Raw genomic sequence first — 44235 nt, forward strand, 5'->3', positions numbered from 1 at the left:
CGTTTCGATCCCTGCCGGATCGAGCACCTGCGGGCGCGCGTTCGCGCTTGCGGTCCGTCCGTTGGCGGACCGGATCAGCGCCTACGGGAGTGGGGAGCGCTGGTATCGGTCGCATAGCGACCGCAAGGCCGAACGGCCGCCCGCAGCGATGCGGCCTTCAGGCCGCGTGAGCGAGGATTTCGCGCGCCGGACGGCGTGCGGAAAACAAAAGACTGCCCGCAGAGGCGGGTTCGCCACTAATACGTCACCTTGTCTCCCGGCACGATCCCGAGCGCCTTCGCCCGGCCAGCGCGCAGTTCGAGCACCGCGCTGGCGATGCCGTCGGACTTCACCGAATCGAGCGAATAGGGCGTGGTGTTTGCCGCGATGTTCTGCACCCGGCCGTCCATTCCGATGAAGATGATGTCGAGCGACAGGGGCGTGTTCTTCATCCAGAAGGCGCGCGCCTCGGGGACTTCGGAGGGGAAGATCATGCCTTCGAAATCGCCAAGCTCGGTGCGGAACATCAGGCCCTTCACTTGCGCCTCGGGGGTATCGGCCAGCTCGACCTTGAAGTTCAGCGTCTTGCCGCCGCGGTCGACCACGAGGTCGATCACCTCGAGGCCCGAGACCGGGTGCCGCGCCGCCTCGCCCCCCGCCGGAGCCTGCGCGCTTGCGGTCGCGCTCATGCCGGGGGAGCACGCGGCCAGTGCGAGGGCCAGCGCGGCGCTTGCCAGAATATGCCTTACCATTTGTCGTCCGTCCCTTCGGCCTCTTGCGCCTCGGCGATCCATTCCTCGACCGCGGTGATGCCACGCGCTGCGAGGACCGTCTTCACATGCTCGTACTGGTGGCCTGCGCGCAGCATTGCTGCAACGGCTTTTTCGTGCGCCTTGCGTGCCAGCAGCGGATCGTGGCCCTCGCTTCCCGCCGCAAACGGGCCGAGCCGTTTCTTCCTCGCCATCAGCGCCGCCGCGCGGCGGCTTTCGGCCTCGCCCGGGGCATGCGCGCGGCGCAGACCCTCGCCCACGCCCGCATGGCGCAGGCTCTCCTCCACCCGCCTTGCGCCATAGCCGCGCTGCCCCAGCTCCCGCGCGCGCATCCGCGCATAGGCATCGTCATCGACATAGCCCAGTTCCACCAACCGGGCGACGAGTGCCGGAATATCGACCTCCACCGTCCGCCCGTCCGCATCCTCGGCGAGGCCGCGTTCCTTGATCTTGCGCGCCAGATAGCTCTCGAGCCGCGCGCCGGTGGAAGCGAAGCGGGCCGCGTAATGGAGCGCCAGATCGCGCAAGCTCGCCTCGGTCAGCGGGGGTTTCGCCCGCTTCTCGCGCCGCCCCCTTGGGCTGCGATCCTCCCCGGTCACGCTACCGGTGGATGACGAATTCGCTTTACCTGAAACCATTTCGCCTTATTCGTGCCACTTTCCTTATCAAATGCGCAACCGTGGAAGCCGCCACCTTTGCTGGCGACATGCAGGTTATGCCAGAGCGCGAACGGGAGCATACCATGTATCGCGCCGCAAATGACGGGTATCGCTGAAAATTATGACCGACGCCGCCCTGACGCCGACGCCGAATGACTGCGATCTGCCGCGAATCCGTGCGCAATTTGCAACCTTCAACGAAGCGATCGACTACGCCGCGCAGAGCCTGAAGGGGCTCAACTTCCATGACATGCGCGGAGAACTGGCGCGGGTCTATCCCTATTCCGAGATGCGCGAGGATGCGCTGGTGATGGCGCGCCGGCTGATCGCGGCGGGGATCGGCCGGGAAGACCGCGTCGCGCTGATCGCCGAGACCGGCCCCGATTTTGCCGCGCTGTTCTGCGCCTGCGTCTATGCCGGCGCATGGCCGGTGCCGCTGCCGCTGCCCACCACTTTCGGCGGCAAGGACAATTATATCGACCAGCTGGCGATCCAGCTGATGAGCAGCGACCCCAAGATCCTCATCTACCCCGGCGAGATCGCCGAGATGGCCGAGGCGGCTGCCGCCAAGCAAGGGTGCCCTGCGATCAGCTGGCAGGATTTCGGCACCCGCCCCGCCCCTGATTGCGAGCTGCCGCAGGCAAGCCCCGACGATATCTGCTACCTGCAATATTCCTCCGGCTCGACCCGCTTCCCGACCGGCGTTGCGGTGACCCACCGCGCGCTGCTGCACAACCTGTATGGCCATTCGACCACGATGGAGCTTGGCCCCAATGACCGCTGCATCAGCTGGCTGCCGTGGTATCACGACATGGGGCTGGTCGGCTGCCTGCTTTCGCTGATCGCCAACCAGGTCTCGGGCGATTACCTGAAGCCCGATGCCTTCGCGCGCCGGCCGCTGGCGTGGCTCGACATGATCAGCCGCAACAAGGGCAACTCGATGTCCTATTCGCCGACTTTCGGCTATGACATCTGCGCGCGCCGCATCTCGAGCCAGAGCCACGTGGCCGAACGGTTCGACCTCTCCCGCTGGCGCATCGCGGGCAATGGCGCGGACATGATCCGCCCCGACGTGATGCAGAACTTCGTCAACGCCTTTGCCGAGGCCGGCTTCAAGGCATCCTCCTTCACCCCTTCCTACGGCCTTGCCGAGGCGGTGCTGGCGGTGACCGTGATGCCGCCGGGCGAGGGCATCCGCGTCGAACTGGTCGAGGAAGAGCGCCTCTCGGGCGCGCCGCGCGACCTCTCCCGCCCCGCCCGCTACCGCGCGATCGTCAATTGCGGCAAGGCGCTGCCTGACATGGAGGTCGCGATCCGCGGCGAGGACGGCGCGGCCAAGGACGATCACCAGATCGGCAAGGTGTGGTGCCGGGGCCCGAGCGTCATGCACTCCTATTTCCGCAACGAGGAAGCCACCAGCGACTGCCTCGTCCCCGATAATGACGGGAACTTCTGGCTCGACACCGGGGACATGGGCTACACCGCCAAGGGCTACCTGTTCATCGTCGGCCGGGCGAAGGACATGATCATCATCAACGGCAAGAACCACTGGCCGCAGGATATCGAGTGGGCGGTGGAGCAGCTTCCCGGCTTCAACCACGGCGACATCGCGGCCTTCTCCATCGAGATGGAGAACGGCGAGGAAGCGCCCGCGGTGCTGGTGCACTGCAAGGTCTCCGACCCCGAGGAGCGCGTGCGCCTGCGCGACCAGATCGCGGACAAGGTGCGCTCGGTGACAGGCATGAGCTGCATCGTCGAACTCGTGCCGCCGCGCACCCTGCCGCGCACGTCCTCGGGCAAGCTGTCTCGCGCCAAGGCGAAGAAGCTCTATCTGGCGGGCGAGATCGTTCCGATCCAGCTGGCGGCGTAGGCCCGCAGCCTCTCAATCCGGCGGCGGCGGGGTCTCTTCCGGCCCGCGACCGGGCTCGTCGATGTCGGGTTGCACCGGCTCGGTTTCGGGCGGTGCGGGTTCGGGCGGGAGATCGGGCTGCGGCGGCACCTGTTCGGGCGGCGCATCGGGCACGGTCGTGTCGGGCTGGGTCGGGGGAATGGTCGCCATCGGTTTGCCTCCTCGGAACGTGACAAAGCAGGTGCAGGGCGAGGCGGGCCCGTCGCCCGCTATGCCGCACCCTCGCCGGATGCACGGCCCTAGCGGCACGGCGCGCGGATGGTTCCAGCCCTCGCGCTGCGCGTGCGACGAGTGGTGGCCGGTCTGCCCCCGATCGCGCGGCATCGCGCCTGGCGCAGACGGATTCTTCCCGGCCAGCCCTGTCGCGGGCGCGGTGGACGCCGCCCCCCTTTCCGGCGTAGACTGCAAGCCAGGCTGCGGGCACGCTTGAAAGGCGTGTCTTAGATTACTAATACAGTGGGAAACAGCCCGCCCGGGGCAGGGCTACAGGGAGCACGAGAGCAGGCATGAGCACCGAAACGACCACCGCAACCGCGACCCCGTTCACCCTCACGCCGCCCGATCCGGTGCCGCAGGTCGCGCCCGAACAGGCCGTCGGCCTCGTGCCGGTCACCACCGAGCAGAAGTCCAAGCTCGACACCAAGGTCGATGCCTTCGTCGACGAGCTGGTCAGCGTCGATGCCAATTCGCCGCAGTTCGGCGAGAAGGTCGACCAGATCACCCGCATGGGGCAGGAACAGATCCGCGCTGCCGCCGCCATGTCGAACCGTTTCCTCGATCGCCCGGTGCGCGCGATGGACGGCGACGGGACGGTGGGCAAGGACCTCGCCGAACTGCGCCGCACGGTCGAGGACTTGGATCCGGGCCGGAAGGGCAAGCTTTCGGGGCCGCGCAAGATCCTGGGCTTCATCCCCTTCGGCAACAGGATCAAGAACTACTTCGACAGCTACACATCCGCGCAGGGGCACATCGCCTCGATCCTCCAGCGGCTGGAAAGCGGCAAGAAGGAACTGCACCTCGATAACGCCGCGATCGATACCGAGCGTCAGAAGCTGTGGGCAGCGATGGGCGAGCTGGAGCAGATGATCCACATCGCCAAGGCATTGGACGCGCGGCTGGAGGCCAAGGCGCTGGAACTCGACAGCTCCGACCCGTCCAAGGCCAAGGCGCTGCGGGAAAGCGCGCTGTTCTATGTCCGCCAGCGCACGCAGGACCTGCTCACCCAGATGGCGGTGAGCGTGCAGGGCTACCTTGCGCTCGATCTGGTCAAGAAGAACAATGTCGAGCTGGTGAAGGGCGTCGACCGCGCCAGCACCACGACAGTCGGCGCATTGCGCACCGCGGTGACCGTGGCGCAGGCGATGACCAACCAGCGCCTCGTGCTCGGCCAGATCACCGCGCTCAACAAGACCACCAGCGACATCATTGATTCGACCAGCGCGCTGCTGCGCGAACAGACCGCGCAGATCCACGAGCAGGCCGCCTCCTCCACGATCCCGCTCGAAACACTCCAGCGCGCCTTCCAGAACATCTACGACACGATGGACGAGGTCGACAATTTCAAGGTCCGCGCGCTCGATAGCATGAAGCAGACCGTCACCGTGCTGACCGCCGAGGTCGAAAAGTCCAAGGGCTATATCGCCCGCGCCGAGGGGCAGGCACAGGCGCAGGCCAAGGTCGCCTCGCAGACGCCCTCGCTGCTGGCGCTGGACAAGTAGATCGGGAGCCTGATGGTCTACGAAACGCCCGAACAGCAGATGCAGAGCGCCAGACGATCCCTGGCGACCCAGCGCGAGGGCGGGACGCACCGCCCTGCGCCGCGCGGGGCCAGCATCGGCAAGGGTTCGGCCGAGCTGAAGACCAAGGCGCTGCTCAAAAAGGTCCGCAACGTCGTGCTGGCCTTGCTGGCGCTGTATGTGGGCGCGGGCATCACCGGGGCGATCATCGGCGGCATCGGTTTCTGGGGGGTGATGACAGTGGTCGCGCTCACCGCCTTCATCTTCGCCATGTTCGCGGTGGTTCCCAAGGTGAAGGTGCCGCAGAGGGCCGAACTGAAGCAGGGCAACCCGCACCAGATGGTCGCGCGCACCGAGCTGTGGCTCGAAGCCCAGCGCCCTGCCCTGCCCCCGCCCGCGCAGGCGCTGGTCGACCAGCTCGGCGTGCAGCTCGATGCCTTGGGGCTGCAACTGAAGGGCCTCGGCGACAACGAGCCTGCCATGGCCGAAGTGCGCGAGCTGGTGGGCGAATATATCCCCGAGACGATCGACAACTACCGCAAGATCCCCCAACATCTGCGCGCCGAGGAATATGCCGGCAAGACCGCCGACCAGCGGCTGACCGAAAGCCTCGCCAAGCTTTCGGGCGAGGTCGACCGGGTGACGCGGCGGCTGGCCGAAGGCGCGCTCGATGACCTTGCGATCAAGAGCCGCTATCTCGAATACCGCTATGGCGGGGCCGAGGCGCTGGAGGACATGACAGGGATGCCCGATACCGGGGTGCCGCTGCCCGATTTCTCGGCGATACCTGCCGGCAAGGAGCGTTGAGCGATGCGCGTCACTCTCCCCCATGATCTCACCAAGGCCGAAGTGCGCGCGCGCATGCACAAGCACGCAGGCGAGATCGGCAGCTTCTTTCCCCCCGGCCTTGCCAAGGTGACCACCGACTGGCCGTCCGAAGACCGCATGAACATCACTGCGGTGGTGATGGGCCAGACCATCCCCGGCGAGGTCGAGGTGCGCGAGCACGACGTGGTGATCGCAATGGATCTGCCGCTGCTGTTCGCGGTGATGAGGGGCCCCCTTGAGGCGGCGGTGAAGAAAGAAGGCGGGCGGCTGCTCGCCCCCTGAACCCGGGCGCGATTACGTACCCTTCGCAATTGCCAGCACCCCCGCGCTGTGTCATAAATAATTGACACGGCTTTTAGCCTATTTTGCCTTACACTCGGGCCGGGATCCCTGAAGATGCGGCATTTGGCCCGAGGGCCGATTCGGACGGGAAGGACGGGCATATGGCAGCAGCCAGCGATACGGCAGAGCCGGGCGCAAGCCTGCGCACCCATCTGCGCGCCGCCACGATGGCCGCGCACGACCTGCTCGACCACGCGATGCAGGCGGCCAGCGGCTGGCAGACCCGCGATGATTATGCGCGCTTCCTTGCGCTCCAGCACGCAGCGCGCGCGCCGCTCGAGACATGGCTTGCCGCCAACGCGCCCGAAGGCCTCGCCCCGCCGGTGCAGACCGCGCTGCTGGCGCAGGATATGGAGCGGCTGGGCCATGCCCTGCCCCGGCCTGCCGCGCTGTTCACGCTGGGGCGCGCGGGGCCGGGCACGGCGCTCGGCGCTGCCTGGGTGCTGGCCGGATCGGCGCTCGGCAACAAGGCGATCGCCCGGCAGGTCGCGCGGATCGGCGGCGGGACATGGCCCGATGCCTTCCTCGGCGACGAGGCGATGATGACCTTCTGGCACGGGCTGCGCGCGCAGATCGAACGCCCCGCCGAACCTGCCGAAGCCGCCGGCGCAACCCGCGCGGCCGAAGCTGTCTTCGCCCATTTCCTCGCTGCCGCCGAAGCCGGCAGGGCAGCGCTGGCGCCGGACGAGAAGGTGCCCGCATGAACCTCCACCAGCGCCCCGACGCGCTCACCGAGTGTGACCGCGAGCCGATCCACCACATCGCCGCGATCCAGAGCTTCGGGGGGATGATCGTTGCCGATGCCGAGGGGCGGACCGCGCATGTCTCGGCCAATGTCGGCCAGCTTCTCGGCCTCGGCGCACTGCCCGCCACCGGCACGCCGCTGACCGCGTTCCTCGCGCCGGCCGCGCTCGATGCAATCCACCGCGCGCTGGCCGGCCTGCCCGGCGATGACACGCTCGAACGCCGCTTCGGCCTTGATCTGACCGGCAGCGGTACGCTGTTCGACTGCGCCGTCCATGTCGCCTGCGGGCTCAGCGTGATCGAGTTCGAGCCCCATGCGCGCAACGACTTTGCCGACCATGTCAGCATGATCGTCCCCGTCATCGCCCAGCTCGAAGGCGCCCCCAGCCTCGGGCCGCTGTGCGATACCGCCGTGCGGCTGGTGCGGCAGATGACCGGTTATGACCGCGTCATGATCTACCGCTTCCACCCCGACGAAAGCGGCGAGGTGATCGCCGAGGACCGTGATGCCGGTCTCGAACCCTTCAAGGGCCTGCGCTACCCGGCCGCCGACATCCCGCAGCAGGCGCGCGAACTGTTCCGCCGCAACCGGTTCCGCATCATCGCCGACATGGACGCCGAAGCCGTGCCGGTGATCCCCGCGCTCGGTCCGGAGGAGACCCCGCTCGACCTGTCGATGTCGATGCTGCGCGCCCATTCGAAGATGCACCTTGCCTACATGCGCAACATGCAGGTGGGCGCGAGCCTCGCCATCGCGATCGTGCGGCATGACCGGCTGTGGGGCATGATCTCGTGCCACCACCGCACTGCCCGCCTCCCGCCCTATTCGCTGCGCACCGTCGCCGAATTGCTCAGCCAGACCTTCTCGCTGATGCTCGACCGCATCCTCGTCGCCCAGGCCGAAGCCCTGCGCGAACGGGCGCGCCAGCTCAACGACCGGCTGCTGCTGCGCCTCGCGGGCGGGGTGAGCCTCGCGGACAGCCTGCCGATGATCGAGGAACTGCTGCGCGGCACGATCCAGCATGACGGCATCTCGCTCTTCGCCGACGGAGAATACCGCGCCAGCGGCGCGGCGCCGGAAGAGGCCGAGTTCCGCCTCGTGGCTCCGCTGCTCGCCAGCACGCTGGGCGGAGCGACCCATTCGACCACGCGGCTCGCCGACCAGATCCCCGAAGCCGCCGCATTTTCCGCCCGCGCCGCGGGTGCGCTGGTGCTGCCGCTGTCACGCGGCACGCGGGATTCGCTGGTGCTGTGGCGCCGCCCGCTCGAACGGGTCGTCACCTGGGCGGGGGACCCCGCCAAGGCCGCAGCAGGCCCCGGCGAACTGCTCCAGCCGCGCGCCAGCTTTGCGGCATGGCAGGAAACCGTGCGTGGCCGCAGCGCCGACTGGTCGCCGGAGGAATGCGAGGTCGCCGCGCGCCTGCGCCGCACCCTCATCGAGGTGATCCTGCGCATGAGCGAGGACCTGACGCGCGAGCGCGCCCGCGCGGCACAGCAGCAGGACCTGCTGATCGCCGAATTGAACCACCGCGTGCGCAACATCCTCGGGCTGATCCGCGCGCTGGTCTCGCAATCGCAGGCCGAGGCGCTGTCCGTGCCGGGTTTCGCCGCGATCATCGGCGGGCGGATCGCGGCGCTCGCCGCCGCGCACGACAATATCACCGCCAAGAACTGGGGCCCGGCGAGCCTGGCGCGGCTGATCGAAGCCGAGCTTGCCCCCTATTGCGGCACCGAGCGCGCGCGGTTCCGCCTGACAGGCGATGACGTGCTGGTCGCGCCCGAGGCCTACACCATTCTCGCGCTGGTGGTGCACGAACTGGCCACCAATTCGGCCAAGTACGGCAGCCTTTCGTCGCGCGCGGGGCGGGTCGAGGTCACGCTGGCGCGCACCGCCTTCGGCGATCTGGCGCTGCGCTGGCGCGAAAGCGGCGGCCCACCGGTGACCGCGCCCACCCGCCATGGCTTCGGATCGACGATCATCACCCGCTCGATCCCGCACGATCTCCATGGCGAGGCCGATGTGCGCTACAAGCTTGCCGGGGTGGAAGCCGAATTCCTCGTGCCCGCGCGCTATCTCGCGCTGCCCGAGGCCGGCAGCAGCCGCCTGCCCGCGCCCGATCCGATGCGCGCCGACCGCCTCCCGCCCGATGCCCCCGCACGGGTGCTGGTCGTGGAGGACAGCATCATCATCGCGCTCGATACCGAAGAGAACCTGAAGCGCCTCGGCGTTTCCGAAGTGCGGCTCGAAAGTTCGGTCACCGGCGCGCTCGCGGCCATCGCCGGCGATCCGCCCGACTTTGCAATCATCGACTTCAACCTGGGCGGCGAAAGTTCCGAACCGATCGCCGAGGCGCTGCGCGCGGCCGGGGTGCGCTTCGTGCTGGCAACCGGCTATGCCGAGGGCGCGGGCCAGTTCGAACGGCTGGGCGCCGAAGCGGTGTTGCGCAAGCCCTACGGCATGACCGAGATCGAGCGATTGCTGGTGGGCGCGTGATGCGGCGCTTCGTTCTATAAATGTTCCACGTGAAACATCAGGCCGCGCGGGTCAGCAGGGTTACGCCGGCGGCGCTGAAATCGAGGCTCTCCAGCCCGTCTGCCACCAGGCATTCGCCCGCTCCGGCGCGCGCGCTGCCGTCCCTGGCCATGACCTCGCCCTCGAGCGGCAGCACCAGCAGCGCGCCCGCATAGGCAGCGAGCGTCGCCGCATCGGGCGCGCCTTCCACCCGGTCGAGACGGAAGTGCGGGCCATCGACCAGCACCTGCCCGTCGGCAATCGACCGCTTGTTCCCGGCCCCGTAGGGCGAGCCGCAAGCGACGGCGAGGGCCCGCTCCAGATGCAGCTCGCGCGGGCGGCCGTAATCATAGAGGCGGAAGGTGGTCTCGCTGGTCTGCTGCACCTCGACCAGCGCAAGCCCCGGGCCGATCGCGTGGACTGTGCCTGCCGGCAGGTAGAACAGATCGCCGGCGCGCGCCGGATGCCATGCGAGCAGGCTCTCGATGGTGCCGTCCCGAGCCGCTGCCGCAATCTCGCCGGGTGACACATCGCAGGTGAAACCGATCGCAAGGCTGGCGTCAGGCGCGGCGTCGAGCACCAGCCAGCACTCCTCCTTGCCGGCCTCCCCGGCTATCGCCGTGGCGTCCGAGGGGTGCACCTGGACCGAGAGTTTCTCGCTGGTAAACAGATACTTGACCAGAACCTGCGGCACTTCGGCCGGCGGTTCGAACCAGATCTCGCCGATCCGCGTGGCCGCGGGCGCGGCGAAAGGCGCGGGCAGCACTTGGCGGCCCCATACCTTCTCGACCATCCTTGTGGGCAACTGGCGCGCGCTCGTCACTGGTTTGTCGCTCCCGGCAGCTTGCCCACCGCCTGCGCGCCCTCGCGGGTGGTGACCAGCACTTCATCGCCCGAGACGATGATGCACACGCCTTCGAGGCCCACCGCCGAGATGCGCGGGCCATCGGTGGTGGCAAGGACATCGCGGCACTGGGCAAGGTCCACGCTGCCGCGCACGACATTGCCCTGCGCGTCGGCCCCGCCCGCCAGCGCGTCGGCAAGCGCGGCCCAGTTACCGATATCGGACCAGCCCATTTCGGCGGGAACCATCGCGGCGCGCGCGGTGTTTTCCATCACCGCGTAGTCGATCGAATCCCCGTCGATCCGCGCGAAGGGCTCAGGCGCGGGGTGGAAGCGCGCGCCCTCGCCGCGGCCGCCCGCGACCGCCGCGGCGACCAGCCCGGCCATCTGCGGGCGATGCGCGGCGAGTTCGGCGAGGAGATGTCCGGCGCGGAAGGCGAAAATCCCGCCGTTCCACGAATATTCGCCGCTCGCGAGATATTCCTGCGCGCGGGCGAGATCAGGCTTTTCGACGAACTGGCGGATCACATAGCCCCCGGCCAGCGGCGCGCCGCGCCTCAGATAGCCGTAGCCCGTTTCGGGGCGGTCGGCGGCGATGCCGAAGCTGACGAGGTAATCCTCGCGCGCCAGCGCCGCAGCGGCGAGCGCGGCGGCGCGGAAGGCAGTGCTGTCGGCAATGTGGTGGTCGCTCGGGCAGACCAGCATCACGGCATCTTCGGGGAGCAATGCTGCGGCCAGCGCGATGGCGGGCGCGGTGTTCTTCGCCATCGGCTCGATCACCAGCCGCGCGCCGGGCGTGCCGGACAGCTGCGCGGTGACAAGATCGGCGTGATCGGCGCCTGCCACCACCATCGGCGGGGCGAAACGGTCATCCCCTGCCACGCGCCGCACCGCTTGCTCGAACAGCGTCTCCTCGCTCAGCAGCGGGAGGAAAGGCTTGGGGCAGACCTTGCGGCTGACCGGCCACAGCCGCGTCCCGCTGCCGCCGCACAGGATTACCGGATGGATCGCAAGCACAGGAACACCCCTTGTCTCGCGCAGGCTATAGCAAGTCGCTGCCGGGAAACGAGTCCGATGTCGGATTTATTCCACCCATCGCCGCATCAGAACCACTGCTGGCGCCAGTAGAACGGCGCAGCCACCGGATTGCCGTTCGCATCCATCGCCGGGCGGAAGCCGAGGCGGCTTTCGATGAGGCGGCAGGTGATGCGGTCCGCTTCGGGATCGGGGCTGGGGCGGACGATGGCGCAATCGCGCGCACGGCCTTCGGGGGTAACGGTGACGCGCACGATCACCTGCGTGCCCCGCCGCGCCTCGCGCCCGCCGGGAGGAACGGGAAAATCGCGCGCATTGTCGATCCTGCCCGAAATGTGCACCGGCCTGGAGACGGCTACCCCGCCGCGCCCGCTCCCCGCGTTGCCGCTGCCTGTGCCACTCCCGCGGCCCGCCGCGCCCGTGCCCTCGCCCGCCGCCGCCCCGCCCGATCTGGTCGCGGTGCCGGTAGACGACGCGCGCGGCAGGGCGACATCCTCCTTGAGGCGGCGCTGCGGCACCTCGGCAGCGACCGGCTTTGCCACCGCCTCGCGCCCGGGGGCCCCTTGCACGCCTTGGTCGGGCTCGGCGCGGTTGTCGGGCGGCGGAGCGGCGGGTGGCGGCGCGGTGATGTCGAAGGCCGAGAGCACCTGCTGCTCGGCCGAGGCGGTCACATCGGGTGCAAAGGCGCGCGCGAGGCCATAGAGCGCGGCAGCATGGAGCACCGCCAGACCTGCCACCACCGGCCAGCGCAGCCGCTGCGGCCGGGCGCTGTAGGGTTGCTCGCTTGCCATGGCGGCCGACTTTGTCTTCCCTTTGGTCCATTCCGGATGCGGTTGTCCGCGCGACCGCCCCGCAGGCCTTATAACAGCCGCGCAGCAATTGGCGATGGAGCGCACACGATCGAGCGCGGTCTGGATCATGAGCGGCACCGCGGCAGCGATCCGCCGGATGCCGATGACGACCTCGTCCCGCCGGGCGCAGGGCCCGCGCGCGCGCGCGCCGGAAGTGTGCCAGCGGCCGGCGCGCGCACCTCTGCCGCACGCGCTGCGGGGTACGCAGCTGAGCCCGATGCGCCGCTTCTGCACGGCCCGGACGGGACGGCGCGGGCTGCTGCCTTTGCTGCCGCCGGGGCGTCCGCCGATGCGCCCCTGAGGCGCGGGACCGGCGGAGTGCTGCGGGCGGCGCTGCTGCGCTGGCTGCGCCTGTCCCGCATCGCTGCCGGTCCGCTCGATCGCCGCAGTCTCGCCGCAGCGCTGGTCGGCGGGGCGGGCTATCTCGTGATCGCCTGCCTCAGCCTCGCGCTTGCCCACGCGGGAGATACGGTCAGCCCGATCTGGCTGCCCAATGCCTGCGCCGTCGCGGTCCTGCTGCGCGCGCGGCTGCGCTGCGAGCTCCCGCTGCTCGCCGCCTGCTTTGCCGCCAGTCTCGGTGCCAATGCGGTGATCCAGCTGCCCGATACCGTCGCGCTCGCCTTTTCGCTTGCCAACATGGTCGAGATCATCGCCGTCCTCGCCCTCACCCGCAGCGTCGGGCGCCCCGTGCCGGACATGACCCGGCTCGCCGATCTGGCGCGCTTCGTGTGGGCGGGCGGGCTGGTCGGCCCGCTGGTCTCGGCGATGCTGGTCATTCCCGTGCTCGGCAGCACATGGGATACCTGGCACGCCGGGGCGCTCGCATGGTTCCTGACCGACAGCATGGCGATGGTGCTGATCGTCCCGCCGGTGCTGCTGCTGGTGGACCGGCTGCGCGGCCGCCTCGCGGCGGCACCTGCGACCGCGCTCGAAAGCGCAGCGCTGCTCGGCGGCGGGATGGTGAGCGCCTTTCTGGTGTTCCACCAGACCCATTACCCGCTGGTGTTCCTGATCCAGCCGATCACCCTGCTGCACGCCTTCCGGCTCGGCAGCCTCGGCAGCGCGCTCAATGTCGCGGGGGTAGCGGTGGTGGCCGGGGTGATGACCTTTATCGGCGAAGGGCCGATCGCGGCCGCAGCGGGCGGTGCGATCGCCCAGCTGCACCTGCTTCAGGCCTTCATCGCGGCGAACTTCCTTACCGGGCTGCCGGTCGCCGCGATCCTTGCCGGGCGGGACCGGATGATGGCGCGGCTCGAGGCGGGCAAGCGCGAGACCGATCTGCTTGCCGAGAACATCTCCGATGCGATCCTGCGTTATGATCTGGCGGGGGTGTGCACCTATGCCTCGCCCTCGGTCGCCGATGTGATGGGGGTGATGCCCGCCACCCTCATCGGCCGCCACGCCTCGGCCCGGCTCCACCCCGATGCACAGGGCCGCGCGCTCGACGCGATGGAACGGCTGATCGCCGGCACGAGCGAGCGCGAGCGGGTGACCTATCGCCGCTTCACTGATGCACCCGATGGCTCGCCCGTTTTCCTCGAGGCCGATTGCGTGCTGGTGCGCGATCCCCTCGGCGGCGCGCCCGAGGCGGTGGTGGTCGCCGCGCGCGATGTGACCGAGCGGGTCGAACTCGAGCTGCTGCTCACCCGCGCGCGCCGCCATGCCGAGAACGCGGCGCGCGCCAAGTCGGAATTCCTTGCCAACATGAGCCACGAGATCAGGACGCCGATGAACGGCGTGCTGGGCTTTGCCGAGCTGATGCTCCAGGGCGAGCTCGCCGCCGACCAGCGCCGGTTTGCCGAACTGATCGTGCAGTCGGGCCGGTCGATGATGATGCTGCTCAACGACGTGCTCGATCTGTCGAAGATCGAAAGCGGGCAGTTCGCCATCGATCGCGCGCCAGTGAACCTCCACGCCAGCCTTGCCGAATGCGCTGCGCTCCACCGCCCCGCCGCCGCGCGCAAGGGGCTGATGCTGGACCTCGCCTGCGATTGCGGCGAGGATAGCGATTGCCGCTTTTCCGAAGCGCGCCCGCCCTGGGTGCTGACCGACGGGCTGCGCCTGCGCCAGATCATGCTCAACCTCATCGGCAATGCGGTGAAGTTCACCGAAGCGGGCGCGATCACGGTCACCTACCGCGTTACCCGCCACGATGTACGTGTGACCGTCGCCGACAGCGGCATCGGGATCAGCCCGTTGCAGCTGGAGACGATCTTCCTGCCCTTCACGCAAGGCGAGGCCAGCACTGCGCGGCGATATGGCGGCACGGGGCTCGGCCTGTCGATCAGCCGGCAATTGGCAGCGCTGCTCGGCGGGCGGATCGAGGTCGAGAGCACGCCCGGCGAAGGTTCGCGCTTTGCGCTGGTGCTGCCCGCGACGCTCGCCCCGCCCGCTGCCGCACCCCCGGCCGATCCGCCGCTCGCCGATCCTGCCGTGCCGCCGGCGACCGATGCGACGGGAGCACCGGGCCTCACGGACGAACCCGCGCCCGGTGCAGGCCTCGTCCCGTCGCGGATTCTGCTGGTCGAGGATCACGACATCAACCGCCTGCTGGTGACCGAAATGCTCGAACGCTGCGGGCAGGAAGTCGATGTCGCGCATGACGGGAACGAGGGGATCGCGATGGTGATCGATTCGGTGATGCGCGGGCGGCCCTATGATCTCGTGCTGATGGATGTGCAGATGCCCGATTGCGACGGGCTCGCCGCCACCCGCGCGATCCGCGCCGAGGGGATCGGACCGGGGCTGTTGCCGGTGATCGCGCTCACCGCCAATGCCTATCCCGAAGATGTCGCCGCCGCGCGTGCGGCGGGGATGCAGGGGCACCTCGCCAAGCCGGTGGTCTTCGCCCAGCTTGCCCGCGCGCTGCAACGCTGGCTGCCGACCCGCATCGTCGAGGCCGAGCATCCGGACGCAGCCCTCGGCGCCCCCGCCCGCCTCGCCAATCCGGCGGCGCGGGCTTCGGCGCTGGCCCGCTCGCCGCAGCTGGTCGCACGCTGGCAGGTGCGGCGGCAGGAGGCGATCGCGGCGGTCGAGGCGTGTCTTGCGGACGGGTCGCTGGCGCTTGCCGGCGCGCGCGGGGGCAACGCCGGGGGCGAGCTGCCGCGGCTGCTGCACAAGCTGGCGGGCACGGCGGCGATGTTCGGCGAGCCGGCGCTGGGGATGGCGGCCGCCGCGCTCGAACGCGCGCTGGTCACGGGCGAGGAGGCGGGCGCCTGCGCCGCGCTCGCCGCGCGGCTGATCGCCGAAGCCGGGGGGCACGGCGCCTCAGGCTCCGCCGCCGCGGGGGGATGAGCCCCCAAACCCCGCCACAAGCGGCAGGCGCGCCCGCGCTTGCGGCACGCGGACTGCCCCACCGCCTCAGCCGCCCCGGCCATCGAGGCGGGGTGCCTGCGTCCTCATCCTCGGCCTCGCCTCCGGGGGCGGCTCAAAGCAAAAGGGCGGCCCGTTGCCGGGCCGCCCTCTCGATAGTCTTGCCGGATCGGCGCGATCAGAACTTGACGCGCACCCCGAAGCGGACGCCCCACAGCGAACCGTTGATCTGGGTCGCTTCGACCGGCGCGCGGAAGCTCGTCCCCGAACGGTTCGAGTAGAGGTACTGCGCGCAAGGCTGGGCATTGGTGGCGGTCGCCGAACCCGGGGTGCCCTGCGGCGCGGTGAGGCAGGTCACGTTGACCAGCGAGGCGGCATAGGGGAAGCCGACCTGACGCACGGTGCCCCAGTCCTTGTCGATGAAGTTGAGGACGTTCTCCATTTCCGCCGACAGTTCGATCTTGCCGCCGAACACGAAGGGCACTTCCTGACGGAACGCAAGGTCGAGCTTGTGCACCGAGGGGGTCTTGGCGATGTTCTTCGGGGCGATCTGGCCCTGGTACTCCTTGAGTTCCGAGTTCAGGATAAACTGCTGGAACCCGGTGAAGTCGAAGTTGGCCGCATAGGCCACCCGCGGGTCGGCCGTGATCGACGACACGTTCGGCACGTAGAGCAGCCCGCGTTCGCTGCGGCCCTGCACCCCGAGCACCGCCGGACGGAAGGCACCGCCGGTCGGGTCGTTGTAGACGTAGCTGTAACGCTGGCCCGAACGCACGTTGTAGAACAGTTCGATGCGGGTGTTGTTCTCGCCGAAGATCTCGCCATCGAAGCCGAGGCCCAGACGGAACTGGTTGTCGCGCTGGTAGTTAGCGATGCCCTGCGCCGAGAAGTTCGCATCGTTCCCGACCACCGTGTTGGTGTAGTTCGAGAAGGCCACCGAAGAGGTGCCGGGGTTCTGATCGGCGACATCCTGGTAGGTGTACGAACCGTTGACGAACAGCCCGTTGTCCCACCGCTTGTTGAAGCGGGCGACAAGGTTCCAGCTGTCACCGAAATCGGTGTTGGTCAGCAGGATGTCGGTGTTCGCACCGTTGATGTCCTGACCGGCGAGCGCGGTGTAACGGGTGCGGCCGTCGGGCAGCGTGCCGTTGGGCACCGAACGCAGATCGGTCCATTCGAGCGCGTTGTTGACCTTCGAGTAGATCACGTCGGCGCCGACGTTCCAGCCATCACCCAGGAAGCTGCCGAGGTTGGCTTCGTAATCGACCGAAGCGGCAAAGCGCCAGGTCGAGGGCACTTCGAAGTCCGGGTCGATCGCGTTGGTCGGCGCCGCGGCGGTCCCGGCGGTGCGGATCGCGTCGATCAGCGACTGGGGGATGCCGGTGCCGCCGGTCACGCCGTTCAGCGTGGCAGCGCCGATGGCGTTCTGCTGCGCGGTCGTGAGGGGAACACCGCTGATGGTGTAGGTGTCGGCGGCGCCGTTGGTCCCGAGCACGCGGTTGATCTGGACGCGGCCCAGCGTCGGACCGGGGTTCGAATAGCTGTTCGAGATCCACACCAGCGGGCTGCCGCCGCCGAACAGACCCGCCGAACCGCGCACCTGGAGGCGATCGGTCGGCTGCCAGTTCACGCCGAAGCGCGGCTGGAACAGGTCACGGCCGTTGAGAGTCGAGGCGTTGGTGAAGCCGAAGCGGTCGACGAAGTTCTGGTTGAAGAACGGACGGACCGGCGCGTCGAACAGGTCGTAGCGCACGCCCGCCACGAGGGTCAGGGTGTCGGTCACGTCGATCGTGTCGCTGAGGCCGAAGGTCCAGGAGTTGTTCTGGAAGTCGGCAGTGACCGTGCCGATCCCGCCGCGCAGCGGCACGGCGATGTCGAGGCTGTTGGCGCGGCGCGCCTGCAGGTCGGCGATGTTGTCGAAGTACCACGCACCCGAAACGCGCTGGGCGAAGAGGTTGCGCACGTCCTGCTGACGGCGTTCGGCGATCAGCTTGAAGGTGTGGTTGTTGGCCTTCAGCGTGGCGGCGAATTCGACCGCCAGCGACTGGCTGTCGAGCTCGTTGGCCTGGCGGCTGATGTCGGGACCGAACTGGAGGCGCTGCTGACCGGGCGAGCACTGCGAGGCGGACGAACCGTTGGCCGGCTGGCCCTGCGCCGGCGGAGCCGGGTTGGTCGGGTCAAGACAGACGAGGAACTGGCCGAAGTCGCGGTTGCCGCCGACCGGCACCTGGAGGCGCACGTAATCGGCATAGGAGACGCGCAGCACGGTCGAGAAGTCGTCCGACCACTGGTTGTTCGACTGGATGATGCCGAAGTGGTTGACCGCACCTTGCGTGTAGTTGTTCGACAGCAGGCTGTAGGTCGGGTTGGTGGCGGTGATCTGGCCGGTGCCGGTCTGGCCTGCGAGCAGCGCCGCATCGTTCCAGATGTAGGTCGCGGTCAGGCGGTGGCCGTCGGCGACGTTCCAGTCGAGCTTGGTGACGAGCTTGTCGTCCTTCTCGACGATCGAGTCCGCAACGCCCAGCGTGTCGAAGTTGTAGACGGTGTCGGCGATGCCGTTGATCTGGGTCAGATCGGCGTCGGTGATGCCGAGCTGCGAGGGCGCGACGTCGGCCGGGACGGTGTCACGGGTGCGCTCGTAGGTGACCGCGAAGAACAGCTTGTCCTTGATGATCGGGCCGGTGACCTGGGCGACGTAGACCTGCGATTCGAACGAACCGATGCGGGTCAGTTCGCGGGCACGGGTGCCGCGCAGATCGTCGTTCTGGTAATAGGCGCTGCCGAGGAAGGTGAAGCGGTTGCCGCCCGACTTGAGCTGGGTGTTGATCGCGCCGCCCTGGAAGAAGCCCTGCTGGATGTCGACCGGCGCGGTTTCGACCGAGAATTCGCCGATCGCGTCAAGCGGGACCGGGCCGCGCGAGGAGACGAGGCCGCCGGATTCGAGACCGAAGGGGTCACCGAAGGCCACCCCGTCGACGGTGAAGCGGTTGTAGCGGTTGTTCTGTCCGGCGATGCTGATGGCGTTGCCGTTGGTGGCATCGAGGGTTACCAGCGGATCGCGCGCGGCGAGGTTGCGGATGTCGCGCTGGACGTTGGCGACGCCGGCGATGTCGCGGGCGCTCAGCACGGTCGCGGGGCCGGTGGCGAGCGTGATCGCCGAGCGCACGCGGTTGCCGGTGACGACGATGGTCTGGCCCTGTTCGACCAGCGCGACGCTGATGCGCTGCGCCTGGCCGGCGGTCAGGAAGCCGATTTCCTGCGAGACGATTTCATAGCCGTCAGCCGAAACTTCCACGAGGGAGGGGCCGCCGAGACGGAGCCCTGCCGCATTGAAGCCGCCTTCGGCATCGGTCGTCTGGGTCGAGGTGGTGCCCGAGGGGACGTGGGTCACGGTCACGGTCGCGCCGGCGATCGGGGCGCCGTTCTGGTCGGTGACATCACCGCGGACCGACGAGGTGGTTTCCTGCGCGAAGGCGGGGGTCGCGATCGTCGTGGTCGCGGCGAGGCTGACGATGCTCGCGGCGAGGAGATACTTAAGCTTCATGGATGAAAGCCCCTGGTAGCGGTGGACAGAGAATTGCGTGACGCGGACGGCCCTAGGCCTCTCTGCTTGCGCCAAAGCGACGGTTCTGTGACAATTTAATGACTGCCGTCGGGGCGCTGCGTGGAATCCCCTGGAAAGGCATGGCGCAAGGTCCGAAAACCCTCGGATTTCCGGCGCTTCCCGGGGACGGTGTTGCATCGCAGCAACGCCGCCGGATTTTCTCGGAAGAGGCTATTCGCCCACCCGCAGCAGCCGTGTCAGGCGAGGTTGATCTCGCGCAGGCGCTCCATGAGGTAATCATGCGCGGTGATCGGCGGCTGCGGCGGATTCGTGTCGGCGCCGACACATTCCGGCAATGCCTCGATCAGGAAATCGGGCCGGAAATGGAGGAAGAACGGCATCGAATAGCGGGCCCGCCGCGCCGCTTGCCCACGCGGATTGACCACCCGGTGCGTGGTCGAGCGCAGCCGGCCATTGGTCTGGCGCTGGAGCATGTCGCCGACGTTGATCACCAGCGCGCCCGCGGGCACGTCGACCGCGTGCCACTGCCCGTCCCGCGCGAGCAGTTCGAGGCCCGCTTCCTCCGCTCCCAGCAGCAGTGTGATGGTGTTGATGTCCTCGTGCCCCGCAGCCCGGATCGCGCCTTCGGGGGCGCCTTCGGCCAGCGGCGGATAGTGGAGCAGGCGCATCACCGAATTGCCGTCGGCCACGCTCGCCGCGAAGAAATCGCGCGGCCGGCCGAGGTGCAAGGCGATCGCCTCGAGCACGCGCCCGCCGGCGACCTCGAAAGCGGTGAACAGCGCGCTCAGCGTCTCGCGGAAGCCTTCGACTTCGGTCGGCCAGACGTTGGGGGCCATGAAGGGCGCGAGCGGGTGGCCTTCGGGAAGGTCGCGGCCGACGTGCCAGAATTCCTTGAGGTCGAACAGCTCGGCATCCTTGGCCTTCTCGGTGCCGAACGGGGTGTAGCCGCGCGCGCCGCCGCCGCCTGCGATCCTGTAGGCGCGCTTCACATCATCGGGCAGGGCGAAGAACGCCTTGGAGACGCGCTCGGCCGCGTCGATCAGGTCTTGCGGGATACCGTGATCGCGGACCACGGCAAAGCCGTATTCGCCGAAGCTGCGGCCCAGTTCGTCGGCGATGGTCTCAAGCGGCTGGGCGAGGCTGACGGATGCGATATTGATCATGGGCCGCGCCTTACACCCGCGCGGGCGCGCCTGCCAAGCGTCAGAGCGGCAAAAACAGGCTGGCCAGCGCCGCGCTCATCAGGTTGGCAAGACTGCCTGCCGCGAGCGCCTTCAGCCCGAGCTTCGCGATCACCGGGCGCTGGTTCGGGGCGAGCCCGCCTGTCACTGCCATCTGGATCGCGATCGAGGAGAAATTGGCAAAGCCGCATAGCGCAAAGGTCACGATCGCGCGGCTGCGCGCGGTGAGGGCGCCTGCCTCCATCTGTCCGAGGTCGATGAAGGCGACAAATTCGTTCAAGACGATCTTGGTGCCGAACAATCCGCCCGCGATCTGCGCCTGATGCCAGTCGGAAATGCCGATCAGGAACATGACGGGCGCGAACACATAGCCGAGCAGCTTCTGGAAGCTCAGGCTTTCGAACCATGCCGCGGTCGCCGGATCGAAGGGCGCGCCGATCCCTGCGGCAAGGTTGACGATCCCCCCGCCGAGTCCTGCCAGCAGGCCGTTGGCGAGCGCCACCAGCGCGACGAACACCATCACCATCGCTCCCACCGCGACCGCCAGCTTGACGCCGGTCTGGGTGCCTTGCGCGGCGGCCTCGATGATGTTGGCCGGGCGCTGGCCGTCCTCGAAGGCTTCCGCCGCGCTCACCTCGTCGGCCTTGGCGCCGCCTTCGAGGATCGATGCCGGGCCGACCGCGCTGATCCGGGCCTGCGGGAGTTCGACCTCCTGCCCGTTCTCGTCATACATGACCACGCGGGTCGCCTCGGTCACGGCGTTGCCCTTGCCGCGGGTGCGGGCAAAGGCTGCCGCCGCGACCGAGCCTTCATAGCCGGTCTGCCTGAGCGGCTCGTCGGGCATGATGATCTTGGCCATCAGGATGCCGCCGGGGGCCGCCATGAAGGCCGAGGCGAGCAGGAACGGCAGCGCGTCGGCACCGATGACGCTGGCATAGATCGCAAGGATGGTGCCGGCGACCCCCGCCATCCCGACGCTCATCAGCGTGAACAGCCCGGCAGGCGAGAGCGCGGCGAGATAGGGGCGCACCACCAGCGGACTTTCGGACTGGCCGAGGAAGATGTTGGCCGCCGCCGCCAGCGCCTCGACCTTGCCGATCCCGGTGATCCAGCCGATCGCGCCGCCCACCCAGCGCACCACCCGCTGCATGATGCCGAGATAGTAGAGGATCGAGACGATCGCCGAGAAGAACACGATCACCGGCAGGCCGGCGATGACGAAGGTGTTGGCAAAGGGGTTGTTGGCAAGCGGCCCGAACAGCGTCTCGATCCCGACCTTGGAATAATCGAGCAGCGCGATCACCCCGCTCGCGATCCCGGCGATCACCGCCACCCCCGCATCGGTGCGCAGCACGATCAGCGCGGTGAAGGCCTGGAGCCCGAAGGCCGCCCCGACAACCCGCAGGTTGATGTGACGGCGGCCCGACGACAGCGCGACGGCGATAGCAAGGATGGCAAGCACCCCGGCAAGGCTCAGCAAGGAGGACGTGAGACTTCCGTTCACGGCAGCGACTATTCCCTGATGCTTTGAAATGCGACCCGATCCCCCGCGCGCCCGGCACCCCACCTTGCGCGCAGCAACTTGCGGCGTGGCAGTTTGCGAGGCTTCTTGCAAGCCGGATGCGAAAGCGCGCAGTCACCAGCCTGCGGGAAAGCACGGCTTTGCGGCGGCGCAGCCGCTTTTCTTTTGCCGCGACGCTGGGTAGCACCTGCGGGATGAACACGCCCGAACCCACCGTGCCCGGCACCGACGTCCCGGCCGCCGCCCCCTTTGCCGCCACCACGCCTGCGGGGGTCTCGATGCCGCTCGGGATGTTCGTCTCCACGCTGCTTTATGGCGGGATGACGGTGCTGGCAGGCGTGCTCGCCTTCAAGCAGGTGCAGCTGTGGCCGACGCAGCTGGCCGTGGAGAGCGGGATCTTCCCTTTCCTGCTGCTGGTGGTGATCTCGAGCACGCTGTCGCAGCTCTACGGGCGCGAGGCGGCCAAGCGGATCGTGTGGTGGGGGTTCCTGCCGCTGGGCCTTTCGGCGCTGCTGATGCAGCTGGTGCTGGCGCTGCCCGCCTCATCGGAAATGCTCGCCTTCCGCCCCGATGACCTCACAGCCTTCAACCGCGTCCACCAGTCGACCTGGCGGGTGTGGATGGCAGGCCCGGCGAGCTACATCACCTCGCTGCTCCTCAACATCTGGATCTTCGACCGGCTGCGCGGCAGCGGGGAAGGCGAGAGCACATTGGGACTGATGGTGCGCGGCGCGATTGCATCGGCCCTGTCGCAGGCGGTGGATTCGGTGATCTTCATCACCCTCGCCTTCTATGGCGAGTTCGACATCACCGACCTGATGATCGGCCAGGTCCTCGCCAAGGTGTTCCTGAGCGTGGTGCTGGTGCCCTTCCTCATCACCTTCGGGGTGCGCGCCGCGCATTGGCTTGATGCGAGGAAGGGCGCCTAACCGGCCACGGCGAGGTCGTCCTGCATCATTCCGACCCGCGGATCGTTGGGGGCGACCCATTCCTTGCCGATGGCCTGTTCGACGCGCAGTTCGGGCGGCACGTTCTTGAGGCCGATCATCCGGTCGCAGTGCTGGTGGAACCAGTAGATGCGCGCTTCCTGATAGGAGAGCGGCACGCTCTTGAAGCCGCGGCTTTCCATCGAGCGCTGGATCGCCTCGCCGAACTGGGTGTCCTCCTGGATCAGCCTGGCCATCGCCCGGCCGTTGGGCGAGGTCTCGTCCGGCACGGTCCACAGATCGGGCGCCGCCCCGTCACCCCAGTCGGGCGCCATGGTGATCAGTTCCAGCCGCGTGGTCGTCAGCGAGGTCGGCCAGAAGATCAGCGGCGGCACGAAGTAGTTCGACAGCGGCGAGACCCAGTTGGGGAAGATCGTGTAGCTCTGGGTATGGGTGCGCCCCAGCTCGCCAACGGTCGCGATGCTGGTCCAGTTGGGCGCATTCTCCAGCGCCCGGACGTGCTCGCGCTGCATCTCGCGCGGCGGCGGCGCGAGCATCCGCCCGTGGCCGCCCGGGTAGAGATGGTTGACGTTGCGCCTGGCATCGACCAGCGGCGCGACCGTTTCGGGGTGGATGAAGGGCACATGGTAGACCTCCATGTTGGCCTCCATCGCCACCTTCCAGTTGCAGGCAAGATCGAAGCTGTGCCGCGCGGCAAGCCGAAGCTTGTCGAAACCGAACTCCTCCCATTCCTCCGCAATCGGCCCGAGGAAATCGCGCAAACTCGGCGCGTTGTCGTCGAAATTGACGAAGACGAGCTTGCCGAACATCTCGCAGCGCACCGGGATGAGGCCCCTCGTCGCCATGTCGAGATCGACGAAATCCTGCCGCTCGGGCACGCCGATGAGGGTGCCGTCGGTCTTGTAGGTCCAGGCGTGGTAGGGGCACACCAGCCGCCGCGCGCAGCCCCGGTCCTCGGTCACCACCGGCGCGCCGCGATGGCGGCAGGTGTTGTAGAAGGCGCGCACCACCCCGTCGGTGCCATGGACGATGATGATCGGATCGCCGGCATTGTTCCAGCGCATGAAGCTGCCGGGCTCGGGCACCTCGTCGAGATGCCCGGCAAACAGCCATGCCTTCCTGAAGATATGCTCCTGCTCGAGCGCGAAATAATCCGCGCTGGTGTAGCGCGCGGCAGGCACATCGGGCAGGCGCGGGAACCCCGGCGGCGGCGCCTTCCTCTGCCCCTCCCACTCCATCAGCGCCTTCAGCGTCGCAATCGTGGCGGTGTCCATGCGCGTCTCTCCCAGTCCCCAGGGGCCTGTGCGTAAGGCGCGGCACCTGCGGGCCGCAATTGGCGGATAAGGCAGGGCCTAGAACGCCGTGCCCCACCGCTCCCAGACGAGCGCCGAGACGCCGAGCCATGTTGTGAACATGATCACGTAGGGCCAGCGGCGCGGCCACAGGCGGGCGACCAGCAGTGTCGCGGCCGCCGTGCCGCCGAGGGCGACGAGGGCGATGCCTGCCACTGCGGCCCCGGTGCGCGTCAGCCCGGCTTGCACCGCCAGCGACGCCCATTGCGCGGGCAAAAGCGCCAGCACCCAGCCCGGCCATGCGCCCGGCATGGCGGCGGCGGTGAGCAGGACGGCCGCCTCCCCCGCGACCACGCCGAGCGCGATCCACCACCCCCGCCCCGCCGCCGAGCGCGCAAACAGCGTGCCCCGCGCGGCAAAGCTGATGCTGGCGATCAGGGCGGCAAGTGCCACACCGCGAGGGTCGTGAAGGGCGGGAAGGCCCAGCCCCCGTGCCAGCAGCACCAGCCCCGCCCCGGCCAGCAAGGCGACCCCCACGCCAACCGCGAAGCGCCCCGCAGCGGCGGCGGCGATCATGCCCGCCCCCATCATCCCGATCGCGACGATTGTCCCGGCGGCGCGCGGATCGTGGGTGATGAAGAAACCACCCGCCGGAGCCACCGCCCCGGCAAGCGCGACAGTCAGCCACGCCAGGCGCGGATGGTCGGCGACCTGATCCTCGGGCAGAAATCTCATGGGACGATCAGTGACCGAGGCTGGGGGAATTGTCGAGCCGAGGGTTGTGGTGCGCGCAACCGGGAAGCCAAAGTGAGCGCGGATGGCACCCGATCGGTCGCCCGGCGGCCGCAAGGGCGACCGCCCGCGCGCAGCGGGTCCGGAACGAAGTGGAGGACGCATAGCGAGGACGCCGCCGCGCAGGCGGCCGCGACAAACAAGAGTGGTGAGCCCGACAGGATTCGAACCTGTGACCCGCTGATTAAAAGTCAGCTGCTCTACCTACTGAGCTACGGGCCCACTCGTGTCCCGCAGTGCGGCGGGGGACGCGCTCACCTAGGCAGGGGGCGCGGGCGGGTCAAGCGGGCTTGATGGTGGACGAGGGTGAGGCCGTGGGGGGGCGTGCGCCAGTCGGGAGCGATCATGCAGGCCGGATCGAGCACGAAGCGCCGCTGGGCGAAGGCCGGGTGGGGGATGGTGAGGGCATTCGAGCGCCATCCGCCGCCGCTCCACGCGATAATGTCGCAGTCGAGCACCCGGTCGCCCCAACGCTGACCGGGGCGGCGGCCAAATTCGCGCTCGGTGCGCTTGCAGGCCGCAAGCAGCGCGGGCGGATCGAGCGCGCTTTCCAGCACCAGCGCGGCATTGGCGAAGCGGCGCTGCGCGGCGCCCATCGCCGGGGTCGCGATCACCGGCGAGCGCGCGGCGATCGTGCCGAAGGCGGCCCATTCGTCCATCGCGGCCCGCACCACGGCGCGCGGATCGCCATAGAGAGGGTGCCGCCGGTTGCTCCCCAGCGCGATCAGGTAGGTGCTGGACAGCCTCAGATGTCCTGCGCGATGCGCCCGTAAAGCTGCGGGCGGCGGTCGCGGAAGAAGCCCATCCCCGCGCGGTGGGTCGCAGCACGCGCCAGATCGAGCCGAGCGACCAGAACCCCGGTCTCCTCCTTGCCGAACAGCGCGAGGTCATCGCCCCACTCGTCGGTGATGAAGGAGTGGCCGTAGAAGGACTGGGCGCGGCCTTCCGGGCCCTCATGCCCGATGCGATTCGCGGCGACCACCGGCATGCAGTTCGACACCGCATGCCCGATCATCGCGCGCCGCCACATGCGGCTGGTGTCGAGATCGGCATCATAGGGCTCCGAGCCGATTGCGGTCGGATAGAGCAGCACCTCGGCGCCCAGCAGCGCCATCACCCGCGCGGCCTCGGGATACCACTGGTCCCAGCAGATGCCGACACCGACCTTGACACTTGCCCCGTTCTCGCCGGGCACGTCCCACACCTTGAAGCCATCATTGCCGGGGCGGAAATAGTATTTTTCCTCGTAGCCCGGGCCATCGGGAATGTGGCTCTTGCGATAGGTGCCCATGATCGCGCCGTCCGGCCCGATCATCGCGAGAGTGTTGTAATAGTGGTGCCCGTCACGCTCGAAGAAGCTGGTGGGGATGGTCACTTTCAGCTTCGTGGCGAGCGCCTGCATGGCGATGACGCTGGGATGTTGGGCGGTCGGACGGGCGAGGGCGAACAGCGCCTCGTCCTCCTCGCGGCAGAAATAGGGGCCGCTGAACAGTTCGGGCGGCAGGATCAGCTGCGCGCCCCGGCTTGCAGCCTCCTCGACCAGCACGGTAACGGCGGCAATGTTCTCGGCCTCGTCGGACGAGCCGAGCGGGAGCTGAAGGGCGGCGACGGTGATGGCGGTCATGCCGCCGCCCCTTATAGCGATTCCGAGTTCGGTGGAACACCGAACGGCTCGGAAATCGCGCCCTACAAAGGCGCCATTACTTCGCCTTCTTGAACAGCAGAGTCATGCGGTCGCTTTCGCCCAGGCCCTGCAAGTCCTCGCGCTTGGTGGCGAGCGTCGGGGGCATTTCCCACACGCCCTCCTTGTGATCGGCGGTGTCCCTGGGGTTGGCGTTGATCTCGCTCGCGGCGACCAGTTCGAAGCCGTTGATGCGCATGATCGCGATCACATCCTCCTGCCGCAGGTAGCCCTTGGTGCCATTGGCATAGGTCCACGGCGCATCGGGCTTGGCACGGTGCTGCTCGACACCGATCAGGCCATCATCCTTGAGCAATTCGCGTATCGCGCGCAGCTCGGTATCGAGGATCCCGATGCGCAGCGGATTGTGCAGCGAGCGCATCAGGAGGATGCGATCGAAGGTGCCCTTGTGGCCCTCGAGATTGTCGAGCGTGATGCCGCTGAAGTGCTCGGCCGGAAGACCGGTATAGCCCGCGACCTCCTTGCCGAAGCCGGCCGCCTGGTCGCGCAGGCGCTGCTGGCGGGCGGGATCGGAAGAGGCGGACAGGGGGTTGGTGTAGATGCCGACCAGCTTGCCCTCGCCGCCGAGGTAGTGGCCGAGCAGGCGCGTGTACCACCCGCCGCCGGGCGAATATTCGCCGACCTTCATTTCCGGTCCGACATGGAAGAAGGCGAGGCTTTCGGCGGGGTGGCGGAAGGCATCGCGCGCACGGTCCTCGGCGCGGCTCGGGTGGTTGATCGCGGCCGACAGCTGCTCGCCATGCATCTTGAGGAAGTGCGCGGTGTCCTTGATGTGCGCCTCGTCGACCTCGCCTGCCATGTGATGGTCGGCGATGGCCGGCGCGGCAAGCGCGATGCCGCTCGCGGCGGCAAGGGCGAGGATGATCTTGTTCATGGTAACTCTCTCCCGGAATTTGCGAATGAATCTGGTCTACGACCTCAGGCAGCGAAGCGGTAGCCGCAAATACGGCCTCAGGCAGCGAAGCGGTAGGCCGCAAATACGGCCTCAGGCAGCGAAGCGGTAGGCCGCAAAAAATGCACACTGGCAATGGCGGCTTGCTAGCCTATCTGTGCCAGAAACAAACGGAGATTTCGATGAGCGAGCAAGATACGGCGATCATTGCCGGGGGATGCTTCTGGTGCACCGAGGCGGTGTTCCGCGATGTGGTGGGCGTGAGCCGGGTCGAGAGCGGATATATCGGCGGCTCCAAGGCGAACCCGACCTACAAGGAGGTGTGCACCGGCACCACCGGCCACGCCGAGGGGATCCGCGTGACCTTCGATCCGGCGGTGATCAGCCTGCCCGAAATCTACGACGTGTTCCTCGGCACGCATGATCCGACGCAGCTGAACCGCCAAGGCAACGATGTCGGCACGCAGTATCGCAGCGCGATCTTCCCGCTGTCGGAGTGGCAAGGAGCCGAGGCCGAGGCCGCGATTCTCCGCTGGAACGCCGAGAACGGCAAGCAGGCGGTGACCACGATCGAGGGTCTTTCGGGCGGCGCGCAGACAGCGGAATGGTATCCGGCCGAGGACTACCACCAGGAATACTGGGACGGCGAAGGCCAGAGGAACCCCTATTGTCTCGCGGTGATTCCGCCCAAGCTGATGAAGCTGCGCAAGAGCTTCCAGAAATATGTGAAGTAGGTCGCCTTTGTGTGCGTGCCCGCATCCGCGGGCACGTCCTCGGTACTGTTCCTCCGCTTCGCTCCGGGCACCTGCGGCTCGCGCGCGTGCGCTCGCGGCCCGTCCGTTGGCGGGCCGACACCACTTCTCTCTTGCGAGGGTCAGTCCCTCACCCACCGCCCCACAAAAAACCCGTCGAGCCCGCCTTGATCGCCCAGCATCCCGGGGTGGGTGCGCAGCCAGCCCTCGGGGGTGGGGGCGAGGCCGGCGGGCAGGTCCCCGGCCGTGATCGGCTGCGGGGTGAGGCCCAGTTCGGCGTCGATCCACGCGGCCTGCTCCTCGCCCTCTTCGGCTTCGAGCGAGCACACCGCGTAGACCAGTACCCCGCCGGGGTTCAGCCATTCAGCCGCCTTGGCAGCGAGCGCGCGTTGCAGTTCGACCATCTCCGCCACCTGCCCCTTGCCGATGCGGTGAAGCACGTCGGGGTGGCGGCGGCAGGTGCCGGTCGCGGTGCAGGGCGCATCGATCAGGATCGCGTCGAAGCGGTGCTTGGGCTCCCATGTCAGCGCGTCGGCGCGCACCGGCGAGGCCTTCAATCCGGTGCGCTTCAGATTGTCTTTCAGCAGGTCGAGCCGCCGCTTCGACATGTCGAGCGCGGTCACCTTCCACCCTGCTGCGGCCAGCTGCATGGTCTTGCCGCCGGGCGCGGCGCACAGGTCGAGCGCGCTCCGGCCTTCCCCAGCCCCGAGCAGCCGCGCCGGCAGCGAGGCGGCGAGGTCCTGCACCCACCACGCGCCCTCCTTGAAATCCGCAAGGCTTTCCACCGCCGCGCCGCGCGGCAGGCGGATGTGGCCCGGCGCAAGGCTGACCCCGCCCATCTGGACGGCGCGGGTCTGGGTCTCGGCGGGATCGCGCAGGGCAAGGTCAAGCTCGGGCGGGAAGGCGAGACCGGGGGCGATCGCGGCGGCCTTCCGAGCGCCCCAGCGCTGAGCCACGCGCTCGGGCAGGGTCGGCACCTCGGGCAGCCGCGCCCCCTGCTTGTCCAGCGCCGAGAACACCCCGTGCGCCAGCCTTCTCGGCCCGCCCTCCAGCAAGGCAAGGCCGGTCGCGATCACCGCGTGCGGCGGGGTCTCCAGCCGCAGCGCCTGAGCGAGCATCAGCCGCAGCACCATGCGCGCCTTGGCATCGTCGGGCAGACGCTGCTTCGTCGCGGAGTCGATCAGTGCGTCGCAATCGGTGAGCCAGCGCAGCGTCTCCCCCGCAATCGCGCGGGCGAGCGCGCGGTCGGGCGCCTTGCGGATGTCGCCGAGCGCGGTGCCCTCGGCCTGCTCCAGCGTCTCGCCTCGCCGCAGCACGGCATCGAGCAGGCGCAAGCTTGCGCGGCGCACGGTAAGTCCGGGGGGAAGAGCCATGGGCGCGCCCCTAACCGTCCTTGAAACAAAGCGCCAGCGCGCGCATTTGGTGGGGCATGACCCGCGAGAAATCCGACGCCGCCAAGGCCTTCAAGAAGCCCGCCCACTGGACCAACGATCCGGTGCCCGCGCCCAAGTCCGTCACCAACGACGAGGCGCTCTCCCCCACCCGCTACGGCGACTGGGAGAAGGACGGGATTGCGGTCGATTTCTGAGGGGTCTGCAACGGACCATTCGGCGGCGCAGCCGGCGCAAGGCCGGACGGCCTCCCGCAGACGCCCGTAGCGAAGCGGAGGAACAGCGGCGAGGACGCGCGCCCGGAGGGGCGCGCGCGCATCAAAGCTTCACGAATTCCACCTTCAGCCCGTCCTTGGGCTGCGGGATCGGCCAGTCCTGCCACCCGGGCGCGTAGCCATCGGCCGCCTCGATACGGTAGCGCTGGAGCAGCTGGGCCATCAGGATTTTGACCTGCATATAGGCAAAGTGGAGCCCGAGGCACATGTGCGCGCCGCCGCCGAAGGGCACCCAGGCATATTTGTGCCGCGCCTTCACCTTGTCCGGGGTGAAGCGCATCGGATCGAAGGTGTGGGGGTTGTCCCAGTACTCCTGCGCGTGGTGCGTCCAGTGGATATTGATCCCGACCATCGCGCCCGCCGGAATGCGGTAGCCGCCATATTCGAACGCGCGCAGCGCGCGGCGCGGCATCGAGGGCACCGGCGGGATCATCCGCAGCGATTCCTTGAAGGCCATCTCGGTAAGGTCAAGCTTGGCGAGATCGTCGTAATCGAGCGGGCGGGGGTTGCCGTCCCCGTCCGGGCCGCCGGTCACCGCGAAAATTTCCTCGCGCAGTTTCTCCTGCCATTCCGGGTTGGTGGCGAGGTGGTAGATCAGCGATGTCGCCGAGGAGGTAATGGTGTCGTGCGCGGCCATCATCAGGAAATTCATGTGATCGACCACCTCGTCGACCGGCAGCAGCGAGCCGTCCTCGCGGGTGGCGGTGGCGAACTGGCTGAACATGTCCTGCCCGCCGCCTTCCTTGCGGCGGCGCAAGGTTTCCTTGGTGAAATAGTCGACGAGAAAGGCGCGGCCATCGACGCCCTTCTTCATCCTGGTGAAGGGCAGCGGACGGCGCACCGGCGCGACCGAGGCCTGCACCATGTCGACGAAGGCTTCGTTGATCTTGTCCGCCTCGGGCCCCCACGGCAGGCCGATGAAGCTGTCGGCGGCCAGATCGAGGGTGAGCTTCTTGATCGCGGGATAGAAGGTCATCGGGCCGGCCCAGCCCGCCACTTCGCGCGCGATCCCGCGGTTCAATGCGCCCGAGTAATGCCGCATCGGTTCCGGCTTGAAAGCGATCGAGAGCGCGCGGCGGTCGATCCGGTGATGTTCGAAATCGATCAGCATCAGCCCGCGCGGGAACAGCTGGTCGAGCACCGGGCCCCAGCCCTGTTCGGAGGAGAAGATCTTGTCCTTGTTGAACAAGAGCAGCTCGTTCGCCTCGGCACCGATCAGCGCGACCTGCCAGCCGCCGAACGCGCGGTTCTTGTAGACCTTGCCGTGGGTGCGGATCATCCGCTCGGCAAAGGCGTGGGGGTCGGCGAGCATGGTGAAGGTATTGCCGACCACCGGCCAGCCGGCCTCGCCCGGGATATGCGCAAGGTCGGCCTCGGTCAGGCGCTGCTCGCCCCAGTGGCGCGGCGCGCCGGCGGGCGCGGTGCCGCCGGTGGTTTCGTTGTCCTGCGGGGCTTCGGCAAGGGTGGCCATGTCTTTCCAGATGCTCCGGTTATCGCGTTCGGATTCGCAACTTACCTTGATGAAAGTTTCGCGCAAGTTTCCCGCGCGTCAAATCCAGCCGGAAAGCTCGCGGCGCAGCATCGCCTCGATCATCGCAAGGCCGTGGTCCGAGCTGTTGAGGCAATCGAGCACGGCGTAATCCTCTCCCCCCGCCTCGCAGAATTCCTTGCGGCCCTCGATCGCCAGCTCTTCCAGCGTCTCGACACAGTCCGCCGCAAAGCCCGGGGCGGCGACGACCAGCCGCCTCGTGCCCTTCTCGCCCTCGGCAATCAGGGTCGCATCGGTCGAGGGCTCGAGCCACGCCGCCGGGCCGAACCGCGACTGGAAGGTGGTCTCGAAGCGCACGCCGGCGAATTCGGGCCGCCTCGCCAGTTCCTCGCGCAGCAGCCGCGCGGTCTTGGAGCAGTGACAGTAATAGGGATCGCCCTTCTCGAGCGTCTGCTGCGGCATGCCGTGGAAGCTGAGCAGCATCACTTCGGGCTTGAAGGTCAGCGCGCGCACCTGCCGGGTCAGATCCTCGGCCAGCGCGGTGAGGTAATTGGGATCGTCGTGATAGGGCGGGATGAACCGCAGCGCGGGCTGCCAGCGCATCTTGCCGAGTACGCGCGCGATCTCGTCGAACACGGTCGCGGTCGTCGCGGCGCAATATTGCGGATACATCGGGGCGACGAGGATGCGGTCGCATCCATCGGCCATCAATGCGGTGAGGCGGCTTTCGATCGAGGGATTGCCGTAACGCATCGCCCAATCGACCTGCACAGCCTCGCCAAACTTGCCCACCATCGCCTCGGCCTGGCGCGCGGTGATGTCGGCGAGCGGCGAGCCCCGCTCGGTCCAGATTTTCTGATAGGCCTTGGCGCTCTTCTGGGGCCGCGTGTTGAGGATGATCCCGCGCAGGATCAGCTGCCAGGCGATCGGCGGAATCTCCACCACGCGCGTGTCCGAGAGGAACTGCTTGAGGTAACGCTTGACCGAATCCGGATCAGGCCCGTCGGGCGTGCCGAGGTTGATCAGCAGCACGCCGATGCGGCCGCTCTTTGCAGGAGGATGGTCGCCCGGAAGGCGCTGGGTCTGCCAGGTCATATGCCGCCCAACGGTCGGCAGGCGTTTCGTTTCCGAACCTGCAAAAAAGCGCAGGTCTTATGTTGCAAAAATGTCGGGATCATATGCCGTCCGATAGGAGGGGAAGGCGGCGCAGGCGCAAGCCCGTGGCCGAATAGAGCGCGTTGGCAATGGCCGGCGGCGCGACCACCGCGCCAAGCTCGCCCGGATCGGCGGGTGCCTTGTCGCTGGCGATGAACTGGACCCGCATCTCGGGGCAATCGGCAAGGCCCGGCAAGCCGAGCGCCACATCGCCTGCCTGCTCGGGCAGACCGCCGCGCAAGGCCACCGCATTGCCGAGCGCGATGCCGATGCCGAACACGAGACCGCCCTCGATCTGCTGGCGGGCGATATCGTGGTTGACGATCCGGCCGATATCGACCGCCGCCGAAAGCCGGACGACGCGCACGCCGCCCTCGCCCTGCCGCGCGGTGGCGACGCAGGCGATCCGCGGCGCATCCTCTCCCTCGCCGAGCCGCGCACAGGCGAGGCCCTGGCCGCTCTGATCGACCCCGCCATCCCACTCGGCAAGCTGCGCGGCGCGCTGGAGGCAAGCGGCAAGACGCACGTCGCCCCCCAGCATCGACATGCGGAACGACAGCGGCTCGCGCTTCGCCTTGGCTGCGATCTCGTCGATGAAGCTTTCGGTGGCGAAGATCGTCGGCCCCCAGGCATTGCCGCGCACCCGCCCGACCGGCATGCCGATATCGGCGGGAATGTGCTCGACCATCACGGCCGGGATCTTGTAGGGTGGCACCGCGCCTTGGCAGGCGAGCGGATCGGGCTCGCCCGTGGTCTCGCGGATCGCGGCCATGCTGGTGCGGTTGGCGAACAGGCGCTTGCCGAACTCGCGCGCGGAAGGCGGCGTCGCCACCCGCACGCGCAGCGCCTCGATCGCGCCGCTTGGGGTGCCGGGCGCACCCTTGGCGAGCTGCGCGCCGAGCAGCATCCAGTAGGGCGCGCGCGGGCGGGCACGGATCAGCTCGTCGCGGCGCGACCAGACCAGCTGCACCGGGCGGCCCAGTTCCTTCGCGATCAGCGCGATCTCGATGGCGTGGTCGTGTTCGAGCCGCGCATCGAAGCTGCCGCCCGCAGGCGTGGGGTAGAGCGCAACGTCCTCGGTCGAGATGCCGATGGCGCGCGCGGCGGCGATGCGGGCCTGTTCGGGGGCCTGCGCGGCGATCCACAGATCGAGCCGCCCGTCCTCGAACCGCGCGGTCGCAGTCGCGGTTTCGATCGGGGCGGCATAAGCCGGTTCGACCTCATACCGCCGGCCGATGTCGACGCGCTGCAATCCGGCGGCGCCAAACCCGGTCTCGGCGATCACATGCGCCTCGCCCGCGGTCAGCAGCGTGTCGAGCCGCGCGGCGATATCGGTGCTGTTGACGGGCGCGGCAGTGCGGAACCGCGGCTTCATCGCGGCAAGTGCGGCCTCGGCGCTCCACCACGTATCGGCGGCGACCGCGAGCCAGCGCTTGCTCTCGACGATCCCGGCCAGCCCCTTGATACCGGCGGCGGCCTTGGTATCGAAGCTTTCGAGCTCGGAGCCGTCCACGGGGCCGTGGCGGATCGAGGCGAACACCATGCCCGGCAGGCGCACATCGCCGGCAAAGCGGTGCGAGCCATCGACCTTGGAGGGCAGGTCGATGCGCGGGAAGGCGGGCGCGCCGTCGACATCGGCGGGAAGCGGCTTTTCGCGCGGGGGCTCGGGCCGCAGCGGCGCGGGATCGGGCGGGGAATAGCCCGCGGCATCCTCTGCCAGTTCGCCGAAGCTTGCACGGTTGGGCCCCTGCGTGACGAGGCCGTTTTCGACCTCGCATTCCTCCCATGCGACGCCCCATCTGGCCGCAGCCGCCTGCGCCAGCATCGCGCGCGCGGCAGCGGCGGCCTCGCGGCAGGGCTGTTCATAGGCGGCAAGCGCGGTGCCGCCCGCGGTCGCGTTGAAGCGGCGGCTTTGCGCAAAGCGGGTCGCCAGCAGGTCGTCGAAAGGCGGCGAGAGCCCGGCAAAGCTCGCGTCCCACAGCGCCATCCACTGCCGCGCCAGCGGGACATTGGCATAGACGCCCGAGACCGGCGCGGGCTCGACCGCGATCTGCCGCCAGTCCGCGCCCAGTTCATAGGCCACGATCTGCGGCAGGATGGTGGTGATCCCCTGCCCCATTTCAAGCTGCGGCACGGCAACGGTGACCACGCCGTCGGCGGCGATCTTGAGCCACGCGCCGAACACGTGCTCAGCCCGCGCGGCCACCAGCGGGGTGCGGTAGGAGCGCGGCATCAGCCACCACGCGACGACCAGCCCGCCGCCTGCCGCCGCGCCCGCCAGCAATCCGCGCCGGGTGACCTGCATCGTTCTAGAGCCGGCCCGTGTCGAGCCAGCGGCCGAGCTGTTCGGCGATGGCGCGGAAGGGCTCGGCGGCCTCGTCATCGCCCCACGCGGGGGGCACGCCCTTGTCGCCCGCGATGCGCGTGGCGAGCGTCAGCGGCACGCGGCCAAGGAAGGGGATTTCGAGCGCGGCGGCGAATTTCTCGACGCCCCCCTGTCCGAAGGGATCGCTGACCTCGCCGCAATGCGGGCAGGCATAGCCCGCCATGTTCTCGACGAGGCCGATGATCGGCACCTCGCCCTGTTCGAACAGCTGGCCCGCGCGCGCGGCATCGATCAGCGCGAGGTCTTGCGGGGTCGAGACCAGCACCGCGCCGTCGGGCTTGTGCGCCGAGAGCATCGACAATTGAACGTCGCCCGTGCCCGGCGGCAGGTCGACCAGCAGCAGATCGGTCTCGCCCCAGTCGGCATCGACCAGTTGCGAGAGCGCCTTGCCGGTCATCGGCCCGCGCCAGGCGAGCGCCTTGCCGGGCGCGACGATGTGCCCCATCGAGAGCACCTTGACCCCGTAGGGGCTGTCGATCGCCACCAGCTTGTCGCCCTCGGGGGTGGCGGCGGGCTTCTGCCCTTCGGTCTTCAGCAGCTTGGGCTGCGAGGGGCCGTAGATATCGCCATCAATCACCCCGACGCGGCGGCCCATCTTGGCGAGCGCGACCGCGAGGTTGGTGGTGAGCGTCGACTTGCCGACCCCGCCCTTGCCTGAGCCCACCGCGATCAGACGGCGGCGGCGGCGTTCGCCGGTGAGCGCGATGCGCACCTCGGCGATTTCGGGCAAGGCAGACAGCGCGGCGGTGATCTCCGCCTCGAGCGCGGCGCGCCCCTCGTCAGGCAGATCGCCGGCCTCGGCAACGATCACCGCGCGGCCCGCAACGATCCTTGCGGAACGCAGGCGGTGATTGATTTGCGGGCTCAGCGCGGCGCGGATCAGCGCCTCTTCGGCTTGCGGCTGGCGGGGAGTATCGGGCGGGTTGTCCATTTCGCCACGCCTCTAACACCAAAATCACGCAGCGAACCCCTGTTTTTCGCCGAAACCCGTGCCTATAAACAGCCTATGCAGAGAATGGACGGTTGGAGAGAACGGCTGGGCGCGGGGCTTAAGGGCCTCGCCATGGCCGGAAAGAACCCCTGGGGCGGCAGCGGCGGTTCTGGCGATGACGGCACGCCGGGCAACGACGGCGAAGGGGGCGGCAGCGACAGCTCCGGTCCGCGCAATCCGTGGCTGCCGGGCGGGGGCGAACCCGGCAAGCGCCGCTCGGCCAGCATCGAGGACATCTTCAAGAGCCGCGGCCCCGAAGGCCCGCGCCGTTCGGGCGGCGGCGGCGGTCAGGGCGGCGGCGGTTTCCGCTTCCCCGAACGCCCCGGCGGCAAGAGCTGGGTGCCGGTCATTATCGGCGGGGTCGCGCTGGTCTGGGTCGCGGTCACCAGCGTCCACTTCGTCCAGCCGGGCGAGCAGGCGGTGGTGACGTGGCTCGGTGGCAAGTATTCGCACGAGTTCGAAAGCGGCACCAACTTCACCGCGCCCTGGCCGATCCACATGGTCGAAAAGGAAAACGTGACGCAGGTCCGGCTCGAGGAGGTGCCCGGCACCAAGACCGAAAAGCTGATCCTGACCGGCGACCAGAACCTTGTCGATTTGAGCTATCTGATCCGCTGGAACATCTCGGACCTGACGCTTTACAAGTACCAGCTCAGCGATCCGCGCAACGCGCTGCTCGAGATCGGCGAGGCGGCGATGCGCGCTGCGGTGGCGCGGCAGGATCTCGATTCCGTGCTGACCGGCGCCGGCCGTGCGGAGATCGAGCAGGACGTGCGCACCGCGATGCAGGCGCGGCTCGATGCCTATCGCTCGGGTATCAGCGTGCAGGGTATCGAAATCAACAAGGTCGATCCGCCAAGCCGGGTGGAAGAGGCCTTCAAGGACGTCTCGAGCGCCCAGCAGGACGCCGACGCCAACATCAACCGCGCCCGCGCGGTGGCCCAACAGGTGCTCGCCCGCGCGCAGGGCGATGCGAGCGAATTCAACGACATCTACGAGGAATACAAGCTCGCGCCCGAAGTGACGCGGCGCCGCCTCTATTACGAGACCATGGAGCAGATCCTGTCCAAGACCGACAAGACGATCGTCGAATCCGGCAACGTCACCCCCTACCTGCCGCTTCCCGAGTTGAAGCGCCGGGCCCAGGCCCAACCGCAAGCGCAGGGGCAGTAAGGTCATGGAAAACCTGTTCCAGAACGTCCGCAACATCGCCATCGCCGCCGCCGTGCTGGTGGTCGCGCTGGTCGCCAGTGTGGTGATCGTCCCCGAAACCCATCAGGCGGTGGTGATCCGCACCGGCGAGCCGGTCCGCGTCATCAACCAGTTCCGCCCCGACGTGCCCTACGGCTCGACCGGCGCGGGGATCGCGCCGCGCATCCCGTTCGTCGAGGAAGTGCGCTTCATCGACCGCCGGGTGCTCGATATCGACATGGAGCGCACCCAGGTGCTCTCCAAGGACCAGCAGCGCCTCCAGGTCGATGCCTATGCGCGCTACCGGATCATCGATCCGGTCAAGCTGGTCGAGAAGGCCGGGACCGAACGCCAATTGGAAGCGCAGCTGCTGCCGATCCTCACCTCGGTGCTGCGCCAGGAGCTGGGGAGGCGGCCGTTTGCCGCGCTCATCAGTGCAGAGCGCGGGACCGCGATGACCAACATCACCGCCACGCTCGACAAGCAGGCGCGCAACTATGGCGCGCAGGTGCTCGACGTGCGGATCAAGGCCGCCGACCTGCCCGAAGGCAGCCCCCTCGACGCCGCCTTCACCCGGATGGAGACCGACCGGCAGGAACAGGCCGCCACGATCCGCGCTGCGGGCCTGCGCGATGCGCAGATCATCCAGGCCGAAGCCAGCGCCCAGGCCGCGAAGATCTACGCCGAGGCTTACGGGAAAGACCCGAAATTCTACGACTTCTACCGCGCCATGCAGAGCTACAAGAACACCTTCATCGCCGGCGAGGGGCAAAGCACCATGGTGCTGTCGGACGACAGCGAGTATTTCCGCCAGTTCAAGGGGCAGCAGTAGCGCGTTCGACCAAGCGCAGATGCACGGCGATCAGCGCCGCGCGGTATTCAATCGGCGTTAAGCCGCCAAAGGCGCATTTGAGGCCGCCGCGCAGGCAAGGTCGCGGCATCCCACAAGGGCTTCAGGCCGCAAGGGTTTCAGGAACGGTGCGGGACCTCCGCGCATTTCCGGACAGGATAAGGACCAAGAGGACGTGAACAAAGTGCGCTATGTATACGGACTGTCGAGCGCGCTGCTGGTGGGCGGCGCTGCCATTTCGCTGATCACGGGCTCGCCGCTGGGCGCACAGGTCGCGCAGAACGACGATGCGGTGATGAACCGCGTGGTCCCCGTCGCCGGTGCGCCGGCAAGCTTCGCCGATCTCACCGCGCAGCTCCAGCCTGCGGTGGTCAACATCGCCACCCGCCAGCGGGTCGAGGTGCAGAACAATCCCTTCGCCGGTACGCCCTTCGCCGAACTGTTCAACCGCCGTCAGGGCGGCGGGCAGCAGGCGCAGCCGCAGACGCAGGAAGCACAGTCGCTGGGCTCGGGCTTCATCATCTCGGCCGATGGCATCGTCGTCACCAACAACCACGTGATCAGCCCGCCCGATACCCGCGCGAAGCTGGAATCGATCACCATCACCTTGTCGGACGGCACCGAATACGAAGCCGACGTGATCGGCGCGGATGCCGCCTCCGACCTCGCGGTGCTCAAGATCCGGTCGGACAAGACCTTCCCCTTTGTCACCTTCGGCGATTCCTCGGCAACCCGCGTGGGCGACTGGGTGGTGGCGATCGGCAACCCCTTCGGCCTCGGCGGCACGGTGACCGCGGGGATCATCTCGGCGGTGTACCGCAACACCGGCCAGGGCGGCGCCTATGACCGCTACCTCCAGACCGATGCGAGCATCAACCGCGGCAATTCGGGCGGTCCGCTGTTCGACATGCGCGGCAACGTGATCGGCATCAACAACGCGATCTTCTCGCCTTCGGGCGGCAGCGTCGGGATCGGTTTCGCGATCCCCGCCGAGACCGCCGCGCCGATCGTCGCGAAGCTGCGGTCGGGTCAGGAAATCCAGCGCGGCTATCTCGGCGTGCGCCTGCAACCCATCGACGAGGATGTCGCGCTCTCGCTCGGCCTGCCCAAGCGGCGCGGCGAGCTGGTCCAGATGGTCGAGGAAACCGGCCCTGCCGCCAAGGCCGGCCTGAAGTCGGGCGATGTCCTCACCAAGGTCAACGGCAAGGACGTGACCTCCGAACAGACCGTCTCCTATCTCGTCGCCAATCTCCAGCCGGGCACCACCGTGCCGGTCGAGGTGCTGCGTGACGGCAAGCGCGTGAACATCTCGGTCACGCTCGGCAAGCGCCCGAGCGAGCAGGAACTGGCCGCCCAGGCCCAGACCTTCGATCCCGAAGCCGAAGAGCCGATGGCACCGGGCACCTCGGACCAGACCATCGAGCAGAAGCTCGGCATGCAGGTCATGCCGATGAGCGCCGCCGTGGCGCGCTCGCTCGGCGTCCCGGCGGACACCAGGGGCGTGGTCATCGCCGCGGTCGATCCCAATGGCGATGCGGCGAGGAAGGGCCTGCGCCGCGGCGACATCATCCTGTCGGCCAATTACCAGGCGACCCCGACGGTCGAGGCGCTGCTCGCGCAGGTCAACGCCGCGATCGCCGACAAGCGCGAGGCGATCCTGCTGCGCATCCAGCGCCGCACCACCCCGCCCGCCTTCGTCGCGGTGCGCCTCAATTAGGGGCCTGCCGAAGGGACACGAAAAAGGCGCCGGGAGCGGATCCCGGCGCCTTTTTTCATGGAGCCGCTGGCGTGCTACTGGTCGGGCGATCCCGGCGCTGGCTGCGATTGCTGCGCCGGGCGGCGCGGCGGGCGCTGGTTCTGCGGCAGGCTGCCGCCGGTCGCCTCCTCGAGGAAATCGCGGCTTGCCGCCGGGGCCGCATCCGGATCGCGCTCGCCGCCGTCAGGGGCCTGCGTGCCGGGCTGGACCATGTTGCCCTGCTCGTCGATGTAGTAGTAATCCTCCGGCTCGCCGAACAGCGCTTCCTGATCGGGCTCGAGCTGCCATTCGGGCAGTTCCAGCGTGACGTCGAATTCCTCGACCGGGCGGTTCTTGACGGCAGCCCGCATGTAGGCGGCAAAGGCCTGCGCGGGCGCGCGGCCGCCCTGGAGACCTCCGACCGCCTTGGCATCGTCGCGCCCTATCCACACGCCGGTCGTCACCCCGCTGGAAAAGCCGATGAACCAGCCGTCCTTGTTGGACGAGGTCGTGCCGGTCTTGCCCGCCACCGGCCGCCCGATCTGCGCCGCGCGGCCCGTGCCGGTCTGCACCGCCGCCTGGAGCAGGTCGGTGATGCCGGCAACGACATGGTCAGGCACCGCCGGCGATGACTTCTGCGCCTCGCGCTTGTAGAGCACCTCGCCGCTCGCACCGGTCACCTTGGTGATGCCGTAGGGTTCGACCGGCACGCCCTTGGCGGCGATCCCGGCAAAGGCCTGGGTCATCTCGATCACCCGCATTTCCGAGGAGCCCAAGACCATCGAGGGGAAGGTGTCGATCTTGGAATTGACCCCGAACCGGCGCGCCATCGATGCGACCGTGCCGAAGCCCACCTCGTTGCCGAGCTGGGCGGCGACGGTGTTGATCGAATAGGCAAAGGCGGTGCGCAGGTCCGTCTCGCCGACATTTCGCCCGTTGGAATTGCGCGGGCTCCAGCCGTCGATGGTGACGGGGGTGTCGACCACCTTGTCTTCGGGGGTGTAGCCCGCCTCGAGCGCGGCGAGATAGACGAACAGCTTCCACGCAGAGCCAGGCTGGCGCAGCGCGGCGGTGGCGCGGTTGTAGTTGCTGGCGACGTAATCCGTCCCGCCCACCATCGCGAGGATCGCCCCGTCGCGGTCGAGACTGACCAGCGCGCCCTGTGCGCCCTTGGGGGTGTTGGCCTCGATCGCGGCGGTCGCGGCGCGCTGCATGCCGATGTCGAGCGTGGTCCACACCTCGATCGGCTCGTAGGTTTCGGGCAGGATGATATCGAGCTGCGGCAGCACCCAGTCGGTGAAATAGCGCACCGAGTTCTGCCCGGCGTCCTGCTTCAGTTGCACCGCGCTGACATCGACCTGCGCCTGATCGGAGGTGATGTAGCCCTGCTCGCGCATCAACCCGAGCACCACCTTGGCGCGGCCGATCGCGGCCTGCACGTCGGCGGTAGGCGAATACTGGCTCGGCGCCTTCACCAGCCCGGCGATGATCGCCGCCTCGCCGACGTTCAATTCGGTCGCGGGGTGGCTGAAGAACTTGCGGCTTGCGCTGTCGATCCCGTAGGCGCCGCCGCCGAAATAGACCTTGTTCAAATACAGCTCGAGAATCTGTTCCTTGGAGAACTTCCATTCGAGCGCCATCGCCAGCACCGCCTCGCGCGCCTTGCGGTCCAATGAGCGGTTGTTGTTGAGGAACAGGTTCCTCGCCAGCTGCTGGGTGATCGTCGAGGTCCCGCCGAGCCGCTCGCGCGAGCCGGTGATCCCTTCGACCAGCGCGCCGGTAAGGCGCACCGGATCGACCCCGATATGCGAACGGAAGCGCTTGTCTTCGACCGCGATCATCGCGTTGGTCATGGTCTCGGGGATGTTCTCGTAGGTCATCCACTCGCCGAAGCTCGGCCCGATCTCGACCAGCTCGCGCCCGTCACGCGCGCGCACGAGAATGGTCTGGCCCGGCTGGGTCGCCTGCAGGGTGGCATAATCGGGGAGCGAGGAGGCGGCAAAGCCGACCGCGAAGCCCAGGAACACCAGGCCCAGCACGGCGAGCGCGCCGCCCCAGATCACCAGCCGCTTCAGCCACACCCGCCAACGCGGCGGCGGGGCGCCCCTGCCCGAACTGGCCCCGGAGCCGGAGCCGGAGCTGCGGGGGGCAGGCGCGTCCGAACGCTCCGCCGCCGCCCGGCGTTTCCCGCGTGCGCCCTTGTTCTGCAACTCGTCACCCCTTCTCGACATGCCTTGGCCCACCTGATGCGGCCTGCTGGTATGCGGCGCGCAACAACGGCCCCCTGCATAGGCAAGTTGTAACCGGGAATGAACCCGGGTTTACGCAGGCATCCCCGACGTGCGGGGCGCCCCGCCGCATCCGGCGCCTTATTCGGCGTGCGGGGTGAAGACCAGCGCCGCCGAATTGATGCAGTAACGCAGCCCCCCCTGCTCGGGCGGACCGTCGGGGAAGACGTGCCCGAGATGCCCGCCGCACTTGCCGCAGCGCACCTCGGTGCGGATCATCCCGTAGGAGGTGTCGCGGTGCTCCTCGATCACTTCCTCGGTCGAAGGCTTGGTGAAGGCGGGCCAGCCGCAGCCGCTATTGTATTTGGCCGTGCTGTAGAACAGCTGCGTGCCGCAGGCCGCGCAAGTGTATTCGCCCTCGTCGTAGAACTTGTCGTATTCGCCGGTGAAGGCGCGTTCGGTGCCGGCCTCGCGCAGGATGTGATACTGCATCGGGGTGAGCTTGGCGCGCCATTCGGCATCGGTCAGGCTGCGGGGATCGTCGGTCATGGGGATACCTCTCTCGTTGGCGCCAATATCGGGCCGAGAGTGGCATTACGCAAGCGATGTGGCTTTCGTGACCTAGCCGTCCACCAGCGCATAATGCGGGGGCGGCTTGATCACGTCCATCCGCTCGGTCAGCAGCGGGCGGAAGCTCGGGCGGCTCTTGAACACCGCATACCAGCCGCGCGTCTGTTCATGCCCTGTCCAGTCGATCCCGCCGAGATAATCCGCGACCGAAATCTGCGCGGCGGCCGCAAGGTCGGCAAGGCTCATGGTCGAACCGGCCAGCCACGGGCGGTTGTCGATCAGCCAGTCGAGATAGTCGAGATGCCCGTGCGCCATCTTCATCGCATTGCGCAGCGCGCCGCTATCGGGAGGCAGGCGCAGGATGCGCTTCGTCATCCGCTCGGACAAAAGGGGCGCGGTGACATCGGCGTAGAAGTTCTCGTCGAACAGCGCGACCAGCCGGCGGATCTCGGCGCGCTGGGTGGCGGTGCCGTTGATCATCGGGTTGCGGTCGACCGTCTCCTCGACAAACTCGGCGATCGCGCGGCTATCGGGGATGACGATGTTCTTGTCCTGATTGGCGATCACCGGGGTGCGCCCGGCCGGGTTCAGGTTGAAGAAGTCGTCGGAAGCGGCCCAGGGATCCTCGCGTACCAGTTCAAAGGGGATGTTCTTCTCGCTCAGCAGCAGCCGGATCTTGCGGCTGAAGGGGCATAGCGGGAACTGGTAGAGGAGCCACATGGTGCGCGCCGTCATGCCCTGTTTGTCCCCGCAAATCCAGCGCGCTGCCGTGCGCGGGCGGGGGATATGTCCGCTATCTTACAAGCCCGCGGCGGTTTTCATCATGACGCAGGCCGGCATCATTGCCTTGACCCGCTCGGGCCCGCCCTCGCGCTCGTTGTCATCGGCCACGCTCGCCGACAGGGTGATGATGTCTTCGCGGCCGAGACCGGTCTCGTCCATCAGCTTGGCCATCACCCGGACGAAGAACTCGCGCCCGCCGGCCGCCTCCATCTCGGGATAGCCGCTCCCGCGCGCATCGCCCGCCTTCTGCCAGCGGCTGACCGTGGCAAAGGCGACCGCGCAGCGCGCTGCGGCCGCATGTTCGAGCGGCAGCGCGTCGATGGTGACGGTCGCGTTGGCTGGCGATGCATCGGGTGCAGGCGCAGGCGCGGCCGGGGTGTCCTGAAGCGCGAGCGCGGCGAGCGCGAGGAGAGGGGTGAGCATGGTGTTGTCTATGCTCCCCAAGATGAACCTGTGGCTACCGGAAATCTGGCGCAATCCGCATTGCGGGCTGCGCCTATCCATCCTAATCCGCAACGCACCTTACGAGAGGAGAGGCAAACCCATGTTCAGTCACGTCATGCTCGGCACGAGCAATTTCTACGCCGCCAAGGAATTCTACGACAAGGTGCTCGCAACACTCGGCGCGAAGCCGGGGATGATCAACGTCGCCGCCACCGGCCACAAGCGCGCCTTCTGGATGCACAATGGCGGTATGTTCTCGATCAGCGAGCCGATCAACGACGAGCAGGCAACCTGCTCGAACGGTTCGACCATCGGCTTTGCCTGCGACAGCCTCGAACAGGTGAAGGCGTTCCACGATGCGGCGGTGGCCGCGGGCGGCACCTCGATCGAAGACGCCCCGGGCCCGCGCACCGGCGCGATGGGCACGCTGAACCTGGGCTATGTCCGCGATCTGGATGGCCACAAGCTGTGCATGCTGCACAGGGCGTGATTGGTTTGCGCGCTCGCTGACGCGAGCGGCAGACCTCCTGCCCCGCCTCCCCACCCGGCCACCAATAGTACCACTATGTTATGGTGGCCGGG

Annotated in this window: 38 protein-coding genes and 1 tRNA gene; 15 read left to right on the forward strand and 24 right to left on the reverse strand. The window is 68.2% G+C overall.

Features of this window, described 5'->3' with window-relative positions; all coding sequences use genetic code 11:
• Window positions 1-236: 236 nt before the first annotated feature.
• Both D620_RS0113850 and D620_RS0113855 read right to left on the reverse strand, forming a co-directional pair.
• Window positions 237-668 carry a DUF192 domain-containing protein gene (locus D620_RS0113850; protein ID WP_017666412.1) on the reverse strand — a complete coding sequence of 144 codons (432 nt, stop codon included), beginning with the start codon at window positions 666-668 and terminating at the stop codon, window positions 237-239.
• A 56-nt stretch (window positions 669-724) separates the two neighbouring features.
• Window positions 725-1348, reverse strand: a complete 624-nt coding sequence (locus D620_RS0113855) for a regulatory protein RecX (RefSeq protein ID WP_017666413.1) — start codon at window positions 1346-1348, stop codon at window positions 725-727.
• 11 nt (window positions 1349-1359) lie between these two features.
• On the opposite strand from D620_RS0113855, the gene D620_RS16695 reads away from it, so the two are divergent.
• Both D620_RS16695 and D620_RS0113860 read left to right on the forward strand, forming a co-directional pair.
• Window positions 1360-1524 carry a hypothetical protein gene (locus D620_RS16695; RefSeq protein WP_196795297.1) on the forward strand — a complete coding sequence of 55 codons (165 nt, stop codon included), beginning with the start codon at window positions 1360-1362 and terminating at the stop codon, window positions 1522-1524.
• A 5-nt stretch (window positions 1525-1529) separates the two neighbouring features.
• Window positions 1530-3278: a fatty acyl-AMP ligase gene (locus D620_RS0113860; protein ID WP_017666414.1), complete on the forward strand. Its 1749-nt coding sequence runs from the start codon at window positions 1530-1532 to the stop codon at window positions 3276-3278.
• Between the two features lie 12 nt (window positions 3279-3290).
• Here the strand turns inward: D620_RS0113860 and D620_RS16700 are convergent, their stop codons facing one another.
• On the reverse strand, window positions 3291-3467 hold the full coding sequence (locus D620_RS16700) for a hypothetical protein (protein WP_017666415.1): 177 nt from the start codon (window positions 3465-3467) through the stop codon (window positions 3291-3293).
• Between the two features lie 356 nt (window positions 3468-3823).
• On the opposite strand from D620_RS16700, the gene D620_RS0113870 reads away from it, so the two are divergent.
• The 5 genes from D620_RS0113870 (at window position 3824) to D620_RS0113890 (ending at window position 9461) form a co-directional block, all read left to right on the forward strand.
• The gene (locus tag D620_RS0113870) at window positions 3824-5035 is read left to right on the forward strand and encodes a toxic anion resistance protein (protein WP_017666416.1); all 1212 of its coding nucleotides are present in this window, start codon (window positions 3824-3826) and stop codon (window positions 5033-5035) included.
• Between the two features lie 12 nt (window positions 5036-5047).
• Window positions 5048-5860 (forward strand): hypothetical protein, encoded by an 813-nt coding sequence (locus D620_RS0113875; RefSeq protein WP_017666417.1) that lies wholly within the window; start codon window positions 5048-5050, stop codon window positions 5858-5860.
• 3 nt (window positions 5861-5863) lie between these two features.
• Window positions 5864-6163, forward strand: a complete 300-nt coding sequence (locus D620_RS0113880) for a polyhydroxyalkanoic acid system family protein (RefSeq protein ID WP_017666418.1) — start codon at window positions 5864-5866, stop codon at window positions 6161-6163.
• A 161-nt stretch (window positions 6164-6324) separates the two neighbouring features.
• A complete protein-coding gene (locus D620_RS0113885) occupies window positions 6325-6927 on the forward strand; it encodes a biliverdin-producing heme oxygenase (RefSeq protein ID WP_017666419.1) in 603 nt (200 codons plus the stop codon).
• Window positions 6924-9461 (forward strand): HWE histidine kinase domain-containing protein, encoded by a 2538-nt coding sequence (locus tag D620_RS0113890; protein ID WP_017666420.1) that lies wholly within the window; start codon window positions 6924-6926, stop codon window positions 9459-9461. Before D620_RS0113885 ends, D620_RS0113890 begins: the two co-directional genes overlap by 4 nt.
• Before the next feature lie 37 nt (window positions 9462-9498).
• On the opposite strand, the gene D620_RS0113895 is transcribed toward D620_RS0113890, so the two are convergent.
• The 3 genes from D620_RS0113895 to D620_RS0113905 form a co-directional block, all read right to left on the reverse strand.
• Window positions 9499-10272, reverse strand: a complete 774-nt coding sequence (locus tag D620_RS0113895; protein ID WP_017666421.1) for a class I mannose-6-phosphate isomerase — start codon at window positions 10270-10272, stop codon at window positions 9499-9501.
• Window positions 10273-10298: 26 nt separating this feature from the next.
• A complete protein-coding gene (locus D620_RS0113900; protein ID WP_017666422.1) occupies window positions 10299-11339 on the reverse strand; it encodes a mannose-1-phosphate guanylyltransferase in 1041 nt (346 codons plus the stop codon).
• 86 nt (window positions 11340-11425) lie between these two features.
• On the reverse strand, window positions 11426-12148 hold the full coding sequence (locus tag D620_RS0113905; RefSeq protein WP_017666423.1) for a TonB family protein: 723 nt from the start codon (window positions 12146-12148) through the stop codon (window positions 11426-11428).
• A 378-nt stretch (window positions 12149-12526) separates the two neighbouring features.
• Here D620_RS0113905 and D620_RS15885 point away from each other — a divergent pair, with 378 nt between their 5' ends.
• Window positions 12527-15502 (forward strand): hybrid sensor histidine kinase/response regulator, encoded by a 2976-nt coding sequence (locus D620_RS15885; RefSeq protein ID WP_051020638.1) that lies wholly within the window; start codon window positions 12527-12529, stop codon window positions 15500-15502.
• A 196-nt stretch (window positions 15503-15698) separates the two neighbouring features.
• Here the strand turns inward: D620_RS15885 and D620_RS0113920 are convergent, their stop codons facing one another.
• The 3 genes from D620_RS0113920 to D620_RS0113930 form a co-directional block, all read right to left on the reverse strand.
• A complete protein-coding gene (locus D620_RS0113920; protein ID WP_017666425.1) occupies window positions 15699-19064 on the reverse strand; it encodes a TonB-dependent receptor in 3366 nt (1121 codons plus the stop codon).
• Window positions 19065-19321: 257 nt separating this feature from the next.
• On the reverse strand, window positions 19322-20248 hold the full coding sequence (locus D620_RS0113925) for an isopenicillin N synthase family dioxygenase (protein WP_017666426.1): 927 nt from the start codon (window positions 20246-20248) through the stop codon (window positions 19322-19324).
• Window positions 20249-20288: 40 nt separating this feature from the next.
• The gene (locus D620_RS0113930; protein ID WP_155800185.1) at window positions 20289-21770 is read right to left on the reverse strand and encodes a NupC/NupG family nucleoside CNT transporter; all 1482 of its coding nucleotides are present in this window, start codon (window positions 21768-21770) and stop codon (window positions 20289-20291) included.
• Between the two features lie 212 nt (window positions 21771-21982).
• On the opposite strand from D620_RS0113930, the gene D620_RS0113935 reads away from it, so the two are divergent.
• Window positions 21983-22717 carry a queuosine precursor transporter gene (locus D620_RS0113935; protein ID WP_017666428.1) on the forward strand — a complete coding sequence of 245 codons (735 nt, stop codon included), beginning with the start codon at window positions 21983-21985 and terminating at the stop codon, window positions 22715-22717.
• On the opposite strand, the gene D620_RS0113940 is transcribed toward D620_RS0113935, so the two are convergent.
• The 6 genes from D620_RS0113940 to D620_RS0113965 all read right to left on the reverse strand — a co-directional run bounded on the left by D620_RS0113940 (window position 22714) and on the right by D620_RS0113965 (window position 27395).
• A complete protein-coding gene (locus D620_RS0113940) occupies window positions 22714-24009 on the reverse strand; it encodes an aromatic ring-hydroxylating oxygenase subunit alpha (protein WP_017666429.1) in 1296 nt (431 codons plus the stop codon). The genes D620_RS0113935 and D620_RS0113940 overlap by 4 nt on opposite strands.
• Window positions 24010-24087: 78 nt before the next feature.
• Window positions 24088-24762, reverse strand: a complete 675-nt coding sequence (locus D620_RS0113945; protein ID WP_017666430.1) for a hypothetical protein — start codon at window positions 24760-24762, stop codon at window positions 24088-24090.
• A gap of 203 nt (window positions 24763-24965) precedes the next feature.
• Window positions 24966-25041, reverse strand: a tRNA-Lys gene (locus D620_RS0113950).
• Window positions 25042-25073: 32 nt separating this feature from the next.
• Window positions 25074-25538, reverse strand: coding sequence for a 2-amino-4-hydroxy-6-hydroxymethyldihydropteridine diphosphokinase (gene folK / locus D620_RS0113955; RefSeq protein ID WP_267878685.1), 465 nt, complete (start codon window positions 25536-25538; stop codon window positions 25074-25076).
• 26 nt (window positions 25539-25564) lie between these two features.
• Window positions 25565-26443 carry an N-carbamoylputrescine amidase gene (aguB, locus tag D620_RS0113960; RefSeq protein WP_017666432.1) on the reverse strand — a complete coding sequence of 293 codons (879 nt, stop codon included), beginning with the start codon at window positions 26441-26443 and terminating at the stop codon, window positions 25565-25567.
• A gap of 76 nt (window positions 26444-26519) precedes the next feature.
• Window positions 26520-27395 carry a class I SAM-dependent methyltransferase gene (locus tag D620_RS0113965; protein WP_017666433.1) on the reverse strand — a complete coding sequence of 292 codons (876 nt, stop codon included), beginning with the start codon at window positions 27393-27395 and terminating at the stop codon, window positions 26520-26522.
• A 200-nt stretch (window positions 27396-27595) separates the two neighbouring features.
• Here D620_RS0113965 and msrA point away from each other — a divergent pair, with 200 nt between their 5' ends.
• The gene (gene msrA / locus D620_RS0113970; RefSeq protein ID WP_017666434.1) at window positions 27596-28147 is read left to right on the forward strand and encodes a peptide-methionine (S)-S-oxide reductase MsrA; all 552 of its coding nucleotides are present in this window, start codon (window positions 27596-27598) and stop codon (window positions 28145-28147) included.
• 140 nt (window positions 28148-28287) lie between these two features.
• On the opposite strand, the gene D620_RS0113975 is transcribed toward msrA, so the two are convergent.
• Window positions 28288-29538 (reverse strand): RsmB/NOP family class I SAM-dependent RNA methyltransferase, encoded by a 1251-nt coding sequence (locus D620_RS0113975; RefSeq protein WP_026092226.1) that lies wholly within the window; start codon window positions 29536-29538, stop codon window positions 28288-28290.
• A gap of 56 nt (window positions 29539-29594) precedes the next feature.
• Between D620_RS0113975 and D620_RS16130 the strand changes: the two genes are divergently transcribed.
• On the forward strand, window positions 29595-29753 hold the full coding sequence (locus D620_RS16130; protein WP_017666436.1) for a DUF1674 domain-containing protein: 159 nt from the start codon (window positions 29595-29597) through the stop codon (window positions 29751-29753).
• Between the two features lie 121 nt (window positions 29754-29874).
• Here D620_RS16130 and D620_RS0113985 read toward each other — a convergent pair whose 3' ends face one another.
• The 4 genes from D620_RS0113985 to D620_RS0114000 all read right to left on the reverse strand — a co-directional run bounded on the left by D620_RS0113985 (window position 29875) and on the right by D620_RS0114000 (window position 35792).
• Entirely contained in the window at window positions 29875-31302 is a 1428-nt protein-coding gene (locus D620_RS0113985; RefSeq protein ID WP_155800186.1) for a cytochrome P450, read from the reverse strand.
• A 78-nt stretch (window positions 31303-31380) separates the two neighbouring features.
• Entirely contained in the window at window positions 31381-32415 is a 1035-nt protein-coding gene (hemH, locus tag D620_RS0113990) for a ferrochelatase (RefSeq protein WP_017666438.1), read from the reverse strand.
• 79 nt (window positions 32416-32494) lie between these two features.
• Complete coding sequence (locus D620_RS0113995; RefSeq protein ID WP_017666439.1) at window positions 32495-34780, reverse strand: molybdopterin cofactor-binding domain-containing protein; 2286 nt, start codon at window positions 34778-34780, stop codon at window positions 32495-32497.
• A gap of 4 nt (window positions 34781-34784) precedes the next feature.
• On the reverse strand, window positions 34785-35792 hold the full coding sequence (locus D620_RS0114000) for an Mrp/NBP35 family ATP-binding protein (RefSeq protein WP_017666440.1): 1008 nt from the start codon (window positions 35790-35792) through the stop codon (window positions 34785-34787).
• Between the two features lie 132 nt (window positions 35793-35924).
• On the opposite strand from D620_RS0114000, the gene hflK reads away from it, so the two are divergent.
• The 3 genes from hflK to D620_RS0114015 all read left to right on the forward strand — a co-directional run bounded on the left by hflK (window position 35925) and on the right by D620_RS0114015 (window position 39610).
• A complete protein-coding gene (gene hflK, locus D620_RS0114005) occupies window positions 35925-37025 on the forward strand; it encodes an SPFH domain-containing protein (RefSeq protein WP_017666441.1) in 1101 nt (366 codons plus the stop codon).
• A gap of 4 nt (window positions 37026-37029) precedes the next feature.
• Window positions 37030-37875, forward strand: a complete 846-nt coding sequence (gene hflC / locus D620_RS0114010) for a protease modulator HflC (RefSeq protein WP_017666442.1) — start codon at window positions 37030-37032, stop codon at window positions 37873-37875.
• A gap of 193 nt (window positions 37876-38068) precedes the next feature.
• A complete protein-coding gene (locus tag D620_RS0114015; protein ID WP_017666443.1) occupies window positions 38069-39610 on the forward strand; it encodes a Do family serine endopeptidase in 1542 nt (513 codons plus the stop codon).
• 74 nt (window positions 39611-39684) lie between these two features.
• Here the strand turns inward: D620_RS0114015 and D620_RS0114020 are convergent, their stop codons facing one another.
• The 4 genes from D620_RS0114020 to D620_RS0114035 all read right to left on the reverse strand — a co-directional run bounded on the left by D620_RS0114020 (window position 39685) and on the right by D620_RS0114035 (window position 43632).
• On the reverse strand, window positions 39685-41859 hold the full coding sequence (locus tag D620_RS0114020) for a transglycosylase domain-containing protein (protein ID WP_081596617.1): 2175 nt from the start codon (window positions 41857-41859) through the stop codon (window positions 39685-39687).
• 138 nt (window positions 41860-41997) lie between these two features.
• A complete protein-coding gene (gene msrB, locus D620_RS0114025) occupies window positions 41998-42405 on the reverse strand; it encodes a peptide-methionine (R)-S-oxide reductase MsrB (RefSeq protein WP_017666445.1) in 408 nt (135 codons plus the stop codon).
• 72 nt (window positions 42406-42477) lie between these two features.
• A complete protein-coding gene (locus D620_RS0114030) occupies window positions 42478-43146 on the reverse strand; it encodes a glutathione S-transferase family protein (protein WP_026092228.1) in 669 nt (222 codons plus the stop codon).
• A 78-nt stretch (window positions 43147-43224) separates the two neighbouring features.
• Entirely contained in the window at window positions 43225-43632 is a 408-nt protein-coding gene (locus D620_RS0114035; RefSeq protein ID WP_017666447.1) for a hypothetical protein, read from the reverse strand.
• 121 nt (window positions 43633-43753) lie between these two features.
• On the opposite strand from D620_RS0114035, the gene D620_RS0114040 reads away from it, so the two are divergent.
• Window positions 43754-44143, forward strand: a complete 390-nt coding sequence (locus D620_RS0114040; protein WP_017666448.1) for a VOC family protein — start codon at window positions 43754-43756, stop codon at window positions 44141-44143.
• Window positions 44144-44235: the final 92 nt, after the last annotated feature.

Source organism: Porphyrobacter sp. AAP82, from assembly GCF_000331285.1.
Classification (GTDB): Bacteria; Pseudomonadota; Alphaproteobacteria; order Sphingomonadales; family Sphingomonadaceae; genus Erythrobacter.

What these genes read in the sequence shown, in the direction of transcription:
- D620_RS0114035 (WP_017666447.1), bottom strand. Translation starts at nt 43,632, where the DNA reads ATGCTCACCCCTCTCCTCGCGCTCGCCGCGCTCGCGCTTCAGGACACC.
- D620_RS0113925 (WP_017666426.1), bottom strand. Translation starts at nt 20,248, where the DNA reads ATGATCAATATCGCATCCGTCAGCCTCGCCCAGCCGCTTGAGACCATC.
- D620_RS0113860 (WP_017666414.1), top strand. Translation starts at nt 1,530, where the DNA reads ATGACCGACGCCGCCCTGACGCCGACGCCGAATGACTGCGATCTGCCG.
- D620_RS0113940 (WP_017666429.1), bottom strand. Translation starts at nt 24,009, where the DNA reads ATGGACACCGCCACGATTGCGACGCTGAAGGCGCTGATGGAGTGGGAG.
- D620_RS0113885 (WP_017666419.1), top strand. Translation starts at nt 6,325, where the DNA reads ATGGCAGCAGCCAGCGATACGGCAGAGCCGGGCGCAAGCCTGCGCACC.
- D620_RS0113975 (WP_026092226.1), bottom strand. Translation starts at nt 29,538, where the DNA reads ATGGCTCTTCCCCCCGGACTTACCGTGCGCCGCGCAAGCTTGCGCCTG.
- D620_RS0114020 (WP_081596617.1), bottom strand. Translation starts at nt 41,859, where the DNA reads ATGTCGAGAAGGGGTGACGAGTTGCAGAACAAGGGCGCACGCGGGAAA.
- D620_RS0113875 (WP_017666417.1), top strand. Translation starts at nt 5,048, where the DNA reads ATGGTCTACGAAACGCCCGAACAGCAGATGCAGAGCGCCAGACGATCC.
- D620_RS0113985 (WP_155800186.1), bottom strand. Translation starts at nt 31,302, where the DNA reads ATGGCCACCCTTGCCGAAGCCCCGCAGGACAACGAAACCACCGGCGGC.
- D620_RS0113935 (WP_017666428.1), top strand. Translation starts at nt 21,983, where the DNA reads ATGAACACGCCCGAACCCACCGTGCCCGGCACCGACGTCCCGGCCGCC.
- hemH (WP_017666438.1), bottom strand. Translation starts at nt 32,415, where the DNA reads ATGACCTGGCAGACCCAGCGCCTTCCGGGCGACCATCCTCCTGCAAAG.
- D620_RS0113880 (WP_017666418.1), top strand. Translation starts at nt 5,864, where the DNA reads ATGCGCGTCACTCTCCCCCATGATCTCACCAAGGCCGAAGTGCGCGCG.
- msrA (WP_017666434.1), top strand. Translation starts at nt 27,596, where the DNA reads ATGAGCGAGCAAGATACGGCGATCATTGCCGGGGGATGCTTCTGGTGC.
- msrB (WP_017666445.1), bottom strand. Translation starts at nt 42,405, where the DNA reads ATGACCGACGATCCCCGCAGCCTGACCGATGCCGAATGGCGCGCCAAG.
- D620_RS0113965 (WP_017666433.1), bottom strand. Translation starts at nt 27,395, where the DNA reads ATGAACAAGATCATCCTCGCCCTTGCCGCCGCGAGCGGCATCGCGCTT.
- D620_RS0113995 (WP_017666439.1), bottom strand. Translation starts at nt 34,780, where the DNA reads ATGCAGGTCACCCGGCGCGGATTGCTGGCGGGCGCGGCGGCAGGCGGC.
- D620_RS0113905 (WP_017666423.1), bottom strand. Translation starts at nt 12,148, where the DNA reads ATGGCAAGCGAGCAACCCTACAGCGCCCGGCCGCAGCGGCTGCGCTGG.
- D620_RS16695 (WP_196795297.1), top strand. Translation starts at nt 1,360, where the DNA reads ATGACGAATTCGCTTTACCTGAAACCATTTCGCCTTATTCGTGCCACT.
- D620_RS16700 (WP_017666415.1), bottom strand. Translation starts at nt 3,467, where the DNA reads ATGGCGACCATTCCCCCGACCCAGCCCGACACGACCGTGCCCGATGCG.
- D620_RS0113945 (WP_017666430.1), bottom strand. Translation starts at nt 24,762, where the DNA reads ATGAGATTTCTGCCCGAGGATCAGGTCGCCGACCATCCGCGCCTGGCG.
- hflC (WP_017666442.1), top strand. Translation starts at nt 37,030, where the DNA reads ATGGAAAACCTGTTCCAGAACGTCCGCAACATCGCCATCGCCGCCGCC.
- D620_RS0113850 (WP_017666412.1), bottom strand. Translation starts at nt 668, where the DNA reads ATGAGCGCGACCGCAAGCGCGCAGGCTCCGGCGGGGGGCGAGGCGGCG.
- D620_RS0114040 (WP_017666448.1), top strand. Translation starts at nt 43,754, where the DNA reads ATGTTCAGTCACGTCATGCTCGGCACGAGCAATTTCTACGCCGCCAAG.
- D620_RS0114030 (WP_026092228.1), bottom strand. Translation starts at nt 43,146, where the DNA reads ATGTGGCTCCTCTACCAGTTCCCGCTATGCCCCTTCAGCCGCAAGATC.
- D620_RS0113870 (WP_017666416.1), top strand. Translation starts at nt 3,824, where the DNA reads ATGAGCACCGAAACGACCACCGCAACCGCGACCCCGTTCACCCTCACG.
- D620_RS0113920 (WP_017666425.1), bottom strand. Translation starts at nt 19,064, where the DNA reads ATGAAGCTTAAGTATCTCCTCGCCGCGAGCATCGTCAGCCTCGCCGCG.
- D620_RS16130 (WP_017666436.1), top strand. Translation starts at nt 29,595, where the DNA reads ATGACCCGCGAGAAATCCGACGCCGCCAAGGCCTTCAAGAAGCCCGCC.
- hflK (WP_017666441.1), top strand. Translation starts at nt 35,925, where the DNA reads ATGGCCGGAAAGAACCCCTGGGGCGGCAGCGGCGGTTCTGGCGATGAC.
- D620_RS0114000 (WP_017666440.1), bottom strand. Translation starts at nt 35,792, where the DNA reads ATGGACAACCCGCCCGATACTCCCCGCCAGCCGCAAGCCGAAGAGGCG.
- D620_RS0113890 (WP_017666420.1), top strand. Translation starts at nt 6,924, where the DNA reads ATGAACCTCCACCAGCGCCCCGACGCGCTCACCGAGTGTGACCGCGAG.
- aguB (WP_017666432.1), bottom strand. Translation starts at nt 26,443, where the DNA reads ATGACCGCCATCACCGTCGCCGCCCTTCAGCTCCCGCTCGGCTCGTCC.
- D620_RS0113895 (WP_017666421.1), bottom strand. Translation starts at nt 10,272, where the DNA reads ATGGTCGAGAAGGTATGGGGCCGCCAAGTGCTGCCCGCGCCTTTCGCC.